Source organism: Natronomonas pharaonis DSM 2160 (assembly GCF_000026045.1).
Classification (GTDB): Archaea; Halobacteriota; Halobacteria; order Halobacteriales; family Haloarculaceae; genus Natronomonas; species Natronomonas pharaonis.
This window is the reverse complement of the sequence record NC_007427.1, coordinates 1-56636: the sequence shown is the minus strand read 5'-3', so window position 1 is coordinate 56636 and position 56636 is coordinate 1. Positions and strand designations below refer to the sequence as shown.

Here is a 56636-nt window from a genome sequence, read left to right as displayed (position 1 = left end):
CTCGTGGATAGCGTCGACGGCCTGCTCGGCTTTCTGCTCCGTTTCATTCATGCCGGCTATTGCGTCGGTTGCGGCCTCTTGACCGTGGCTTCCGGCCGCTGCGGTCTTGGCTGCAACGTCGGCGACCTCGTCGGTGGTGGCGGCGACTTCTTCGATTGTCGCCGAGAGGTCGCTCATCTCGTCGTTAACGACTTGGAGCGATTCGTTTTGGTCGGCCGCCCCGTCAGATATCTGATCGATAGAGCTGGCGACGGACTCGCTCGTTGCTCTGACCTCGTCTGTGGAGGTGGTGACTTCCCGGGATGCGCTGGCTACGTCATCCGCGAACTCACCTATGTCGGCGAGTGTTCGCTCCATCTCGGCGATCATCTCGTTGAATTCCTCGGCGATTACGGCCAGCGCCTCGTTGTTGGCGCCCGTCGACATGCGGGTCGTGAGGTCGCCCTCTGCGGCCGCCCGCATCGCGTCGCTGTACGCTTGTGTGCGTGCTTCGAGTTGCTCACGCAATTTCTCTGATTCATGCGCATCTTGTACCCGATCTTCCAGCGCATCGTGCATACTGTCGAATGTCCCCTGCTGATGGAACAGTGCCGGTCTGTACTGCGTTGTCTCGGCGACTTCGCGGAGGTCACATCCGACCGTCTGCGAGAGAAATGTCTCATCTATCCGCTGCTCGTTGAAGAATTCGATATTGTGGTCTTCGTCAGCCCTCGCGATTCGCATGGTGTGGTTGATGTGGTGTGTTGCTCCGTCGATGGCCACTCTCCCTTCCGGGGCATCGAACGACAGTCCGCTTTCCAGCTGTTCTATCACGGCATCTTGGTCGGTTGTCCCTGCGGCCTCGACGGCTTTCGCGTAGAGATGTATCGAGACGTAGTTGTTCTGTGCTTCTTGGTTGATGTAGTCCGCGTCCGGGAACATCTCGTAAAACCGCTCGACGAAGGTCGTGTTCTCCTGCGTGGAGAGCTCTTCCATGTAGTTGACGCCAGCGTACACGTCGGCGAAGGCTGGCGGTTCGTATCGCTTGTGTTCGAACGCCTGCGCCATCGCAGTTGACGTTCCGATAGGCATCGAGAGGTCACGGGTGGCCTTTTCTCGGAAGAACTCCGCGTGGTTGTCCCCGACGAGCATCGACATGACGAAGTCGGGGTCGGCGGCCTCGATTCTGTCTACCAGCCACTCGAAAGACGTCTCCGACAACGGCACAAACTCCGTGCCGATTACCTCGGCGTCGTTCTCGGCTGCTAGAATCTCCACCCAGTCAGAGGACAGATGGCCGAAGTTGTAGTCCGCCGCAATGGTGAAAATTTTCGGTCCGTATTCTGATACGAGGTACGGGAGCACAGCTCCAAGCTGCTGGCGGGCAGTCGCTCCGACAGGGAACGTATATCGGTCACAAACCCCTCCTTCGTACTGGTTCGTGTAGAAGTAAAGCTGTCTGTGAGCATTCGTTATCGGACGAACGACTTCCCGCTCGGAAGAGGCATAGCCGGCCCAGATCGCGTCTACGTCGCGCTCCTCAAGAATTTCGGTGGTCAGTTGCCGGTACCGCTTTACATCGGACGCCGGGTCCGGGTCGATCAACTCAATTTTACGGCCGAGTGCGCCTCCACTTTCGTTTAGCTCTTCGACTGCGAGGCGACTAGCTTGCCACTTTGAGGTCCCGAGCTCCGCAAATTTTCCTGACCGGTTCTCAAGAACAGCCAGAGTAATTGGGTCATCTCGGCTGCCGGACACAGTAGACTTGCCTATCAGACCACCTACTCCGCCAACACTGCCGGTCGAAACGAGGGTGCTTCGACCCAACTTTTCCAGTATCGTACCTCGTGGTCCCATGCTTTTGGGTTGGAACGTCAGGGCATATTTGTTTGGATTACCTCAACCTATTTGCGTATAAGTTGGATGCACGATTAACAATATAATGGACGACTAATCATTTGATACTGCTGAGGGTGAGTGGGAAATCGAGTGGTTCGAAATGCAGAACCGCTCGGCCCCCCGTGTACCGTCGAACATATTAACCCATTTAACTCGTGGGTGGTACGAACGGGTAATGGACGACCAGTGTACTCGGACGCGACGTGAAATGCTAGCTGTGGGTGGCGCCGCTGGTATTGGCGCACTTGCAGGTTGCCTTGGTGGCGAAAACGAGGAGGTTGATGTCAACTACGATGAGTTTCCCGACTTCGACCCGCTTGATCCGGAATATCCACAACCGGCGGGGCGGCTCATTGAGGAAGGATTCGCTCGCGCTTCGATCGAAGAACTCGAGGAGAACTTCGAGCCCCGTGACGAGCCGAGATACGGGCGAGCGCCGCGTGACCCGGAAACAGCCGACGAGATAATCGACCCTGACCCGCTCGTGTTCGCGTGGACGCCGGGCGAGGAACAGCAGGTGTATCAGGAGGGACTGGACCCGCTCATTGAAAATATCAGCGCTGAAACCGGCCGCGATGTTGAGGTGCAAGTCATTGATTCATACGCGGCGATGACCGAAGCCTTCCGTTCGGAGCGGCTGCATATCGCCCGGGTTGCGGCCGGCAATGTTCCGTTCGCAGTCAATATGACCGGCGCGGTCCCGTTCTCGATGCCGTACGGTGACGGTACCTTTGGCAATCGGTTGTGGATAATCACGCGGATCGACAACGACGACATCAATACTGTCGATGACCTCGTCGGCCGCGATGTCGTGCATACCGAGCAAACGTCCGGTTCAGGACATCTCGAGCCCTCCCTGTTCCTCGAAGAACAGGAGGGAATCGTCCCCGGCGACGATTACGACATCAGCTTCTCCGGTGGTCATTTCCGAAGCGTGCGCGGTATCTACCTCGGCGACTACGAAGTCGGCCCGGTAGCTGGCCCGATTCCCGAGGTCATGGATAACGACGACGAAATCAACGCCGAGGAACTCAAAGTGGTCTGGGCCGGTCCGTTCGCCCGTCCCCTTGGGCCAATGTGCTATCAGTATAATCTCCCCGAAGAGGTCCGCGAGGGAATCAAGCGGGCTCACTTTGATTACGACTACGGTGGGACGGATCTCTACGAGATCGTCAACCGATTCGATACGTTTGCCCCCATCGACTACGCTACTCACTACGACCCGGTGCTACAGGTGCATGAAGAACAGGGAATCGAGTACATCGAAGACAACCTCGACTAACTCCCTGGCTGTCCAACGAGCATATGCTACGCGTTGAGTCCCTTCGGAAGGTCTACGACTCCGGTGACGTCGCCCTCGACGATGTCTCCCTTACCGTTTCAGGTAGCGAGACGGTCGCCATTATCGGCCCCAGCGGCGCTGGCAAAAGCACCCTCGTCCGGTGCATCAATCGGCTCGTCGAGCCAACTAGCGGCACGGTGTGGCTTGATGAGCGTGAGGTGACCGGCCTTCCGGAAAAACAGTTGCCAGCGGTCCGACGCGACATGGGGATGATATTTCAGGAGTACAATCTCATCGAACGACTGACTGTGATGGAAAACGTCCTGTCCGGACGACTCGGGTACGTCAGTTCGTGGAAAGGGTTTCGACGGAAGTTTCCTCAGGAAGACGTTGACCGCGCTTTTGAAATCCTCGATCGCGTCGGCCTAAGCGGCCTTGAGAACAACCGTGCGGACGAGCTGTCCGGCGGCCAACGGCAACGGGTTGGGATTGCACGAGCGGTGATCCAACAGCCCAAGATCATGCTCGTCGACGAGCCAACCTCTAGCCTCGATCCCGATACCTCTCGTGACGTGATGGACCTGCTCACCGAAATCGCCAGTGACGAAGGCGTGCCAGTCCTGCTCAATATTCACGAGGTTGACCTTGCCGTGGAGTACGCTGACCGTATCGTTGGGCTTGCTGACGGTCGAATCGTTTACGATGGTTCGACCGATGGGCTCGATGAGGGGATTGAAAATAAAATCTACCGAAACGGCCGTGAGTCAGCCCGTAGCTCACCATCCAGTGAGCCGGCCCTGTCCGACGATACGGAGCTCCATCGGTAATGACCGCTGACACTGGGCATGACGACCCCGACGGTCGTACTTGGCAGCGACCGACGGTCTTCGGCAGCCAACTGATTAAATACGCTGTTTACCTGCTCGTCGTGGTCTTTTTTGCCTGGAACGTATTTCAACTCCGCATCTCCCTCGACCGGCTGCTGTTGGGGTTTTCTGAAGGGCAGACGCTGCTCACCCGCATGCTCACGCTTGAGGGGGTTGGACGGCATGAAATTTCGGTGATCATCTCTGGGACTATTGAGACGCTTGCTATGTCGGTCGTTGCGACAATTATCGGCGTCGCTATCTCGATACCGATCGGGTTTCTGGCTGCTCGGAACGTCTCACCGCTGCTGAGCTATCTTCTCGGCCGTGGGATGATCACGTTTTCGCGGGCCTTCCACGGACTCGTATTTGCGATTATCGCTGTCAAGGCATTCGGGTTCGGTCCGTTTGCGGGCGTTGTCACCCTCGTTTTCACAACCGTCGGATTTTATTCGAAACTGCTGGCAGACGAGCTTGAGGATATCGACCAAGGACAGATCGATGCGATCCGCGCGACCGGCGGCAGCCGGATGGACGTTATACTGTATGGGTTTCTGCCGCAGGTACTGCCACGGATGGTCGGGCTCGCGATTTACCGGTGGGACATCAATATCCGGTCGGCCAGCATCATCGGCATTGTCGGCGCAGGCGGTCTCGGTCAAGTGCTTTTGACCTCTTTCGAACGGTTTGATTACGGCTTCTCGATGGCCATCATCATCAGCATCATCGCCATCGTGATGGCCGGCGAGATCATCAGCTCAACGGTCCGGAGGCGGATACAATAATGAGCGAGCCGCCGCACTGGGAATACCGTACGCGCCGACAGCGACTCGCTCGGTTTGTCGGGCTATTACTCACGCTGGTCGTCTTCGCGTGGGCATGGCAGACGCTTGAGGTACGGTATGATTTCGTTCGGTCAGCCCCGGCTGAGGTGGAAGACCTCCTCGTCCGGATGTATCCGCCTGATGCGGCATACAGCTACGAGATCGTCGGCCCGATGATTGAAACGGTCAACATCGCAGTCCTTGGAACCGGTCTGTCAGTTGTGCTGTCGGTTCCAATCGCCTATCTCGCAGCCGAGAACACCTCACCGAACCGGCTGACGTATCTGCTCGGCAAGTTCGTGGTAACGGCAACGCGTTCGGTCAGCGTGATTATCTGGGCGCTACTTTTCGTCGTGATTTTCGGCCCCGGCCCACTGGCGGGGGTGGTCGCCATCGCCGTACGCTCTATTGGGTTTATCGGCAAGTTGCTCGCGGAAGCGATCGAGGAAATCCAACCTCGACAGCCGGAGGCAATTCGAGCAACCGGCGGTAACGCTGTCGACGTTATGGTGTACGGAATTGTGCCGCAAATCACCCCCGCCGTCGTCGGCATCACGACCCACCGATGGGATATCAACGTTCGCTCATCAACGGTTCTCGGCTTTGTTGGCGCAGGGGGCATCGGTACGGAGCTGTTTGCGGTACTGGATTTCTTCCGGTGGGACGCTGCGCTCACGATTCTCATTGCGATTCTCGTTGTTGTGCTGGTGAGCGAAGGCATCTCGGCAGTCATTCGCGGGAAGATACGGTGATGACTCCCCGCTGATGAGGTGGCGACCAAAGGCCCTGCCGAAAAACTCAGTATGGATACGACGAACAGTGTTTGGCACGTCCCGCAAATGATTGATGAGAATCCGATTGAATCGGCTGCAGCCGACGTCGATGGGGCGTCTCCACCACCAGCTCCGGAGGAGTACAGCGAGCCCTACCGGTTTGAGTACCGTATGTACGTGTTCGAACCAAAGTGAACTTCTGAGCTAACTACCTATTTATCGTGTACAGATGCGGGAGCGCCCACCAGAGCCATCCAACGGTCGGGAGCGACTACAACACCGCCCGGTTCGCGGGGTTTCGACCGACGAGGGCTGCTCACACCCGTTCGATGTCGTACGCTTCCCAGTAGTGTTCGGAAATAAACACGCGTCCGTCCAGAGCCGCGACCCGGTTCTCCGAGTCCTCGACCGTTCGTTGATACAGTACGCCCCCAGCGTCGGTGTGTGAACTACCCCTGCCTACTCGCCTGCTTCGCAGGCTCCTTGAGGCAGGGGCTTCCTGATTCAACGACGCGACTTGCAGACACGGAAACCGAGTCCACAGCGGTCGCAGTCTCCGCAGGCGTTGTCGCTTCGGAGTGACCCACTCCTAGCTTGGCGAGACCGCGAGAAAGAACGTTTAGCGACGCGTTGAAATCCCGGCCCAACTCAAAGCCACACGCGGGACACGAGTGTTCGCGAACCCACAATGGCTTCGCCGTCTCCACCCCACACGAGGCACACTCTTTCGTCGTCCCCGCTGGTTCGACTTCGACCACATGACAGCCGTGTTTCCGCCCGTGATGCTTGAGAATACGGATGAAGTCGCGCCAGCCCACCTCGGCTTTGTTTCGGGCATTCCCATCATCTTCCAGCATCGGCTTCACGTCCAAGTCCTCGACGAACACGGCGTCGTACTCGGTCGTGTACGCGTGGGCGAGTTTGTGCTTGTAATCGCGTTTCTTGTTCCGCATATCCATGTGGACCTCTGCGACGCGCTGGCGCTGCTTTTCCCAGTTGTTCGACTCGTATTCCTTGCGGGAGAGCGACCGGTGCTCGCGTTCGAGGCGTTCGCGGTCGTCAGACAGGCCGAGACGGTTGATTGACCGCCCGTCCGAATCGTGGATGAAGTTGAGGACGCCGAGGTCAAGGCCCACTGTATCTTCGGGATCGATGTCTTCGGGGTCTGGTTTCTCTGGTTCGTCTCGGTCTATGCTGAACGACGTATACCACGCACCCGTCGCCTCTTGCTTGACGGTGACGTGTTTGATGTCGTCCGGGTCGATGTCGCGGTGAATTCGGATGGGGATTTCGAGCGTCTTACCACGCACTTTCTTGAGTGTTAAAAGTCCACGACCCTCGGGGCCACTCTTGTTGTCGAGTTCGAAGCCCCGCTGGCGATACGTGAAACTCTGGAATTCTCGCGGCTTCTTCCAGTTCAAGTCCCCGATTTTGTGCCCGTTATCGCGTTGCTGGGCGAGTCCAGTGATGCTGTGGTAGATACGCTCCACAGCGGCTTGGAGGACGGTGGAGTAGACGCTACTCCACTCCTCCCACTTGGTTTTCCAGTCGGGGAGTTCGTCACGAACGCTCCAGACGCGTTGGCGGACGGTTTGGTCGGCGCGTTCGGGGAGTTGGTCGAGCCGGTACAATGCGTGGTTGTAGACTTGGCGCACGGTGTCACGCTGCCAGCCCAGTAGCTCTCGCTGTCTACTTGTTGGCAAGAGTCTGAAACGCGGGCTGTAGTCCATGCGCGTGTACTTGTGTTTTCGCTTTATAGTTTATTAAACATGTTGGTTGTGCGTGGTTGATAGTCGTGCGGGCGCTGTATCCCCGCCCTACTCGCTCCCGTTGGTCGCTCCTTGAGGACGGGGGCTTAGCGCCCTCTCTTCAGCTAACGCGCCATCGGTGGGATTGGTTTCGTCTTCTGAGTTTTCCGCACCACCTTGGAATCGCAGGCAGCCGGCAAGAGCTGTGACGGCAGCTATGGAGACGCACCGTCGTCTTGACACGTGCTTCACGGCTCTAATATTCGCGACGTACGGACAGTGTATAGTAAATATTTCGCTGACTATCGACTGCCGTTAACCAAAGACAGGCCTGCTCTCATCCGTCACTTTCGGTGGGGGGTTCCGCTCGCCGGATATCAAGCAGAGAGTGGTTCCGAGCGGGCGGTTGCCCGCTGTATCACCCGTCGGTTCGATAGAGGTTGAGCTGCTGCAAAATCGCGCCGAGCAGCACCGCGACCGGGATGATTTCCAGCCGCCCGATCCACATATTGAAGATGAGCATCACCTTCGCTGCATCGGGCATGTCGGGGCCAGTGATGCCGGCATCAAGCCCGACGTTGCTTTGTGCGCTCATCACGTCGAAGATGACGTACTCCGCCGGATGGTCCGGTGAGAGCGTCCACAGTAGCACCGCGACGCCGACGATGAGACAGAGCACCCAGAGCACGAACACGACGGCTGCCTCGGTGTACTCCGCCTGAACCTGCTCTTCGCTGAGCGTCCGCTTGCCCATCTGCAGTTGTCGGACCGCGTGGTCGGGCGCGAAGATGTCGCGGACCTGCCAGATGGTCCCTTTGATGAGCGTTAGCACGCGGATGAGCTTTAGCCCACCAACGGTCGACCCGGCTGCTGCGCCGGTAAGCATCCCCAGACACAACAGGAACGTTGCGCCCGCCGACATGGCTCGCTCCGTCCCGCCGCCAATAGCGGCCGTGCCGAATCCGGTGTTCGACGCTGCCGAGACGAACTGGAAGAACGCGGCACGGAACGTCTCCTCAAACGTGTCGAATTGGCCGCTGGCGTCGCCGCCGAGCAGGAGCACGGTGGTCAGCAGCACCGACCCGATGGCAAACCAGCCGAAAACCCATCGTGTCTGTAGGTCCGCATAGAAGTTCTTTATTTCTCCTTTCAGGATAAGATAGTGGACCGGGAAGGCGATACTGCCCGCGACCATAATGGGGATGACCGCATACTGAATAATGGGGCCGTACTCGCCTATCGAGGCGGCGTGTACCGAGAACCCGCCGGTCGCGATGCCGGTCATTCCGTGGTTGATAGCTGGCCACAGCGGCATCCCGACTGCTGGGTCGCCATTGCCCAGTACCGCAAGCAGTTCCTCAACGAACGACGCCTGTCCGGTGGCCGCCGCCCAGACCGGCCCGGCAAAGAGCAACAGGAGAATCGACGCGACCGTCAGCCCGAGATAGATCTTCCAGATCTCCTTTACCGTCGAGACCACACTCGGGAGTACCTTACTCTTCTTTTTTCGGGCCTCGGACTCGAACAGCGTCAGCGAACCGCTGCCGGGGCGGGCGAGAATCGCGACCGTGAGGACGATGACACCGACACCACCGATCCACTCGGTAAAGGAGCGCCACCAGTGCAGCGACCGTGGCAGGTCGTCTTCGACAACTGCCATCGTCAGCCCGGTACTGGTGAAGCCGCTGATGGACTCGAAGAACCCGTTTAGCGGATGCCGGAACACGTCCGTCGTGTCACTGATCATCTCCGGCGTATTCGCCCACGCCGGCAGCGGGTCGAGATAGATGGTCCATGCGATAAAAATAAACGGTAGTCCACCAAGAATCGTCAGCACACCCCAAGCACTGGCGGCGGTGACCATCGCTTCAAGCTTTCCTGACGAGGGGGCATCGGCGTACCGCTGAGCCAGACCTGTCCCGATGGCCGCCATGATACCGGCCGAAACCAGAAACGCCGGCACGGCAAAGAACTCGCTGGTGACAACCGCGACAACGGCTGAAACAACGAGCATCAACGAGACGACCTGCAGGATACGCCCGACATCGCGGGCGACAGTCGAAAACGTCCCCATGCTTACCTCCCGTTGCTGTCGTGGCCGAACGCAGAGAGGACGGCCTCGACAGCGGTATCATTCACCAGAACGGTGACGAGGTCACCCACTGCAACAGTGGTTTCGCCTCGCGGTGTCAGGACGTCGTCGCCTCGCTTGATTGCCGCGACAAGCGCATCGTCCGGAAGGATGCCGCGATCGTGTACCTCCGAGAGCGGGTGTTCCGTGACCGGCGCGCCAGCCTTCGGTTCGATCTCGATGAACTCCGAGTTTTCCCCAAGCGACATGAAGTCCTGCACGCCGGGATACCGAACAGAGTGATAGAGATGGTCGGCAATGAGATTCTGTGGGTTCTCAACGATGTTGACGCCGATTTGCTCGAAAATCGGGATGTGTGCCGGGTCGTGGACCACGCTCACGAGCGATGGGACATCGTGTTCGCGGGCCAGCAACATTACCATCGTATTGACGGCATCGAGATTGGTCGTGCTGATGACCGCCTCGGCGCGGTCGATGCCTGCCTCTTCGAGGATATCGCTTTCCGTTGCGTCGGCACACAGTACGAGACAGTCGTAGGTGGCTGATATCCGGTCGGCGACCGCTTCATCTTCTTCGATGACTACGACGTCGTTACCGTCGCCGGTCGCCATCTCGATGAGGTTCGACCCGATTTTCCCCGCGCCGACGATAATCAGGTACATCAGGCGGACACCTCCGACACCCCGCCATCGTCACTGAGTGTGACGACCGGACATGGAGCATTGCGAAGCAGCCGGCGCTCGGCGTCTCCGGATAGAAGGTCGGTAAGCCTGCGCTCAGAGCACGGCCGGAACACAATTGCATCAACATCCAATTCCACCGCGGCCTCGGCGATTTCCTCGACTACGTCCGTCCCGAATCGAAGCTCTGTCCGGACGGGTAACGATTCGTCGAGCTGCTTACCGCAGAGGGCGAACAGTTCGTTTGCCCGCTCGCGGAGAGCTTCCGGAGAAGCGTGGTCCATGTACCCCTCCGTCTGCTCGGCGACGTGCAGTATGGCGACCAGCTTGGTGTCTCCGTCGAGGTAATCAGCAAGTGCTGTACAGGTCGCGATAGCGTCATCGCTGTTCTTAACGGGGACAAGCGTCCGTTGCAGGAGGTCTGTCATAGATACCTTCGTCACCTCTGAGCGATTGTGTAATAATAAAGCTGTCGCATATAGATTCGGCATCGAAAATATACTCTCTCTATATTTTTGAATCAGTAACAATGGTTGGGCCGGGGGCGCTCTCCACGAGAGATAGTTACCGCAACAGTAAACCACCTACCGGCCCGAGATACCGATATGTCGGACACGGGTAGCGAGCATCGGCTCGACCAGATAGACCGGCGGATCATCTACGCCCTGATGGGGGATGCACGGAATACGTCAGCGCCGGATATCGCCGAACACCTGAGCGTCTCAGGGGCCACTGTTCGGAACCGGATTGCGCGGTTAGAAGAACGCGGCATAATCAAGGACTATCAAGCAACCATCGATTTTGAGCAGGCCGACGGTTCGTTGATGAATCTCTATCTTTGTCATGCACCGTTCGGCGAGGTTGAGGCCGTTTCGCGAAAATTAGGAACAGTCCCCGGCGTCATCAACGTTCGCGAACTGATGGGTGGCCGCCGCAACCTTCACGTCCTCGCAGTTGGTCGGGACACCGACGACCTACGGCGTATCGGCCGCGAGATTGAGGAGTTGGACATCGAAATCGAAGACGAGTTTCTGCTTCAGCAGGAGCTGCACTTCCCGTACCTTCCCTACGGTCCCGAAGAGAGCCGGCCAGGGAAACCGCTGGCCGATTACATGAGCCTCGCCGGTGGCGCTGAAGTCGTCGAACTGACCGTTGAGGAATCGGCTCCAATCGTTGGTTGTACGCTGGAAGAAGCGACCCAAAAAAACATTATCGAAGAACAGACGCTCGTTATTGCAATCGAGCGCGACGACACCGTCATCACGCCCAAGGGCGATACCGAAATCCAGCCGCAGGATGTTGTGACCGTTTTTTCGCCCGGCGGTGCCGGCGAACTCGTCGCTGAGGGGTTCCGGTCGCCGCCGGACCACGAGGCTTAGGACAAGCAACATCGCATATTGACATCCCCCTCCGCGTGGGCGCAGAAGCGAATATTTGAGAAGAATTGAATGCTCTCGGAACATCGTGAAAAATATCAATCAATCCTGAAAACCCCGAAATCAGACTTCTCGCACGCCGGACATGCATCAGTACTGGCACCGATTGTTTCACCGCAGCTCCGACACTCGACGAGCAGCACAGCACCGCAGGAAGAACACTCCGAATCGCTAACGTCAACACTCGCCGCGCAGGTAGGGCATTCAACGGTTGCGTCTGTCCCGGAAAGAGCTGCCAGAACTCCCCGGAGCGATGGTATCGGAGTCATAGTCGTACCGGACTTTTTGTGCTACTGCTTGCGTGCCACCGTGTTTATCGACGCAGCATATAAATGAAACGAAACCTCGCTTTTATAGGTAGCGTTTGGACTGAAGATGTAAGCGAGCATATCTTCGATATCGTTTGGAACAGTACGAATCGGGGGAGAGACATGGCCGCACTAGGGTAGCTCCGTGCGTATGTACAGGCGGTCGAGGCGACTGTCCCGGGGCTTGACCCGGGGGGAGTTCACTCCGACGAGTGTCGCCGTATATGATTAATAGAACTCCACACTGCTCTTCGAATGGATGTATATAGATGTATATAGTCTCCTGTACCGCTACCTCTTGGAATAGATAGGTATACGACCGTCTAGACCCCTCATAGCGACGGTTTTATACATCTCTTCGGAAGCCACAGGTGATGGCACACACCCCATCAGACCGAGTATCTCGTCGTAGCGTGCTCGCAACCACCGGCGCTGCAGCGGCTTTTGGGCTGGCTGGCTGTCTCGGTGGCGGGGGCGGCGACGGCCTCTCGGGTACCATCGACGCCTCCGGGTCCAACACCGTCGCTCCCATCACCTCGTGGGCGGGCGAGAACTTCTCCAACGAGTTTCCGGACGTCCTCGTAGATGTCGACCCGCAGGGAACCGGCGCTGGCTTCCAGGAGTTCTGTCGACAGAACTCCGACGTCCAGTCTGCGAGTCGCCTCATCACCGACGAGGAGGTCGACCTCTGTAACGAAAACGACGTCAACTACGACCACCTTGAGGTCGGCCTCGACGGGCTCGCAGTCGTGAAAAACTCCGAGAACGACTGGGTGGACAACATCACCTTGGACGAACTCCAGCAGGTCTGGGAGTTCCAGTCCGATGTCGAAACCTGGAGCGACATCCGGTCGGAGTGGCCCGACCGAGAGATCGCGCTGCACGCGCGGGACTCCGCCTCGGGGACCTTCGACTACTTCACCCGGGCGATTAACGGCGAGATCGGGAACATCCGCGACGATTACTCGGCGACAAGCCAGACGAACGAAATCATGGGTGCGGTCGCTGACAACATCGACGGTTTCGGCTGGGGTGGCGTCGGCTACCTGCGTGCCATTGAGGACGACCAGCCCATCGAGGCCGTCCCCGTCGAGAGCGACTCGGTGGATGGCTTCTTCCTGCCGCAGCGGGAGAACGTCGAATCGGGGGACTACTCGCCGCTGGCCCGACCGCTGTTTGCGTATTTCAACCTGGCGAGTCTCGAAGAGAGAACCGACCTCATCGGGTCGTTCGCCCGTTTCTATACGAACGATGCACAAGACTACGCCCGCGACGAGGGCTTCTTCGCCGCGCCGCCGGAGGTCACCGACGAGAACCACGACAAGATCGACAGCTGGCTCGACCAGGTTGGAGCGAGCCCGGACGACCTCACGGTCCAGCGGGAGTAGGATTCCAGGATGGCAACCGAATCGCAACCCGATCCGGGGATAACGAAGGGCAGCGGCACGCAGGCCGACCAGATACAGAACCGCCGTGCCCGGCGGGTGCTGTTCGGCTGTGCCACCATCACAGTCCTCACAACTCTGGCTATCTTCTTTGTGCTCCTGGATAACGCGACCAGTTACTTCTGGAGTTCGCGGCTCTCCCATGCGCTGTTGTTCGGCGAGCCGTTCCAGCAGGAAATCACCTTCACCGAGTTCTTCGCGGGCACGCGGTGGGCACCTGAGCACGCGACACCCGCCCATGGTATCCTCCCGGTGGTCTTCGGGACGCTATCTATTACGGTTGGAGCAGCGTTCGTCTCCATCCCTATCGGGACGGCGACAGCGCTGTACGTCTCCGAGTATGCCGCGCCGGGGGTCCGGTCGAAGCTCAAACCGACGCTTGAGGTGCTCGCAGGCATCCCGACGATCGTTTACGGATACTTCGCCATCGCGTTCATCAACCCCGTTGTCCTCGGCCCCATCGCCGACGCGCTGTTCGGCATCAACATCGGCCGCTACAGCATGCTCTCCGGCATGCTGGTTGTCGGCATCATGACGATCCCGATGGTCTCCTCGATCAGCGAGGACGCCATGCAGGCCGTTCCGGACGACCTGCGGAACGGCGCCTACGCGCTCGGCGCAACAAAGTACGATGTGTCAGTCAACGTCGTCGTTCCCGCCGCGATTTCGGGCATCTTCGCCTCCTACATCCTCGCCGTGTCGCGGGCCGTCGGTGAGACGATGGCCGTAACGCTGGCGGCGGGCTTCAACGCCAACATCACCGCCAACCCCTTCGACGAAATCATGACCATGACGGCGTACATGGTCTCGATGGCCCGCGGAACCTCCGCGGTCGGCACCATCGAATATCAGTCGCTGTTCGCCGTCGGGTTGTTGCTGTTCGTGATGACGCTGTCGATGAACCTGCTGAACGACTATATGAAGCGCCGCTTCCAGGAGGAATACCGATGAGCACGCCGGCCGACACCCCGACCGGAGAGGGTCTCTTCGACGACGTCGACCTTGGCTGGGAGCACCTGAAGAATCGGCTGTTCAAGTACCTCCTCTTCGGGGCGGCGATGTTCGGCGTCGTCGCGCTCGGGGTACTCATCTTCGACGTTATCACCGACTTCTACGTCGGTCTGACCGAGTTCAACATCAGTTTGGTCGATTTCGTCACCCGTGATGGGTCCCGGCGTCCCGAGCTGTCCGGCTTTCGGGGTGCAATCGTCGCCTCGGTGATGCTGATGGCGCTTACGGCGTTCCTGTCGTTCTTCATCGGCGTTGGCTCGGCAATCTATCTCGAGGAGTACGCCCCCGACAACCGCATCACGCGGCTCATTGAGGCGAACCTCGCGAACCTCGCCGGCGTCCCCTCCATCGTTTACGGACTGTTGGCGCTGGCGGCACTTCGGAACGGTATCGGCCTCGGGCCTATCGTCTTAGTCGGTGGGGTCGCGCTGGCGCTACTCGTGATGCCGATTATTATCGTCTCCAGTCAGGAGGCGCTGCGGGCGGTCCCCGACAGCGTCCGTCGTGGGTCCTACGCAACTGGCGCGACCCAGTGGCAAACCATCCGCAAGGTCGTCCTCCCCGCGGCACTCCCCGGCATCTTTACCGGGACAATTCTCGCGCTTGCGCGTGCTATCGGGGAGACCGCACCGCTTCTGATGGTGGGTGCGCTGTTTGTCAACCGAATGCCAAGAGGCCTGATGGACCGCTTCAGCGGTATGCCGACCCAGATTTACTCGTGGGCCGCCGAACCGAGCCAGCACTTCATCCATCTTGCGGCGGTGGGTATCGTCGTGCTGTTGACGTTCATGCTGGTGATGAACGGCATTGCAGTCTATCTGCGGAACAAGTACGAAACGGAGATATAAGGATGGCAACACAGGAAACAGACGACTCACTCATTTCGACCGACGTACAGACAGACGCGACCGAACGGGGCGACCAGCCCGACGAAACCGTTGTCGAAACGAAACACCTCGACGTCCACTACGGCGACGAGCAGGCGCTCGACGACGTCAGCATCGACATCCCCGAGAACAAGGTGACCGCACTCATCGGTCCCTCGGGATGTGGAAAGTCGACGTTCCTGCGGTGTATCAACCGGATGAACGACCAGATTGACGCGTGCCGGGTCGATGGCAAGGTCGTATTCAAGGGCAAGAACGTCTACGACGATGACGTCGACCCCGTGGCCTTGCGCCGGAAAATCGGACAGGTGTTCCAGACACCCAACCCGTTCCCCAAAAGCATCCGTGAGAATGTTGTCTACGGACTCGAGGTACAGGGCGAACCCGCAAGTGACGAGGACGTCGAACGCGCCCTCCGTGGTGCGGCACTGTGGGACGAGGTCAACAACCAACTCGATTCATCGGGCCTCGATCTGTCGGGTGGCCAACAACAGCGGCTCTGCATCGCCCGTGCCATCGCGCCCGACCCGGAGGTCATCCTCATGGACGAACCGACATCGGCGCTGGACCCCGTCGCCGCCTCGAAAATTGAAGACCTCATCGACGAACTCGTCGAGGACTACACCGTCATTATCGTCACCCACAACATGCAGCAAGCCGCCCGCATCTCGGATAAAACGGCGGTCTTTCTCACCGGTGGCAACCTCGTTGAGTTCGATGATACGACGAACATCTTCGAGAATCCGGAAGACGACCGTGTTGAAGACTACATCACCGGGAAGTTCGGCTAACGATGGCACGAAAGGACTACCAGCGAAAGCTCGACGAGCTCCGGTCGGATGTCGTTTCGATGAGCGACCTTGTCTTGGACCGGTACAACCGGGCACTGACGACGATGGAAACAAAAGACGAACCAATGGCTCAGTCGGTTATCGAGGGTGACGAGGACGTAAACCAGCTGTATCTCGATCTCGAAAGCGACTGCATTGAGCTGTTTGCCCTCCAGCAGCCCGTTGCTGGCGACCTCAGGTTCATCGCCTCGACGTTCAAGATCATCACCGACCTCGAACGAATCGGGGATTTCGCAACGAACCTTGCGGGCTATGCCATCGAAGCCGAGCAGAACCGATATTCCGAGATCGATATATCGTATATCGGTACCGAAGCCGGAGCCATGGTTGGCGATGCGATGGCTGCCTATGCCGATGCCGACGCCGACCGGGCACGCGAAATCGCCGCCCGTGATGACCGAATCGACCGGCTCTGTGAGGAGGCTGGCGAAGCCGTTATGCAGGACCTCATCGAAACCCAATACAACGATAATATAGAGGCCGTCGTTGAGGACGCCTCCCGGCTGCTGTTGACAGTCCGTGACCTTGAACGAGTGAGCGACCACGCTGTGAACATCTGTGCTCGAACCGTCTACATGGCCGAACACGACGACGAACTGATTTACTGATGACCGACCGAACGCTCCCGGACGGCGGCCCGATAGAACGGAAGGTGCAGGTAACGGGTGGATCGACATACACGGTTTCAATCCCGAAGTTCTGGGCCAATGACCGCGACATCGGCTCCGGATCGCCCGTGTATCTTTATCCGTTCGATGACCGGCTGGTTGTCGCCCGTCCTGATGCGGACGGCCAAGCCCAACGGACCCACATCGATGTCGATACGGTTGGCGACGACGCTATCAAAAAGCAGGTTGAGGCAGCCTACGCCGCCGGCGTAGACGAGATAGCCGTGACCTCTGATACTGGCTTTTCTGCGGTACAGCGTCGAACGGCCACCCGGGCGATAACGAACCTCGTCGGGATGGAAATCGCCAGCGAGACTGAACGGGAGCTGCTGGCAAAAAGCCTGCTTGACCCAGCCGAGATCTCGTTGGATGACACCGTCGACCAGATACGACAGATTGCGCTGTCGATGCACGAAAACGCTGTTTCCAGCGTGCTCTCCAGCGAAACCGACGAGGAAATGACCGCCCATATCATTTCACGGGATGATGACGTCGACCGGCTGTTCGCGTTGGTGAGCCGCCAGTTCTGCCGCATCCTTACCGACATTCGGGAAGTCGAGACGCTCCGGGCGGGGCGTCGAACTGTTTTCACACAGTTTCGTGTCGCCCGGCAACTTGAGCGCATCGCTGACCACGCCGAACGCATCGCCGATGTCGGGTCCCGGCTTGAAGCGCCACCGAGCAATGAACTCGCCAGTGCGTTCGAAGCCGTTGCCGCCGACGCCCGTCGGGTTGTCAGGACGGCACTCGACGGCAATACCGGTGAAGCGCTGCTGCGCCGCGACAGCGTCGATGAGCGAATCGACGAACTAGACCGTCGGCTCTATGAAGACCCACCGCCGGAGGTCTACCTCTACGGGCGGCTGCTGGAGAGCATCCGCCGGACCGCCGGATACGGCGGCAACATCGCCGAAATCATCACGCTCGATAGGATTATGGGGGACGTATGACAGAGACAACACGCATCGGCTTCGTCTGCGTCCAGAGCGCGGGCCGAAGCCAGATGGCCACGGCGTTTGCTGAACAGGAACGAAACAAACGCGGTCTCGAAGCAGAAGTCGACATCGTCACTGGCGGCACTGCCCCGGCTGAATCCGTCCATAACATCGTCATCCGCGTTATGGAGGAGGTTGACATCGACATCGCTGAGAGGTCACCACAAAAAATCACGCCCGCAGAGCTTGAGCAATGTGACGTTGTCGCGACGATGGGCTGTTCGACTCTTGAGTTGGAGACAACCGTTGACGTTCGCGACTGGGCGCTTGCCGACCCTGATGACGCGACTGTCGAGGAAGCACGGGCAATACGCGATGCTGTTAGGTCGAACGTTCAAGCGCTATTCGACGAATTACAGCGGTAGCAAGGCCGACGTTGAACTCCCACGTATCTCTGTCACTGCTCTTCGGTGCGAGCGAATACGGTGTCACCGGCGACTTCCGAGCGCTGCCTTTCAGTTCAACGCGTTTCCGGACACCAACACCGCCATCGTGGACGGCCTCGACGGGAGCTTCAACCCCACGAGGGTTCGTCTGAAACCCGATCCTCCGTTTCCTCGGGTTGGTCTTCGATCATGCTTCAACCCCACAAGGGTTCGTCTGAAACACGCTCTGCCAGCTCGTCGTAGAGCTCCTGATCGGCGCTTCAACCCCACAAGGGTTCGTCTGGAACCATGCCGGAAAGCGGCACGTAAGCGGTTGTACACCGTGCTTGAACTTGGTTGTTTCCGTCAACCGGCAATACCAGCCACACCCCCGGAGGGTCGACGGAAGGGTTCTCGAAACCCCCTGTCTCAGAATAACTCGCTGACAAGAACGTCTCCCGGAATTTCCACCCACACTTATGTACCGGCAGTAGCACGCCGCTATCAGTACGCGCGAATCCTTGAATAGTTGCACATGCAACCGTCCCGAATATTGGTTATCCAGTCTGAAGATATGTGTCCAATTCTTGTCGCACCTCATCGACGGTCGCGTCACTCGCTTCTGCGGGTTGTTTCGTGATCATCCAGTCCTTGAGCGTGAGAACTGACCACGGAGACACGTAGGACGTCCGGGGGAGTTGTCCCCGTTCGAGCCTGTTGGCAGTGAGTTCAACGGCCTCAGTTCGAGCCGTCGTCGTGATCACTGCCGCAACGTACTCTTGGCCGTGGAAGGGGACGTGATCGTTCGAGAGGATTAGGTACGGGCGTTTCGGGTTGTTGCCGAACGGGTCGTCCGCGATGACGATAGCGCCTTGCGAATACGCCATTCGCTACGTCTCCTCGTCGCTCAGGTCGGGCAATTCTTCATCCCACCCGTCGTTCTGAGCGTACCAGTCATCGCTGTACGTGGAAGCTACCGTCTCGACCCCAATGAAGGCAGCCGTTGCTGCTGCGATCCGGTCGTCTTCCGCGGCTGCCCAATACGGTTCCTTGTGACGAACGAGCCCCGCAGCTTCGAGCCGGTTCAATGTCGGTCCAACACTCCCACGCGGGACCCCTGTTTCTTCTGCCAATTCCGCTGGCGTGTATCCGACGGACGGTGTCTTCAACAGGAACTCCAGCAATCGCCTCGCGTTGGTCCCTTCTGACAGGTCCACGCGGGGGTTTCCAGGTTCGTGTGTTTCGAAATCGACGGGCATATACGAGAATTGTATCTGTACTGTATTAGGTGTTGGGGAGAGATTTTGTCATGCTGTGTGTGGTTTATCCCCTGGAGATTGCGTGTGCAGTTAAATTAGCACAGCCCGACACGGAGATGTGCGTCAGTCGGCGACGACCGTGGTGGTCGCCGTGACAACCTCCTCGCCGGAATCGAGTTCGTACGTCACCGACGCACGTGGCTCATCAGAGCCGCCTTCGAACGGGGATGGATACTCTAGTTGGGTCGTCCAGGTCTCCGTCTCGCCGGCGGGCACTGTCGTGGTAATTCTGTTGGGGTGCATCGCGGATTCGACGCCCAGAACGGCGACGAAGACGCCTGCTCGCCCGCCGTCGTTCGTCACGCTGAGTTCCGCCTCGAAGGTACTCTCCCAGACAATCTCCTCTGGCAGCGACAGTGACGCCTCGAATTCGGGAGGGGTATGCAGTTGCGCCACCGTCTCGGCGGGAGCCGACCACTCACCGCGTTTCTCTTTTGTCTCGGCGACGAGCGTGGCGGATTCGACCGGAGCGATATCGCGCGGAACGGAGAACCCGACCAACCCGTCGCCGCCCTCATACGGGCGGGCCGGCAACGCCGAGTCGGCCATCCAGCCGTGATGAAAGACGGAATCCATCGTCTCACGTCCCACTCGCTCAACTGGTGTCTCGGCTTCCCCCTCGAGCTGCAATGAGATGTCTTGATACGACACCGTCGACTCGGTCGCGACATCGAGGAAAATAAACTGGTCGCTCCCGCCGGCACGGACCGCCGCCGCATCAGGATGTGTGGGATACAGATACGACGTCCGCAACTGGATTTCAGGCACAGCTAGGTCAAGCGACTCGCGGGCATCGGCAGGGGAACCGCTGAAGCGTGAGTCGATGTCGAGACAGCCAGCGAGGACACCACAGGCTGTTCCAGTGGCGGCGAGGAGGGCGCGTCGTCGCATACTGCACGCTCACGACCCCGCTGACAAATCTCTTGTGCCCGCCTCCAGAATGGCGGTTCCGGAAGGAGACAGATGTATTAGCACTCGTCGAACACAGCGTGCGTGCTCACGCCGTGACAGCTCACGACTTGACTCGTCGAAACACGTCATGCCATCTCTCTGGTAGTGTTCAGATACGCTGATTCCATGTGAAGGCGAAGGATCGAAGCCACTTGCCGGCGATGTCCGTTTCGGCGTGGGTGAAACAGTTTGAGAAATGGTAGCTCGACGTGTTATTTCTCGAAAGACACGTTTGGCGCTGTTCCGATTTCCGTGGCGTTCATATCTGAAATTGAGGTTATGACAGCACTGTCTTTCAGTGAAGACGGGAATACCGTCCGTCCAAACACGCGGCTTCGACTGATCACTCCTCAAATCCTGGACCGACAGTGAACGAATCCGGTGTGCAGGCCAGTTGGTTGTGTTGACACCACTGACAGTGCTCACCAGCAGTGTACTGCTCGAATGAGAACTCGGCGATGCGGGTCATCGACGCCGTCACGTCGTCTCTGACCGCCGCTAGGTCACCGTCGCAGAACATTCGGGATTCGATCTTCGGCCCGATCTCAACGACATAGGCATATCCTGCACGTGTAGCAGGCTCATCGTACAGATCACGACACGGTGAACTACCCCTGCCTACTCGCCTGCTTCGCAGGCTCCTTGAGGACGGGACTTAGCCTGCAAAAGTTAATATCCGGGCCGCCCTGTCCTGAGGTGATGGGGACGGAATATGGAGACATCGACGGGCACGCCGTCCTCGATAGTCTCTCGGATGCGCTCTTTACCGTCGACAAGCAGGGAAGGCTCTCGTATGCGAACCAACGACTGCTTGACGTCCTGGATACCTCGGACGACGCTTTGCTTGGGGAGCCACTCGCCGCTCTCGAACCGTTCATCGACCGTGGGTTCGATGACCTCGCGGCGGCGATTGAGGATGTCCGCTCGGGAACCCATAGCGACCGCCGGGTCGAGGTCGAGGCGGGGCTGCCCGAGGCCACGTCCGTACCCGTTGACGCTCGTGTCACCCTCTTCGATGAGAGCGGCGTCTCGGGTGCGCTCGTGGTGCTGCGGCAGCTCCGTCATGAGGCGCAGCGTTTCCGGGCGATGTTCGAACGACACAGCGCGCCGATGTTGCTCATCGATCCCGACTCAGGGCGGATCGAGAAGGCGAACCGGTCGGCGGTCGAGTTCTATGGCTACGACGCCGACCAGCTCCACGAGATGTCGATCCAAGAGATCAACTGTCTTTCTCCCGAACAGATCGCCCGCGAGCGCGAGCGGGCCAAACGCGAAGACCGGAATCACTTCCTGTTCGAACACCGTCTCGAATCCGGTGATGTCCGTGACGTGGAAGTCCACTCCTCACCGGTCACAATCGAGGGGCAGACGCTGTTGTTCTCGATTATCCACGATGTGACCCAGCGCGAGGAGTCCAGACGCGAACTGCAGGTGTTTCGCGAGGCTGTCGAACAGGCCGGTCACTCGGTCATCATCACCGACGCTGCGGGCGTCATCGAATACGTCAACTCCGCCTTTGAATCTGTCACGGGGTACGAGAGCGAGGAAGTTGTCGGTCGGACGCCCCGTGTACTCAAATCCGGCAAGCAGGACGACCGCTTCTACGACCGGTTGTGGGGGACGGTCCTCTCCGGAAAGGTCTGGGAAGCCGAACTAGTCAACCAGCGCAAGTCCGGCGAACTGTACTACGTGGAACACACGATTGCCCCTATCGTCGAGGACGATGAAATCACGAACTTCGTCGCCGTTCAGAAAGACATCACCGAGCGAAAGCTGAAGGAAAAGCGGCTCTCGGAACTCCACCGGGTCCTGCGACACAACGTGCGTAACGAACTGGCGGCGATCAGGGGGAACGCGGAACTCCTCGCCAATGAGTTAGACGGCGAGGCACACGAGCAACTGGAGTGGATACTCGAGCGTGCGGACGCCCTCACCGAGACGAGCGAGAAGATCACCCGGCTCCAGCAGCGGATCGACCACGACTACGACGGCGGGGCAGTCTGTCGCCCAAAGACAGTGATACCGGAGCTCGTGGCCGACGCGCGGGAGCTGTATCCGGACGCGGAGATTCACACCGACGTCGAGCCGGTCGTGGTTCGTATGGGTGCAGCGACCTGCCGGCGGCTCCTGTTCGAGCTGCTCGAGAACGCCATTGTCCACAACGATCGCGAGGTTCTGAAGGTCGGAATCACAGTCGAGACGCCGGGGGGCGACGCAAAGCGGGTTCGGCTCGAAGTGTCGGATAACGGCCCCGGTATTCCGCCGCAGGAACGGACTGCGGTTGAGCTTGATGCCGAAGACCCGCTGAAACACGGTAGCGGTATCGGACTATCGCACATTCACTGGCTCGTCACCGACCACGGAGGGGAAGTCGAGATTTCGGACAACGACCCCCGCGGAAGCACCGTCACGCTGTGGCTTCCTCGCGCCGAGAGTCACACGGAGTGATTCGACCCGGTGGGACGACATTGACCTCGTTCGCTTTGACCGACAACACCAGTGTCGTCGGTCTAGATCTTAACACAGCGAGAGCATCCCGCGCCTTGGCGAGAATGAATGGCGAGTCTTGTGCCTCGAATCTTTCGTAGCTCAATGTCGATGGACTTGTGGGCCTGTATCGGCTCGCGGCCGTGGCTGGTGAATCCACACGGCGGCAGCCGCATCCACGGCGTCGTGCAAGTCGTTGAGTGCGTCCGGCAGTCATGTTGGAGCCGTGGGGGACACCCCTCTATCGATGTGTTCGAGCAGGGGGCGTTCTCGACCGGCACCGGTCTCGAACACCCGATTGAAGCGGTTCACAGAGCGATTCTATGTACCTCACCAACGACCGTGCCCCTCACGCTGTCGGGCTTGCTCGCTCCCGTTCACCGTCGCCGCCGGGCGCTGCGGCAAGCTTGTATAGCCCGTAGAACAGCCACACAACCAAGCCGAACCCAACGACGTAGGCCCGGAGTTCTGGCGCGACGACGGGGGTCGCTACAATAACCCCTTCCTCCTCGACAGGGATGTGTGGCGCTCCAGCGAGTTCGTTGACTAGCCCCATGACGGCGATCCCACAGAGGATTAGGCTGCCGCCGCCAAGCATGGCGATTCGATCTGCGGTCGTGAGTGTGTTGTTCGTCATTGCAGTCACCTTAGCCCAAGATGTACCGAAGTTTCGGCCGGTTTTTGACGTAGTTGGTTCCCTCTAGGTAGGCGTCGATTCCCCAAACGCGGCCAGCGGCGAATACGATAATGGTTAGGAATAGCAACAGCCCGAACAGGTCTCCGTTGACGAATCCATTCCCCCATTCGGCGTTCCCGAAATAAAAGAAAAACATCAGGACAGCTCCGTTGGCTGCAGCAAGTCTGGTTAGACAGCCGACTATCAGTCCCAGTCCGATCAGGAGCTGTCCCCACGGGATGAGCAGGTTCGGCAACCAGACTGCGTTAGCGGCGAACCATGCTGTAATTGGGTAGACAATGGTTCCCTCAGTGCCGAACATCATCCAGCCGTGGGCGTCGTACAGCACGCCGTATTCGACGATCTTTGACAGTCCACTGCTGAAAAACCACCAACCCATGACAAGTCGGAGGAATAGCAACCAGTAACTGTTCCACTGGCCGCTCGTCCCGTATGAGACTCCTCGGCCGAACAATTTCGTGGTAGTTCGTTTATTTTGAGTAGCCATTTGGCACTCTCGATTGAAGCATCGGTTGGAAACAGTGATAATATACTGGCAAATCCCAAGGTTTTAGACTCAATTTGAAAATACAGCTTTTGAAACGTGAACTATTTTGCACTCCCGCCTTCAGAGTGGGTCGGTTGTTGGACGACCTCGTCGACACCAACCCCGGACGACTGTCAATCGTCAATCGGTGGCGGAGGTGTTCTCGACCGGCACACACGGCACTGGTTTGCAGTTCGAGTGCTGGCGGGCCAACGCTTTTGCGCCACCGCTACTACAGAATAACACATGGCTTTTTCATTTGATACGAGCTACAAAGACTTGGACTCCAAGCTCTATTCGGGAGCGACGCCAAAGAACATCGATGACCCGGAGGTTCTAGTTCTTAATGCGGATCTATGTGATGCCCTCGGCCTAAACAAAGAGGACTTAGACAGCCAGCTCCTTTCAGGGCAGGATACGCTGGAAGCGCCGATCGCCCAAGCATATGCAGGACATCAATTTGGGAATTTCACTGTCCTTGGCGACGGAAGGGCGATGGTGTTGGGCGAGCACGTACACGATGGCAGTAGATACGATATTCAATTGAAAGGCTCTGGCAGAACTCCTTACTCGGGAAGAGGGGACGGAAACGCGACCGTTAGCTCCATGCTCAGAGAGTATATTTACTCGTATTCGATGCAGAACCTTGGTATAAAAACGTCTAGGAGCTTGTCGGTCGTAGAAACCGAAGAATCAGTACAGAGGCGGAGAACGGAACCCGGAGCCGTCCTCGTGAGGGTGATGAACAGCCACATTAGATACGGGACGTTCCAATATGTTGCACACCGAGCCCCCGAAGAACTCGCGAGCTTCACCGATTACGTAATCGACAGACACTACCCCCACCTGGATGGTGCTGATAAAAAATACGTGAAATTCTTTGATGAGGTTATGCGGTCTTCTATAGACATGGTTGTTGACTGGATGCGGGTCGGATTCATACACGGCGTCATGAATACAGACAACATGAGTATAGACGGAGAAACATTTGATTACGGCCCATGTGCCTTCATGAACTATTATGACGAGGACACCGTCTTCAGCTCAGTCGATAAAAGGGGTAGATATTCCTTCGGGAGCCAACGAGATATCCTGAAGTGGAATCTCGAACGCTTTGCGGAATCCCTCAAGCCGCTCTTCGACGAATCAGCTCACGGCTTTGATGAGCTAGAAGCCACGCTGGGCAATTTTGACGAAACATTCGATGCGAAGTACTACAGCATGATGAGAAAGAAGCTGGGAATCAAATCAGATGGAGAGAAACCACTAATAGATAGGTTCGTAGACTGGCTTCGCGAGTCAGGCGCAGACTATACGAATACGTTCCTCGAATTGGAAAATCCCGGCACCTTTGCGGCCCCAGTCTATTCATCTACGGAGTTCAACCACCTCCAGAGTGAGTTAGCTGCTGTTGGCTTGGACAAGCAACTGATGGCGGAAGCCAATCCTCGCTACATCCCCCGCAACTACTTGGTAGAAGAGGCGCTGAATGAGTATCTGGAAAAGAAGGACCTATCCAAATTCCGTCGTCTACTGGATGTTCTGGAGAACCCGTATGAATCGAAGGATGTGGATTCGCAATTCCAACAGCCGCCGCCGGAGGAATTTGATTCAAAATATACGACGTACTGTAATACGTGAATCAACGGCTTTTCAGTATATTATATTTGGAATATGGTGTCTGGGGAGTCTCAAAGCAAAATCCAGAACTGAATGGCGCGGGGATTGTAGGTGGGACTGGCATGGGCATCGGGCTTGGGCTTTTGTTCGAGAGCTTAGCGCTGGGGGTCGCTTTTGCGATGGGGCTTGGCGTTGCCCTTGATGCATACCGGAGCCAAGCGGGACCAACGTGATCCACGCAGTGAAAATATATCGGTTCTAGACAACCAGCGTGGCCACGTACTAGAGCTATTATCAGCGAGGTAGCATGCCCAGCAGCTTTCACTGGTCGATCTCCTCAAGTCGGCAAAGATATATTCGAGACTCCGGTTCGATATCGACGACGAAGATATCACCGTCAAGATTGACATAATCGCCGTCGCTCCATCCAGTTTTGAGAGACGGAGACGGTGGCGCTGGGCTGGCCAACTCAAGCACGACTGTGTCGGCAGTGATCTCCTTGACTTCCCAGACTTCGTGTCTGAAGCCGAATTGTTCACCGGTGCTGTACGATTATCGCTGCCCACCGTTGGTTGGTTCCATAACTAGGGCCCCATCCGCGACCTGAATTTCATAGACGCTATTGTCTCGGGCGATCTTATCGCCAACGTTCCACTCAATATCGCTGACGTTGCCGCGTTCCCGGTTCATGCTTGATGAGGTTGTGTTGATATCACCCCATATCATCCACATCGCAAAGTCGAAGGATATTCTCTGGTTGTCCTGATCAAAGATGTATGCAGGAGAGTCACACGGCGGGTCGTGTGTCGGGGCATCGCTTTCTTGAGACGCACCATTATTATTTGCGTCAGTCTCCTTGTGGTCATCCTCTTCATCACCAGCCCCGCTGGTGCCGATATCCACGCCACCACAGCCAGCGAGGGCCGAAGCAGTTGCGGTTGTGACGACGGTCAGGGCAGCCCTCCGATTCATACGTCAATGCGTTCGGAAGTAAATAAGTATTTTCTGGCAGCTCAGCTCAGATATCAATGCAGCACTTGACAACGGTCTATTTCAATTTCCTTACGGAAACAGCTGTTCAATAGAGCGGGTGTATGGACCGGGACAGACAGCAGCGGCTCACCCGGTAATCTCGCCGTATACGAGCTCAAGTGACATTTCTCGTTGATCCGAACCGCCGAAGAATCCAGCCTCGTCAATATGAAGCGTCGGCCTACACTCGACGAGGAGATCACCGGACTCGGGAGCGATTTGATCGCTAATGTCGGTGAAAAACTGGTGAGTTATACTCGACGCTCTTGTGAAGTACATTGTTGGTGAGTCAGAGAACTTCTCGAATAATCTGTTTCAGTGCTTCTCGTCCCGGTTTGCGGAGGATTCGTCGCCGAAGTTGGAACGGTCTAAGATACGCTGTCAGTTTGTCCTTTGAGACGCCTCGATGTGGCGAGAGCCACCGTCGCGCCAGCGACGCGTGGCTCTCGCACGTGTTCACGTGTGCGTCTCCATCAACGTACTCGCCGTCACCGTGAATTACTGATTCTCGGTGGAAGTCCTCATCATCGTCAAGTGGATCGTATGCCCGAAATCCGTCGGTATAGACGGTTAGCGACTCCTTCTCGTGGTTTTCGAGAAGGAGTCGCACCGTCGCTTCGTCGGCGGATTTCGCCGGGACGACGTATCGCTGACCGGTGCCGCGATCAACGAGCGTGAACACTGGTGGTTTGTCCTCCTCATACGTTCCTCGTCCGCGTTTCGAGAGAGCACGCGAGCGCGACTCTCGGTCGCGCTTGCGGCCCTTCTTCCCGGCAGAGACGTAGAACTCGTCGATCTCGACCGGGCCAACGAGGTTGATGGCTGGCGCGTCGAGCGTTCTGGCGAACTGCTCGACGCGCCGGCGAAGTGAGCGATACGACACGTCAATTTCAGCGTCTAACTGGCGGATACTCGTGTTGAACCGGAGCAACGAGTAGAACGCGAACAACAGCTTGTCGAGGCCGATCTTCGCGTGCGCGAAGATCGTGCCGGTCTTGTCGTTGAACGTGCGGTCGCAATCCTTACAGAGATACCGCTGGTACTCTCGATAGCTGCCGTGTTTGATCACCGACTCAGACCGGCAGCGCGGGCAACAGAGGCCCTCGCGCCAGCGAACCTGCTCCAGCAGGTTCGCGGCGCTCGCCTCTGAGCTCAGCAATTCAAATGGGAACATTGCGTTCGGGTGACGCGTTCGCGTCACCCTTGCCCGCTACGCTTTCACAGCGACAGCTCTACCCGACCAACAATCTGCTTCCGAAGAGCGTATACTCGATGTCGATGGCGAGGTGAGCCGAATCAGCCACCGCCCGACATCACTCGCCGAGCGATTCTTATATCTTCCCTGTGCCATGTCATTGTCGACCGGTTCGGCGTTCGAACCCATGTTGTGAAGAGTCGGGGACGCTGAACCAACCGTCCAATCATGGACTTCGTCCATCCCAGTATACTCCCAGTCGTTCGACCCGATTTCGCTCAGCACACGATACACCGTTAACAATGCGAGCCGTCCGCCTGCTCGCTCGTGGACGAGTGCATCCGCTTGAACAGTCCACCCGTCGCCGAGGGTATCTTCTCTTACTGTTCGTGCGACGATTTCCCCGTCTGGATAGTCGAGCGTACCGAACCGGACCGGTCTGCCGTTGGAATCCGAAAGATCCGTACAACCAGCGCCGGCAATCGAAGCAGCTCCAACACACGCGAGAATATAACGTCTGGAGGGCATTTGCACCAAGTGTTATTGAGTGACCTAATACAAGTCCCGGTTCGTGTGTCCGAGCTGCTACTGCACGAGGGCCGTGTAAAATATGGCACCGGGCTTGCGCGATCCACGCCCGTCCCCAGAACGCGAAGCGTTCTGGTGTGCGAACGAGAGCTTCGCTCTCGTCAACGCCGTGAACGGCGGGATTCTCTCGCTGAATCAAGATAACTGTAAAGCAATATCAATCCACAGATGCGGTAGTAGTCTCCAGCGGTATCTCCATTTCGACGACCGCACCGCGTGGGTCGTTGTCGGTCATCGTCACGTTGCCGCCGACTGCCGCTATCGTCCAGTAGACGATCCACAGTCCAATGCCGGTGGTGTGTGACAGCTGTGTTTCTACCCCCGACTGGACGATATCCCACGCTTCTGTCGGGGCACCTGGTCCGTCATCTGCGATGCTGAGGTACAGCCGTGGCGGGTTTTTATCACTGCGGAGCGTTATCTCGACTGTTGGGCTCGCTTGATCGCTATGCTTGACGGCGTTTTCGATCGCTTCCATCAGCGCAATCGATACCGCCTCGCCATTCGCGATGAGTTCATCTGCTGACATCCGATTGTCAACAACGATATCGGCATCCGGGTAGGCCTCTTGTGCAGCTCCAATCGCCATGGCGAGTCGATCTTTTGTCCATGGGGTGTCCTCGTAAGCGCCATGAAACAGTTCAACGACCGGACGGATGCGTTCGCTAATCGACTCTAGGTCTGTCGCCGCGGATTGAATCTGCTCGACCGCCTCACGGCCCTCTTGTGCATCCAAATCCGCTTCCAACTCGCTTGCGAACCCGGAGATCTTCATCACCGTGTGGCTGATGTTATGTCTGAGGACTCGGTCAAGCACTTGGAGGACCTGCTCGCGGATTTCATCGCGTGTGATCTCGGTTTGGATGGCGACGAAGTTGCGAATCTCGCCTTGGTCGTTCGTTACCGGGACGATGGTCTGGTCGGCTTGGTAGTATTCTCCGGTCTTTGTTTGGTTCCAAAGCGTCTCTTGCCAGACATCGCCAGCCGTAATTGTTTCCCACAGTTTCTCATAGAACGTCTCGTCTTGTCTGCCGGCATTAAGCAGACTCGGGTCTCGGCCGACCGCTTCCTCGGCAGTGTAGCCGGTGAGTTCCTCGAAGGCCTGATTCACATATTGGATGGTACCATCGGAGTCGGTGATAAACGTCGCCTCGTTGGTCGCTGCAACCTGCGACTCGAGCAGTGTTGATTCGCGCTCGAAGCTCTTGGCTTCAGAAATGTCCTCTTGAAAGCCGATATAATGTGTCACCTCGCCGTTGTGATTTTTGAGCGGCGATACCGTCACCCGGTTCCAAAACATCGTCCCGTCCTTGCGGTAGTTGCGAAGTTCGACGGTCGCGGTCTCTCCCCGTTCGATCGCCGCTCGTAGTTGGGCGATGGGCTCGTCTCTGGTCGCTTCACCTTGGAGGAAGCGGCAGTTCCGGCCGAGGACCTCAGCACGAGCATAGCCGGTTATCTCGACGAAGCGATTGTTGACATAGGTAATCGGGAGATCATCCTTGCGCGCGTCGGCGATGCTGATCCCGACAGGTGCCTCATGCATTGCTTCCTCCCAAAACGTGGTCAGCGCGCCGCCCCCATCAGCGGTCACGTCCAGCAGCATGGTCTGGACAGCCTGTGTGCCGTCCCAGTCGATGGCGGAGTTGAGTGCAATTGCGTCTCGGATGTCGCCGTCAAGCGATTCGATCGATACGGCGAGCCCGAATACCTGTGTGTCGTCGGCTAAGAGTTGGTCGAATGTTCGTCCAACCGCCCCGCTGTTGTCGGACACGACGAACGCCTGCAGGCTTCGTCCGAGGATATCGTCTTCGCTATCTGCACCGAATAGCACGAGCGCCGCATCGTTGACCGAGACAATTTGATTGTCGCTGTGGATGACAAGCGGTTCCGGCCGGTTATCGGGGGGCCGTCTCCCGCCGTCGCAACGCACCGACCGCACAGGATCCATCGTGGGTGGTATTACTGTCTGTCACTATTTCACTCTGCTCTTTGCACGCACCGTCTGATAATTCCCATCGGGTTTTATCAATTCTCGGAGGAGGCACTCACTAGTTTTCGGCTGCTCGTCGTAGCACCATCGGCGTGAGCACGAGACTGGCTGCAGCCAACCCATACAGCCCCAGCCGGACGGTTGCATCCTCAACGAAGAACAGTCCTATCGCCGCAAGCAAAGCGGCATCAAAAGCGCCCATCCCCACCGAAAGACCGGATTCTCAAATAGCGTCGCTGCGTCAGACATGCCTGTCGTTGCTGTTTCCGTTCACGAATGGATTTCGAAATCGGTGCGATGGGTTCAGCTACGTCTCATCAACGTCTTCTAGAGCGACACTGTCCGGTCGAACGGAAAATACGGGAACTGATGACTCCCGAATCACTGCGTCGGTCACGCTTCCAACCACAGCCCGCTCGAAGCCCCCGCGGCCGTGAGTGCCCATCGCGATCATGTCGACGTCGTTCTCATCAGCGTACGCTATAATCTCTCGGGCGGGTGAGCCGTCTGTGATTGCCGTGGTGGTCGCAAGATTGTTCGCTTCCGCATCGGCCGCGAGCGTCTGCAGGTGCTCCACGATGTGCTCGCGGGGCTGTGGGTGAGAGGCAGCGTCGTCTGCTGTGGCGGCCGACAACGACGCTTCGAGCCCAGCGTTGCGAACCGAGAGCAGGTGGACCGTGGCTTCGAGCTGTGCTGCGACCAGTAGGGCGTGCTCGATAGCCACCGTGGCCGGGTCGCTTCCATCCGTGGGGACGAGCATCGAGTCGACCCCAGACACCCCCGTCTCCGCCCGAGCCGCCGCCGGGGTGACCGTCACAACAGGCACGGGCGATGTTCGAACGACTTTGTCGGCGACACTGCCGATGATTGCGCGGGTGACGCCGCCCCGTCCGGACGTTCCGATAGTGATCGCATCGACCGCGTGGTCGTCAGCATACGCCACGATTTCCTGCGCAGGGATGCCTTCTCGAACGACAGCGGTCGCATCCAGCCCGTACTCGGAAGCCGTATCACGGAGCGAAGTGGCTCTGTCCGTAGCCGTCTGTCGCAGTTGCTCGCGAATCGATGTGGAGTCGCCCGAATAGCCGGCCCCGGTTGCTATCGAACTGTCTGCGACCGAAAGGATATGTACCGTTGCATCAAGCTCCACAGCAAGCTCGAAGGCCCGCTGTGCAGCAGCCACAGCCGGTTCGCTGCCGTCGGTCGGAACCAGTAGTGTATCAAGTATCATTGTTCGTCGAGTGGTTAATCGTCGTTTGTGCTGGGTGGAGACTGTTCTTCAGCCGCTGAAGCGGGACGTTCTATCTGGCCGGTTTCGTAGCCAGCCCAATCGAATCGCTGCTGGAAGTAGATCGCGACGTTCACCAGCGCAAGCAATACGGGAACCTCGATGAGGGGGCCGATGACGGTCGCGAACGCGACGCCGGAGCCGACGCCGAAGACGGCAACGGAGACGGCTATTGCGAGTTCGAAATTGTTCGACGCGGCGGTGAACCCGATGGCGGTCGTCGTCGAGTAGTCTGCGCCGATGCCGCGTCCCATCGCGAAGCTCACCAAGAACATGATAATAAAGTAGATCGTCAGGGGGACAGCGATCCACAATACGTCGGTTGGCTGGGCAAGAATATTATCGCCCTGAGTGGCGAACATCACGATGACAGTAAAGAGCAGCGCAAGCAGCGTCACCGGGCTGATTTTCGGGACGAACTCCTCTTCATACCATGTTTCGCCTTTCGTTCGAACACCGCCGAGTCGGGTCAGGATACCGCCAGCGAAGGGAATGCCGAGGAATATCGCGATCGCCCAAAACACCTGTGTGACGGTAATATCGAAGGTCCCGATGCCAGCGGCCAGTGCATCCATACCCAACAACGGCGGCAGGAACAGCGCGAAAAACCAGATGTACACACCGTAGGTGATTATCTGGAAGACGCTGTTGAACGCGACCAGTCCGGCAGCATACTCCGAGGAGCCGTCCGCAAGGTCGTTCCAGACGAGCACCATTGCGATACAGCGGGCCATGCCGATGAAAATCAGCCCGAGGAAGTATTCGGGATGGGCCGGGAACGGCGGGACGAGGCCGCTAAAGAAGACCACGGCGAGCAGGAACATCAGCGTCGGCCCGATGAGCCAGTTTTGGATGAGGCTCAAGCTGAGAACGCGCCACGCGCTGAACACTCGCGGGAGCTGACGGTAGTTGACCTTCGCCAACGGCGGATACATCATCGCAATGAGGCCGATCTCGACCAAGTAATACTCCTGAATCGGGGCAACGATGCTGGGCGCGACATAGCCCAGCCCGACGCCAACACCCATCGCTAAGAATATCCAGACGGTCAGATACTTATCAAGGAAATCCATCGACCGTGGGTCACCGCAGCTTTCGCAACCACAGTCAGGGCCGTGCTCGTGGCCGGCGTCACGCATCCGTGCTCACACTGCCTTCAAGCAGGGTAACAAGCGCTACTGCACGGTTGGTCGCTCGGTACTTCTTCCAGCGGCCGTCCTTACGGCCGTCGACGAGGTCCGCATCCACGAGCTGTGAAAGCGCATGACTGAGTCCGCTCTCGGTGACGTCGACGACGGCATTCAGTTCACAGACACAGAGTTCCTCCTCAGCGGCGACGAGCACACGGATGATCGTATACCGGGTCTCGTTGGCGAGCGCCGAAAGCACATCCAGCTCGCTTGCTATCTGTTCGGTCGCAAGCGCGTCGCCAAGCGTTTCCAGTTCGTTGAGCCGCTGTTCGACATCCTCGCTGCAACACTCTCCGAGTTCGTCGCTGAGATAGCGTTGAAGTCGCTCTGTTGTCTGTGCCATTGGCGTCTAGTTGAAGACTTTCTCAATTAATAGTTTCGATGGGATGGGAGATTTTGCGGCAGAATACGCCACTTCGTATCACTTGCTGGTGGATACTGGTCGATAGACGGTGGGCATTGATTGAGTAATGTTTCATCTTTCTTCAGAGTATGCAGCAACAAGCAACTGGGGACACACCCAACCAAATGCAGCGAGGAGCGGACTTCGAAAACGAATTGTTGTTGCTGGGCTCGCCAGCGCCTACTTTTCCGAGATGTCGAGGCCGCCCGAGAGCCCGTCCGTGCCAGCGTCATCCTCAGGTGAGCTATCGGAGTCGGACCGGCTGCTTTTGGATGCTACGTCGGCCTCCTGTGACTCGGTCGTCGCGGCTTCGAGATACGATTCCGTCCCAGTTGGCTCGCCAGGGGCATCTTCGGGGTCAATGTCGGCGACTTCGGCGCGGTTTCTGACCCCGACGCGGTCGGCGACGGCCTCGGCCAACTGCTCGAAGGGAGCTGCGGCAGGGCTGTCTTCGAGCACGGCGAGCGGTCCGTCGGCGACATTGAAGCGTATCACGCCGAACAGGTTCGGAGTGCTGTCTCGACAATCGTAGGCGCAGTACTGGCCGACCGTGATCTTGATGGAGACGCAGAGGAAGCTCCCGATCCTATCTCCGTCGCCCTCGACGAGGTTGCGAGAGGCTGCCCCGTGCCGAAAGCAAAGTGTCGGGCGCTGCTGGACCAATCCGCCGACGAACCGGGCACCGGTATCGAACGAGTCGACCCCGGAGAGTACGAGGTCGACCCCCAGCAGTCGGCCTAACTGCTGGGCTCCAAATCATCCAAGCTCGTCAGCTGCCAACGGCCGAGACCGTTGGCAGCTGACCGTGCCTGAGCGAGACAGCAGGTACCAACCTGCTCTGCGAATGCTCCGCTCTCCCAACAGCCGTGTGAGAGTCAAGCAAAGGTACTACTTAGAACTCAAATACCTCGCGATAAACCGTAATCACCTCTCGCGTCGGTTAACCAGACTCACCTACTGTCGTCTTCTGGTGGACACGAATTCGCTACGTTGTCTCTCCGCAGAGGCACTCGTGACCCTGTCGAGATCGGCCAGTTACGTATGCGTGGAGTTCAGTAGCGAGTTCGTACATCGCGTCGGCACGCGCTGCGGAGGCAAGTCCATCCTGATAATACGTCTTTGCTCGGTGGTCACGCCAGAGATCCGCGAGGTCCGCGGCCACTGACTCCCCGAAGACACCGGCCGCTGCAGCCTCCCGATAGACACCAGGATGGGTACCGGGGAGATCATCCGGCTGCATCGTGCCGCGCTCGAGGAGCCGAAATTCGACGGTGCGTTCAATGGCGACAAACGACGCTTCGATGACGAGCGTGTAGTAGCTGGCATCCCGGAGAGACTCGGCGCCGGCGAGCAACCGACAGGCCTTCCGTAGCTGGAGCAGGGCGGCGTCCTCAACATCGAGACCGGCCTCAATGTCCGTTGGCCGGCGGTCAAATGCGGCTTGCACCTCGTCGATGAGATGCTCGATGCGCGTACTACTCATCGGCGACGACCTCCTTGCGGAGCGCGTCGAGGCGGTCGCTCCTGTATACTGTAATCCCCTCGGTAAAGATCTCGTGGAGTTTCGATCCGGCCCTCCCAGCGCTCTCTACAGATTCGACATACGGCTCAAACACGAATCTGTCACCGTCGAACCGTTCGGACTGGAGATCGGCGACGACGTCGGTAATCTGCCGGCGGGCTGTTGTCCGGTCGCCATCGACGACCACGAAGCAATCGATATCGCTCTGGCGGTCTGCCTCCCCACGGGCGACGCTTCCAAAGACGACGATCCCGAGGAGATCGTTAATGTCGTCGGCGTCGGCGGTCGTGGCTTGGACGCGGTCGACGAATGCTCGGATCGGCGCGTGGAATTCTGATTGAGGAATCCCGAGGATCGGGTCGTCTTTCTGGAGACGGTCTGGGTTGATCGAGATGTAGTTTCGCTGGGGCGTCTCTCGAATCTGGATGGCGCCGATACTGTTGAGGAGGTCGACGGCCCGCCAGACCGTTGAGCGAGTAACACCGGTGGCGTCGACGAGTTCGGGAATGGTAAACTCCGTCTCGTGGGCGTCGGCAAGCAGCCGAAGAATATTGTCCGCAGCACTGATCCGAAAGACATCGGTGTCCGGGCCGGGATACGCATCGATACAGATCCTTATATCCTGTTTCGCCATTTCAGACACTATCTGATTTTGTGCAACTACATATAAATAAATGGCGGCGAGACGCGGTAGGCTGCTTTGCTCTGCGAGTTAGCGGGTTCAGTTAGGACTCTATCGGCGCAAGCGTGTCCGGCTCGACGTTGATTCGGAGGTGATACGTGCTGTCGGTTGCCCCGGTGTCGAGTCGTCTTCGCTCTTATGTAGAAACACGGAGGGGGTCGTTTACTCGTACCCAGCAGCGAATTGAGTACGCCAACTGAAACACAGCTACAATCAGGATATCTCTGTCACCTATCCGTAAGCCGTCCGAGCAGCACCTCTGAGGCGACCTCACGACATTTGAATGCAGAAGGTAGCGATATATCCGTCATATCGCTGTCTACACCCTTGTCCGGATGCTTGATTCGATCTACTGCGCTCTTCCACTTGTCTGCGTCTTCAGTGGATAAGAGGTCTTGTTGGACGAGATGGTTCTTTGTGTCACGGCCGGAACCTCTCCCTTCTCCCAGAAGGTTCTCGATACAGAACCAGAAGTACGACCATTGGATGCTCGCATCAAATGAGTAGAGTCCATCAGCGTACAGCTCAATTGCGTTAATTACGTCCCGTTCGTGATCATTGAGATTGGTGGCGAAGACAGAGTGAGTCTCCAGTGCGTCGACAATGTTTGAGACAGTGTCAGCATCGATTTCAGCGCAGTCTGGTTCGGTCTCCACAGCTCTAAGAGTCGATACAAAGTCCCCATCTCTCGTAATCGCTTGCCAGTCTTCATTGAACATCACTGCATGATGAGTGTGCCTTGCCGTGGTTGTCAGAATAACACCAGGGTCAAGCTGGATATTCATAGCCAGGAGTAGCTTGTCTACTTGCCTTCCAGGCGACCTGTGATTGAGGTTCCACCGCTCAGCCCAGTCGTCAGAGAATTCGATAAACCAGTAGTTCTGTTCGTGGACGAACACCTGTGGGTGTCGGCGATCATCGTATTGTCCCGTACACGTTTCGTCGCCATTTGCTTGGACGAACCGGACGCCATCGGCACCACACGTAATTGTCTCCACACCTCCCGGGACCACAGTATCATCAGGCGACTGTGCGAGCGGATATTGAATACACTTGATGCGCCTCACCGTGTTTATTCACCGACTCCGCCTCTACATAAGCATAGCTCCGGTCCTCAATGCCGGTTGTCAAGTGAGGCGCAACGAGTCAGAACAAGCCCAACAAAAACTGGAGCCACGAGATTGAGAGAGATTGAATACAATTTTGTCGGCGAGATAACATTCCCCCTACGCTCTTGTGTAGCACATTGTTGATGGAGCGCCCTCTTGTGATTGTGCACTGATTATGATGAACTGAGTCATCAATCAGGAACCGCTCTACACGCAGATCTCGGTCAAACAGATGAGCAACACAACTGAATCAACAATCTCCTACGGAAGAGCGTTACGTGAAAATTTCTGACGAGCTCTGACTAGCGGGGGGATGCTGTCACTGCGGCGGAACGACCGAGCACGGCAAACTTCTCTTTGCCGTATGCTGATATTAAACACGGGGATTTTAGAGCTGTCTCCCAGACAGTACATGCAAGCTCTCCGACCAATGCCAATATTAGATGAAGTCGACGGATTCGAGTTTGAAGAGGTGATGTGTAGCGTCTTCCGGAACCTGGGCTATGAGGACGTCGAGAAATCCCGCAAGACGGCCGATAAAGGTCGAGATATCACGATGATCGACTCCGCATCCAGAGGGAAAGATGAAGCCGTCGTTGTCGAGTGTAAGCACACGGATACTGTTGGGCGGCCTGTCGTCCAGAAGCTTGACTCGGCGGTCAGTACCTACAGCCACGACGGGCCAAAACGCGGGATGATCGCTACAACCGGTCGCCTGACCAACCCAGCAATCGAGTATGCCGAGCAGGTCGGCATCGAGATTTTCGATGGGCAGCGGATCCGCGAGGTTGCTGACGAGGTTGGTATGGACCTGTACAATGGTCGCGTTGAGATTATCACGGATAGCGTTCTCCACCCACCACGCCCACAGCACGTTCTGGATGAGTTCTACGCGGTCATTGACCGCATTAAGTACCTCTCCCGGGATGAGGTTCCCGATCCGTTGACAACCATCTCGTTACATCCGGTGATTGCGGCCGACACAAAGACCAATCGAGTGTTCGAGACCGGCGCTGGCGTCATCCACACCATCGACGAGACGGACAATATCGTCGTTGATGGAATGAGTTCGGAACTGGATGGACTCACTGATGATCTTGATACGATTGTGTCAGCATACGATTTGGATACCGACGTCAAGGTCATTGACGAAGCCGAATACACGCAGGTTGCAGACAGGATCGACCGACGTCGATTTGGGGGGACCGACCAGGAATTCCGACGATGGATCAAACAACAGGAGCGCGACCGGCTGACTGAGACCGTCTCCTACACCGGCGATAACAACCAGACTTACAGCAAAGAGTGCGCCCCCTCACTGGACGATGTCACGATTCGACTGCTGCGGCCATTCTACGTCTGCCGGATTGACGCCAGCATGAAGCTGAACAAGCGGACCTACGCACTTGATTGGTTTGCGACGGCCGATGATAGCTGGGTCGTCGATAACACCATTGAAACGTGCCGATTTGCTGAAGAAGGACGTGGGTCAATCGATTCCGTTCCTGCAGCCGCAACGGCGCTCAAAGAGGCGATCGGTGACCCAACCTATGCGTTTTGCCCGCTTTGTGAGACGATAGTCGCCGAGCGGTACATGCGTCATGACGGGGTGACCGGCGAACCGGTCTGTGTCGAGTGTGCTGTCACCGACCGCTTCGTTGGGGCAAAAAAGCACTTCCGGTCGGACGACACCCGACAGCAATATGAAGACGAGGTGGCAGCCAAAGGCACTGTTGAGAAGCTCAGCGTGAATAAGACAGGAGTCATTACGGTGCTGGCGGTGCTCCTCGTTTTCGCATTGCTGTTCCTCTGATTGGCGGGAGCTGGCAATACAGACTCGATCAGTATTGCTGTTACAGTTCTAGAGCTCCTTAGCAGCGAGTGAACTCCCCCACCCTACCGCTATTCGCCTTCTTCTCGTGGGTCGTATAGGAGGCGATACAGCGCCGTCGGCTGGTGGCGTAGCTCGGCGCATCCGTCACTCGATCTCCGTGGCCCCATCGAAACTGACGAGCTCTACGTCTCTGCCGGCTTGAAAGACCGCGAGCGCGACCGCTGGTCGCGCTCTCGCGGCCTCTCTCAACGCGGGCGCGGAACGTATGAACAGGACAAGCCGCCCGTTTTCGTCCTCGTAGATCGCGGCACCGAGCAGCGATACATCGTGCCAGCGAAATCCGCTGATGAATCGACGATTCGGCTCCTGCTGGCTGACCGCCAGCAGGAGCACCTCACCGTCTATACCGACGGATTTCGTGCGTACGACCCGCTTGCAGAAGACGACCAATTCGACCGCGAATACGTCGTTCACGGAGCCGGCGAGTACGCTGACGACAAGATCCACGTGAACACTTGCGAGAGCCACGCGTCGCTGGCGCGACGGTGGCTCTCGCCGCATCGAGGCATCTCAAAAGACTGCCTCACACAGTATCTCCGAGCGTTCCAACTCAGTACGAGAACTCTACCGCACCCCCGGACGAGAAGCGCTCAAACATGCCGTCAAAGCGACTCTCTGAAATCAACAATGTGCTACGCTAGAGCGTTGTTCGATAAAGATTCACTAGAAATGATGAATGAATAAATAAATCGTATTTTCAACAACTGATAGGTGTGTCGCAAAGGCGTGGCGGTTACATGTCAACCTCCCGTTTGACCGCGGTACAGTCCTTTATTCTACCCACATGAGCAGTCCCGAAGCTGAAGACAGTATCGAACCCCCGGAAATCACCACCGAGGTGATCCACCGGATCGATGATCCACACTTCACCTCGAACAACGTGGCACTTGTGACCGGTGCGGCATCAGGTATCGGCCGCGCGACGGCACTCGTTTTGGCTGCCAACGGCCTGACGACAGTCGCCACCGATGTTGATGAAGACGGATTGTACAACACCGCCCAAAAAGGCGAGGAACTCAATGTTGACGGCGAAATCAAGCCTATCGTCTGTGACCTGACTGACGATGCCGAAATTGAAGCCTTAGCTGAAACGGCGGCCAATGCTGGACAGCTGCGATACGTCGTGAACGTTGCTGGTATGCAGCACGTCGCACCGATTGAGTCGTTCCCGATGGAGATGTTTGACCGACTCTATCAGGTGATGCTTCGCGCGCCGATGTACATCACGCAGCTGGCGCTGCCACATATTCGGGAGGCTGATGACGGTGTTGGCGCGGTCGCGAACATGGCCTCAGTTCACGGCCATTACGTGACCCGCGACAAGGTCGCCTACAATACTATGAAGTTCGGTCTCCGCGGGCTCACGAAATCGATTGCTGCGGAAGGTGAAAGCGACATTCGCGCGTTTACCGCTAGCACTGGTTACGTCAAAACGCCACTAGTGCTGGACCAGATTGCAGCCACAGCCCACGAACGTGACATCACTGAACGAGAAGTTGTTGAGGATGTGATGCTTGGACAGGCGCGAGGCGGAGAGATGATGGAGCCGATTGAGGTCGGTAACCTCTTCGCGTTCGGTCTCTCTCGCCATGGTAAACACCTGAACGGCGATGACCTGCTGTGGGACGATGGGTTCACAAATACATATGAGTGATACAGATATGATATACAGAGCTACCCTGCAGCGACAGCGCGACCGCCGAGCAGCAGTCTCCCGAGAGGTTGGACCATGCTAGACGGCTACGTGGATATCGAAAGCCGAACGTCGGAATTAATGCTTGCCAGCGGCGTTCTGTGGGCAGCTGTTCTCGCCCTCGGACTGGCAGGCCGGTGGTTTGTCGCGTTGCTTCTGTCGGTGTTTCTCTTCCACCCGTGGTTCGTTATCGGCGCAAGTTCTGGCGGGAAGATATCGACGAAGCTTCTCGTATACCCGCTTGGGGTCTGGACGGGACTACAGTTGTCGGCGTTCATTTTGGTTGAGTACTACGCAAATGCGTTCAGCGGCGCTCCAGACTTCTTGATCACCGGTATGCACCCCTCTTTCGCTGCTGCGTACTGGCTGTACTGGGTTGGTGGATTCATGACAGTCACGTTAGCGTATGGCCTCTATTTCAGGACATACTTCCTTCCGGAAGGCGAGTGGGATCGCTTCCTCGAAGAAGTCGAGCAGGTCAAAGCAGAGACCAACACGACGGGACAGTCCGAATCAGCTGAGGTGGATGACTGATGATGGACCTGGTCGTTCCGGGCTTTGTCGCTCTATTTATCCTCTCAGTCTTCGGTGTCGGGCTGTATAGCAAGCGGTTGATTGACTCCTCTGACGAGTTCTATGGTGCGACCAAGATGTTCGGTGCAGCGGTGATTACCCTTGCGAGCATGTCCGGCATCATGAGCGCGTTCGGGTTCATCGGCGGGCCGGGGCTTGTCTACGAGATGGGCACCTCCTCGCTGTGGATGACTTTCGCCAGTGGGCTTGGCTTTGCAATGGCCTATTGGATTATCGGCAAGCGCGTGCGTGGGATGGCAGATGTCGCTGACATCGGCACGCTCGGCGACATCGCCGATGAGCGATTCAACAGCGGTGCAATCCGTGCGATGCTCGCGTTGATTCTCTTCATCGCCTGCTGGGCGTACCTCGCCTCGCAGGTCGCCGGCGGTGGATACGTGCTGTCGGTCATTTTGGGTATCTCAATAGAAGCTGCCGTCTGGCTTGTCTTCGGCCTGATAATCCTCTATGTCGCCGTCGGTGGAATGGCATCGGCTCAGCTTGCAGGAGCGTACACTGGTGCCGTAATGCTCATCGGCGTTGTCGGCGTTGTTGTCGGCTTCTTCCAAATCGCCGGTGGGATGGGAAGTACGACGGTAACAGTCGTTGAGGCTGGCGAGCTCACCGGCGAAGACGTGACGAAAGCCTTCACGCCACAGCTGCTTGATGGTTGGGGACTCGCCGAGGGTGCCGCTCCCGGTCTGCTTCTGATATGGCCCATCGTCTTCAGCATCGGCGTTATGGGGCAGCCACAGGTTCTCCAGCGCATGTTCTCGATTGACGACCCGAAAGGACTGCGTACGGTCGGCCTCGTCAGCGGTGTTACCTACGCCGTCGGAAGCCTTCTCTGGATGCTTATCGGCTTCGTCGCGCTCTATATGGTCGCTACGGGAACCATCGAACCGCTCGTTGATCCCGACATGGCCGCCTTTGAGTTCGTTGAGCGGCTCCATATTGTCCTGCAAATGATCATTTACGCGGGCTTAGTGGCCGCAATTATGTCAACCGCTGCGTTCTTCCTGTCGGTAGCCTCCGGCGCAATCGCCCGGGATTTCGTGCGGGCGATGGGCTGGAAGGTTTCCGAGCGACGCGAGACGTGGCTTGGACGTGCTGCAGTGCTCGGTGTCGGCGTTGGGTCGGTGCTTTTCGGCCTCTATGGTGGCCACCTCGTCGCGATTCTCGGCACCTTCGGCTGGGGGACATTCGTCAGCGGAACCGTCCCTGCGGTCGTTGTTGGCCTGCTTTGGAAGGGTGCAAGCCGTGAGGGAGTCACCGCTGGACTCGCCTCCGCGTTGATACTCAACATCACGTTGCTGGCAGCGACGCAGCTCGGATTCACATTCCCCATCGGGATGGACTTCTATTTCATCGCAATAGCCGTCTCAATATCGGTGACCATTTTCGTCTCGTTCCTGACGGACGGCGCCAGTGGCGAGAACGTTCCTGAACATGTCAAGCCGATCTTCAAACTCTAAGGAGGTGATTGATATGGAACTCTGGCTCATCGGGTTCATCGCGATGCTAATCATCAACCTGATTGTGCTCTTTTTGAAGGTGTAGGCGGCTGGCCCCCAGCCGCCGTTTGCAGACCGCCAGGCCTAATTTTGCGAGAAACAGGGCCATCAAGCAGCGCTGTTGTGCGACACCCGCCCGCCATCCCGCAAAACTGGGTATACATATCAACCCGCCGGTTTTCGCTCATGTGGCCCGTATTTTCTATCAATGGTAGCCACACTGACGACAGACAGAAGCACGACTGCCCCCGACGACTGTGTTGGGCGGACCTCTCTCGATATCGAACCGACCGTTTTCAGATATCAATTGAGCGTTACATATTCTAGTAGCAGTTCCGCTTCCGAGGTTGAGGTGAATGCAGAATGAACGTTATCGACGAGGGCGAAGGTGAACTCGTCGGCTGGGAACATCCCGACGAGATGCGAGCTTGGAATCAAGAACACCGTTCACGGGCGTTCGAAGACAAGCGAACGACCGCGGCGGAAGCCGTTGATCAGTTCGTCGACGACGGTGACCTGCTCGCCAGCGGGGGCTTCGGCCACGTTCGGATAGCAACGCCAATTCTCCATGAGATAATCCGGCAGGAGGTGACAGACCTGACGCTTTCAGGAAAGACCACCGTGTTCGACGCTGATTTGCTGATTGCGGCAGGAGCCGTATCGAAGGTTGAGACCGCATACTGCTTTGCCCACGAGACTCGCGGTCTGGCCCCCGCAGGCCGCCGCCGGGTTGAGGAGGGCGATGTCGAGGTCGTTGCCGAGGCGAGCAACGCAACCCTGCAGTGGCGCTTTCTCGCCGCAAAGATGGGCGTCCCATTCATTCCCACCAGGGTCCTTGCAGGGACGGACACGTTCGAAAAGAGCTCAGCGAAAATCGTCGAAGATCCATGGACTGGTGAGCCAATCACTCTCGTTCCCGCCTGCTATCCTGACGTCGTCTGCATCCATGTCACAAAGGCCGATAAATACGGGAACGCTGTTATCGACGGCATCAGCGTCGAAGACCCGGAACTCGCGGGGGCTGCCAAGCGACTGATACTCACTGCCGAAGAGATTGTCGACAGCGACGAGCTACGGAGCCGGTCCGAAGACGTTGAGATCCCGTATTTCCTCGTCGATGCTGTCGTTGAGGCGCCGTATGGAAGCCACCCAGGGGAGATGCCCTATCAGTACTACTTCGATGAGGACCATCTCGAAGAGTGGATGGAGCTTACGGAAACCGAGTCAGGGATCGATGAATATCTTGACCGCTATGTTACCGGCACTGATGATTTCGAAGAGTACCTCGAAGCCATCGGCGGCGAAACGCGGTTGGCTGAGCTCGAAGCGATTGAAAAATATGAATCCGAGGAGGCTAGCAGCCACGATGGAGGTGACCGCGCATGAGCGAGTCGTATTCCCCAACGGAGCTCCTGACGACCGTCGCGTCAACGCTCATCGAAGATGAGAGTACAATTATTGTCGGCACAGGTATGCCGATGCTTGCAGCGATGCTAGCACAGAAAACCCACGCACCTGACGCGACGATGATCTATGAAGCCGGGGGGATCGGCCCAGATGCGCCGGAGTTGCCGGTCTCAGTCGGCGACGAACGGACGTTCCATCGTGGGGTGAAAGCCGCCGGTATGCACGAAGTGATGTCCTATATGAGCGCGGGATTTGTCGATTATGGATTCCTCGGTGCCGCGCAGATAGACCGCCACGGAAACCTGAATTCGACCGTTATCGGCGACTGGGAACACCCGACCGTCCGGTTTCCCGGTAGCGGTGGCGCAAACGACATCGGCTCGCTCGCGAACGAAACAATCGTCGCGATGCGCCAAGATGAAACCAGCTTCGTTGAGGAGCTCGATTTCCGCACTACGCCGGGCTATCTTGATGGTCCGGGTGCTCGTAAAGAAGCTGGCCTCCCGGCGGAGACAGGACCAAGCAACGTTATCACCCAGTATGGTGTCTACGGATTTGATGACAACCAAGAATTGACGCTTGAATACCTACACCCCGGCGTCGAAGAGGAGACAGTAATTGAAGAAAGCGGCTTCGAGATCCATATTGGCGACTACGAACGGAGCCCAGAACCGACTGACAAACAACTCCGGCTGCTCCGTGAGGAAATCGACCCGCAAGGAATCATCCGATGAACTACACCTGCCTACTTGCCGCCGTTGGCGACTGCTTGAAGAAGAAGAAGGCTTAGCGCCTGAAATCCATCAACCAATCAGATAATTTTTAGGATAGAACGGGCGGTTACTCGTCCAGCTCCTGGGTCTCTGGGCCTTCTTCTTGCAGTTCCATCTGTGCCTCAACATCGTTTAGTACGTGGATGACCTTCCGCAGGACCTTTCGTTGACTTCGTCGGAGGTTCTTTGAGGCACCCATTCTAGAGATATCGAATTCTTCTCCGATTCCGTCGAGTGTCGTTCCACGAGGTGTTGCGAAGTATCCGTCTTCGACTGCGGTTTCAAGCGTTTCCCGCTCTCTATCAGTGAGGCTTTGTAGGGTTCTCAGTAGTGAACCAAGTGATTCGACGTTCTGAAGGATATCAAAGAAATCATCGATATGGACCGAGTCGTCGCTTTTGATTGAGAACTCGTTTGACCGGTCCAGCTCCGAGAGAGCGTCGCCGGCTGCTTGGCCCCGGTCGAAGCCAACGTTCCAGATCTCGCTCCCGTTTCGAATTACGAATGGTCCGGTCACATAGCCGCCGTTTTTTCGGATTGTTCGCATGGCATCAGTTTCGTCGATTCGGGAGCGTAGAAGCGCCGTATTCCGCTTTCGCGAGAGTAAGTCGTAGTCTTGGAGCATCTCACAACTGTTTAGCGCCTCGAGTGCGCTGTGTAACTCCTCTGAGTCCTCACCGATGGTGAGTAATCGCGTCTCAAGCGTGCGGTTCGCCTGGTTGAACTCCCAGTGCTGCGTACGGAAAGCGACGTCGTGGCTCTTACTGGTCCGAATGTACGGACAGTCGTACTGGACCATATCGAGCTTCAACGACTTCATCTTACATACCGGTCGGTCTCGGAAGGGATACGACTTTCTAAATCGGATACAGAGACGCTTTACAGTCCGATATTCTTCGGATAAGCGTTATAAAAATTCTTGCTGAAGATAGTAGAGCAGCTTTGTCTGAAGGCCGTTAGGATGAGGAGTACAACGTAATCTCAAACCGAGCGCCACCATCCGTGCCATCCGTCACAGATATCTCCCAACCGTGGGCTTCAACAATCTGTCTGACGATTGTTAGTCCGAGTCCTGTCCCGCCGTTTGTCGAATGGCCAGACTCGAAGATATTTTCACGCTCAGCTACAGGAATTCCTGCCCCGTCATCCTCAATATAGAATCCGTCATCTAGTTCACCAGCCGTCACTTGCACGTCACTGCCGCCGTGCTCAACGGCGTTTCGGTAGAGATTTTCCAGCACCTGCGCGAGTCTGTTTCGGTCGGCGTGAACTGTCCGGTCAAGCTGCGTATGAAGGGTTGCACCGGCTGTTGAGACGCTTTGCCAGCACTGTTCGAAGAGCTCTGCGAGATCAACTGCACCCGTTTCTTGGACCCGGGTGCCTTCACGAGCAAGCGTTAAAAGGTCATCAATGAGGGTCTCCATCCGTGTGAGGGCGCGGTCGAGTGAAGCGATATGCTCGCTGTCGTACTCTGTGCGCATGAGCTCAAGACGGCCTTGCGCGACACTCAGTGGGTTCTGGAGGTCATGGGAGACGACGCTGGCGAACTCATCGAGCTGCTGTTTTTGTTGCTGTAGCTGCCGCTCTCGCTCTTTTTGATCGGTGATATCGGTGATGAATCCCTCGAGTTTCGGGTCTCCGCTAACCGGATCCTGAACACGTCGGCCGCGCTCCCAGACCCACCGTGTGTCACCGCTCTTTGTGAGTATCCGGTAGGTGTGTTCGTAGCTCTCGTTTTCATCCGACTCTGCCCTACTCTCAGACCGCACGTCTGCTCGGTCATCGGGGTGAATAATCTCTTCAGCCAGACCGACTTCTTGTGTGAGTTCCGCAGACGTATACCCGGTGACAGCCTCGACCGACCCTTTGACGAACTCAAGGGGATACTCCGACTTATCGCGGTGGCGGTAAACGTAACCAGGAAGGTTTTCAAGCATCGTCTCCAGTCGCTGGCGATATTCCTCACGAGCAGTGATATCGCGAGAGTTGAAGACGTATCCGTCAACCTCGGTGTCAGTCTGATTGCTTCCGATTGTTTCGACCCAGACCCACGTGCCGTCAGAATGTTGCAGTCGGAACGTGAGTCTTTTTGTGGCTGTTTCGGACTGTTCTATGAGCTCGGTGAACTGCTGGGTGACATGCTCGCGATCGTCGGGGTGGATATAATCAAACACGACGTCGCCAACCATCTCTTCTGGCTCGTATTTGAGGAGTCGCTCTACTGCCGGGCTTTGGTACGATATTCGACCGTCTCCGTCGAGAACCGTAGTCACGTCCATCGTGTTCTCAAGCAGCGCTTGGTACCGCTGTTTGACCCGCTCAAGCTCCCGCTGGCGCTCCACGCGCTCGGTAATATCCCGCCCGACGCCGACGATGCGGACAACGGTGCCGTCTTCGTCAGAGATCGGCTTGAGTTCTGACCGTATCCATCGGATTTCACCGTCGGGACGCTCAATGCGGAATTCGACCGCATCGGAGGTGCCAGCAGAAAGTCGCTCGACAGCCTGAGAAAACCGGTCACGGTCATCGGGGATAACGGATTTCAAGAGCTGGCCTGGGTCCTCTCGCAAGCTAGCGGTGTCCCGTCCCCAAATATCTTCGTAGGCCGAATTGATGAACCCAATCTCATTGTGACTGTTCGAGAATATGAAGAGGAGGTCGTCGGTCCGCTCTGCCAACTGCGTGAGCTTTCGTTCAGCATCTTGGGCTGCTTGTTGTGAGCGGTGCTGATTGACAACGTTTTTAATGCGGTTTGCGAGAACCGTATACTGACTTGTCCCAGCTCCCTTTTGTAGGTAGTCAGTGACACCTGCGGAGATGGCTTCGCTCGCGACTTCCTCGCTGCCTTTGGCAGTGAACAAAATGAACGGCAGCTCTGGATAGACATCTCGTACCCGCTTCAGGAGTTCGATGCCGTCCCGTTCTGGCATTTCGTAATCTGAGATGATACAGTCGAATTCGGTGCCGATAGGGCGGGCCAGAGCTTCATCCGAGTCAGTCACCGCCTCGACATCGAACTGGTCGTCTTGCTTTTCAAGAAGCTCGGCAGCAACCTCTGCAAAGTCCGGCTCGTCGTCGATGTGCAGAACGCGAATTGGCTCATCCGTTGTTTGCATTTTGGTCGCCCATCAGTGGACGTGTACTACGGCAAAGGTCAAATTCGGTTCGGCCCTGACAATCGACTCGGGATTTAGCTTAGTATTCGGTGCGGTCTGGGAAAGGCGGAGAAAACACCGTGGGCAGGCCTTGGGTTTCAGCGCGGGCTTTGTTCCGGTCGGAGTACCAAGGCCGCTGACCAGAACGTGCCGTGGTGGTGGAAGGAGAATCGACGCGATCTCCGTGAGCGAGCGGAGAAGATCCTCGAGCAACGGGAGGTCTACAGAGAAAGCAGGCAGAGTGCCTCGGGGCTTGACCCCGAGGTACTTCACAAGCGCCAGGCCGTCGACCACGTAGCGAGCGGAAGCCAACCTATTCAGGGATGGGTCCGAGCGACACACACCGCCGCAAACCACGCGCTACGACTTGTCTGGATGTTCCACCGCTACCCCACTGCATCGAACGACAGCGCCGAGACGAGTTGGACGGACCGCTGCAGATCGTCTTTGAGCCATGCGTGCCACCCGACATCGAGCACGTCGAAGGGCCCCCGGTGATCCCGAGGGCAGAGACACTCGAGTATATGCGCGAGAACTGCGCTCAGTTCCAGTCGGCGTTCACGATGCTTGACCGATGTACGAAGACCTTGATCGTGACGTTGCCTACCGTGAAACCGAGCGTACCTAGGCAGATACGCAAATCGTGCGAGACATTATACTTCGGCAGGGTCAAGATTTGTTTGACCGATGAGCCTGGACGACGCGGTTGAAGAGGCTCTCGCAACATACGGGATGTCGCGGAGCGAAGAAGCCGAAGAAACCGGCCGCACAGTCGCGACGCTCCAAGACTAGCGCACGCCGCTTACAGCGGTATCGAGGCGAAATCCAATCGGCTTTAGCCGTGGGAGGATGTCAGTCAATCGAGAGGCGCCAGGCTCCGTCGGCCTCGACGTCGAGCCAGCAGACGCCCGACTTGTCCGCACGCTCTTCGCCCTCATATTCGCCGATTTCGTTAAACACCAGCTCGCCGGCGAACGGATCGGAGTTGTCCTCGCTGTAGATGTGGACTTGGAAGTTCTCCTCACCCTCGTGTTGACCAGAGACCGTCATGCCACCGTCCAGTTCGACCGGACCAACGACATCAGGCCCTGCTCCTGAAGCGTTGACCGGCAGCGTCCGAATCTCTTCGCCTGGCGCGAGTGGTTGCCCGACCGTCAGCTCCCATCCACCGGGTGCAGTGACGTCAAACAGATAGTCACCGCTGGGTGTCGGAACCGCGCCGGCGAACGTTCCGGGCTCGAGTGCGTTAACGAGTAGTTCATCCGTCTCGCCCTCAAGTTGGAGCTGATAGTTCTCCGTCCCCTCGTCGTCGAATTCAGCAATGACGACCGAGAGCGCGCCGCCGAGTGAGATCTCGTCGGTGACGGAGTCGCCGTCGCCAGAGAGCGTCTCGGTGCCAGGGTCGAACAGCGGCTCGTCTCCATCGAGCGTCTCGATAATCGAGAGCAGCGCAGAATCGTCAGACCGCTCGGGTTCATCGTCGTCTTCGGAGTCATCTCCACCATCATCATCCGGCTCTGGTTCTGGCTCTGGTTCTGGCTCTGGTTCTGGCTCTGGTTCTGGTTCTGGCTCTGGTTCTTCAGGCTCAGTCTCCTCTGGGTCGTCATCATCAGATTCATCGGAGCAGCCGGCAAGCGAGAAGGTTGCGAGGGCGGTGCCAGCCGCAGCCAGCATGCGGCGCCGGCTGGCAGTGGGGGGCAGCGACATACGCGTCCACCTGCTCGGCGGCTGATAATAAAGCTCCGGACGCTTGGGCTGATTTTGTCCAGCTTATCACAATGCGTGACGCCCTCACCAGGATTGGTGATACCAGTCGTTGGTGATACGATTTCTTTATTCAGCCGCACCGCTGTATTCTTCTCGCCCGATTCATCCTGATTCTGGTGTTGCATTGGTGGCCTGTTAGTCGTTACTTCTCTGGTTCTTGATACTATTCGCCAAGGGGCTTCAGCCGCAGTTTTCCGAAGCCGTATCGGGAGTGAGACCCGACCCGCTGGAGGCCGCTCTTCGCGGTCTCCACCGGTCAGTCGCCGAGATACTTCACAATCTGCCCGTGGTCGACGGTCTGGAGCTTGTAGACCTCGCGTTGCTCCAGCACTTTCTCGTCGCGTTCACGGAGCTCACGGAAGAACGCAGGAACGGCGTCGTCAAGCCCGTTCATTCACGCAACCCGCAGGCGTATATCTGACCCCCGGTGTCGCTGCCATTCGTCCCATCGGCAGTTGCGACGGTGGGGGAGTTGGCTGTGGTCTTAACCAACAGACGCTACTGGCTGTTGGTTAAAGGTCATGGCGATGCCGCCATCTCGATGGCAGGCCAGTTGCACTCTGCAGACCAACACCAGTGGACGGCAATTAGGGGAAACGTAGCGTTCTGCAGGAGTGACCTATTCTCAGTCCTTCGGGGCCCGAAGCTATCTCCGCCACGTAACAAACAAGCCAAATATCTATGTCCCAACAGTCCCAACATTCGCCTATGTCGAGCGGGACCATCGACATCGACGAATTTGAAAACGCCGATGCCGACGACTTCGCGGAGCGGAACGACACCGAGCGGATCGTGCGGTTTCTGGATGCGCATGACGACCGGGCATGGAAGGCGGCGACGATCGCCGAGCGACTTGAGCTGGAGACGGACGCTGTCAGTGCGATTCTCTCACGCCTGAAGGACCGCGGCCTTGTCCGGCACAAGCGCCCGTACTGGGCGATCACGGACGACACGGAACGGCTCCAATCTGCCTACCGGCTCCACCGCCACCACGAGAGGGCGGATGACCAGTACGGTGAGGAGCGTCTCGAGAACCTCCAGACCGACGAGATGGATCGCGTACAGTGACGGCGTTCGAGGACCTGGAACGCGGCGACAACCGATACGGACGACGCCACGGAGTGACTCGTAATGCCGGATACAGAGCCTTCCTATGACGTTCGTGAGCAAACCGGAGATCCCGACCACGCATCGGTCGACGATGTGGTCGACCTCGTGATCCACCGGGCCCAAGCCCCACGAACCGATCACGAGGATGCGCATTTCGACAGGACGATGGCGACCGTTATTGATACCTACGGGACCGATCCCGTCCGCACAGTCATCCACCGTATCCTCGTCGACGACGAGCCGTTTCGGACCGCCACGAACGGCCTTGAGATGCGCAACGTCGATGGCGTTCGGATCGGGACGGCAGCCAGCTGGTTCCTCAAGGAGCTGAACGCACAGGACTCCGACTGAGACTGGCGGGACGGTTCCGTCAGAGGACCGATGTGCAAGCTCTGTGCATACGCCGAAACGGTTATCACTCTATGTGCAGAATATGCACATAGAATGAGCGCAAGCGACGATCCACGGCGGGTTCATTTCCAGTCGCCGGAGTATCTCGTCGACCGGCTGGATGCGATCGCGGAGCTCTTCGATAAGGATCGGACGGATCTGCTTGTCGAGGCGATTCGTGAGTACATCGAAAATACGGCCGACAGCGAGACATTTCAGGAGTTGGTCGCGACGAAGTACTACGACGACCAGCTTGCGTTCGAGACGGTCAAGCAGTTGGTCGGCGCCGAGACCGCCCAACGCCTCCGGCTTCTCAAAGCGGATCTCGAGGATGAACCACTCGATCTCGCTGCCCCCGACGACGTGGACGTCTACGATGGCGACGCGACGGCGGTCGAGACCACAGCCGACGACGAGCAATGAGCGGCCGGCGACTGCGAACGGTCGTCGCCGACACTAGTGCGCTCGTCAGTCTCGCCGTACCTCGTGCGGATGCAACTGTCGGTACCGATGCCCCCGACCCGTTTCAGTATCTGCTCACGTCGTGTGACGTGTTCGTGCCGTCGGAAGTCGTTTCAGAGCTCCGTGACATCACGCAGTATCAAGATATCCACGGGGCAGCCGCGAGTAACGTCCTCGCAGCCCGCAGCTACTACACGGTCACGGACCCGTACGAGCGCGAGGACACACCAGACTCGCGGCCGACGTTCGGGCTCGACGACGGTGAAACCGACGGCATCGTCCTCGCGAACGCGCTCGACGTCGATGGGTTTCTCACCGACGAGTTCGGTGGGACGAACTTCCCACTCATCCACGCCGTACTCCAGGGGCCACGGATCGTCCCGACGCCGCAGCTCATCGTCGACTACGCTCGGAACGGACATCTGAGCCCCGAAGCGGCGCGAACGCTGATCACGACGATCAGCCCGCATCGCAGTTGGGAAAACAGCCCATACGTCGCCCGGCTAGTGGCGCTTCTAGAGGAGTAGCTTCATTCGGACTCCAGGTCACGAGCGTCGAGTTTACCAGCAAGGTACTGCTCACCCTCTCGTGTGATGTCGTAGACGCCGTTGCCGAGGTGGACGAGGAGTCCGTATGCGACCAGCGCCTTGCAGCGGGCATTGATGTGTTGGCGAGAGAATCGGACCCGGTCGCTGTCCGCCATTTCCTTGGGGTATCGGGGCCGGCGTCAGCGAGATGCTCTAGAATGCGGTCATCGGCGTGAAGGTCGGCGTGGACGTACCACGTCGTCGTCTGCTGTTGCTTCCGTGCCCCCTCTGGCTTGCCCATGATCGTCTCGTGGGACAGCGCCGAGGGGCCCGCTCTGCGGGCGGATGTCGTGGGTATTTAACGCGTCTTGCGGACGGCTGTCGAGGAGACACGAGTGCGACCTGCAGGTCGGGCCCGAACACTCAAAAAAGATGGTCGTGGTGAATCGCCAGACGTAGCTTGATTTCACGGGGTCAGAGACTGTTTGATATTGTGAACAACACACATCAGGGCGCGTTCACGATATTCACCGTGATTCAAACTCGTTCGCATCGAGTTTTTCATAGAGATAGGCTTCGCCTTCGTCGGTGATTCCGTGCTACATAGCCTGGGTCCGTTAGTAAAAATCCGACAGGTCGGTTTGGTCGCGGCAGAACGGGGTGACACGCTCGAGAAGATTCTCCCAGTTGACATCCGGAGATGAATCACCAACTCGACGGAATTTCACTGAATACTCATTGGGGAGCCCCTCGAGTGTGACTCGAATTTTCAATACATCCACGTTCTTCGAGGCTGCGTCCATGGCCCCCTGCTGGTTGCGCTCGAACGATGCATCTCCCGATTTTATTTCGCAAAAGTACTGATGGACCTGTGCAGGGGGGTAGCCGATCAAAACTCGAATCTCACAATCCGGCGTCCAATTAATCCAGTCGTTCGCAACCGCCGAACGGAGCGTCTCCCAGTCGAACTCCTCTTTGTCGGTTTTGACCTCTGTACGGATTCGGCTTCCCACTTCGTCGGAGGGTAACGGTCCTAAATCCTGTTTGACGAAGTGTTTGACAGCCGGTGTTCCGGGTGCTGTGATGAGAGTCTCTCCGATAGCCCCATACTGGTTGGCAGTGGTGTCGAACGTCCAGCCCTTTTGCAGCGACCCATCAGGTGTCCGCTTCCGCTGTTTTGGAAAGTGGACGAGATAGGCGTCGACATCGGCCGGATCGTTGGGTGCTGCCTGCTGAATTTTGATCTCTCCTGTCGCGTCTCGAGTTAATTCTGCAGCCATTTCTTCAGCCTCTTTTTCGGAGTCAAATGCGACGCAATCGCCTTCTTTGTCACAAAGTCGCCGGGCCGCATCGTTCGCCTCAAGAGCGGATTTCTTGATGACGACCCGGAACGAATCCCCTGATTCCATGGGCATGACAACGGCACCGAGGATGATTTTAGTTGGTATCGCGATTCCATCGTTCGAGGACGTCACGACCACCGGCCGAAAACTTCGCAACGGTTGGATAGAAATCATGCGAGAGGGCAAACACCTCTAGGATATGAGGGCGCGCGGACGGCTGAGGCCGAGCCGAGTTTTCGGACGGAAGTTGTGGTGGCTGAGGCGTACGAGGGGGTTCCAGCCGTGGTGTTGGCGGTCGTTGCCGAGCACGGCTTTGGTCTTCGGGAGGTTGACCCGCAGGGCGGCTATCCCGTGGCTGTTGTTCGGTAGTGTCGCTGGTTGAAGAGGGTGGTCTTAGATTGCTGTGGCGAGGTTGCCTTCGTCGCTTTTGCCTACCAGCACGTCGCTCGTTGAGGCTCTTCGCAAGTGATACTGTATTTTGTTACGCAGAGTCGATTCAGACAAACAGTTTTAACCAACAGACGAGAACACCTGCCAGAAGTTGGTTAAGATACGCCGAGCCTGCTCAAGGCTGCTGATACCCGTGTGGGATAGACTTGGTAAACAACTCGCTGCAGACCGAAAGTTGACCAACAAAGGCTATTATGTTATAGAATTATTGTTTTCATAATATGTTAGCTGGGGGTACCTCTCGACGATGAGCGTTGAGCGCGTACGTGAGGAGTTGCTGGCCGGCGGGCTTCATAAAGAATCTCTTGAACGTTTGTTGGACCATTACGAGTCGATGAGCAACCGGTTTAGTGAAGGAGAGTTCGCCGAAGCAGGGACGCATATCGGGAATTTCTGTGAGAATATGGTCAACATACTACTTGACCAAATGGGCGAAGAGGTACAGAAGCGTCCCAATGTAGACTATTTCGTAAATAAGTGCTTGAGCAACGGTATTGGTAATGACGAGCCCGACAGTGTCCGCCTACAGATTCCAAGGGTAATCCGAGCTGCGTATGATATCCGGAACAACAGAGACTCTGTCCACGTTAATCTCAAAGTGCCTGTTAATCGGGCTGATACACAGGCTGGGATAGCGATGTGCTCATGGATGTTAGCCGAAATTTTGCGTGTTTACGGCAACGGTACTGATAACATGGGAGAAATAGCGGGCCTCATTGACGAGATATCAGAACCGGCCGATGATAAAAATCCACTTGAAGATCTAGCACAGTCTCCCGATGAGTTTGACCGACAGGCACTGGCTGATCAGCTCTCGGGCGTAGTACAGATTACAGAGGGAACGGTTCATCCGATTACTGGATCAGACTACGAAGAACTCTCCACTACCGGTCAAGTGATTGTACTTCTGCTTGGGCACCGTGCTGCTGTAGACATTAGCTACGTTGAGAATGCCGGGGCATCTGTGCCCGATTTAAGTGAAGAGACTGATGTCTCAGATGAGCGAGTGAGACAAATCATCCGTGATTTTGGATTCATTCAGGCCGGCAATGCCAGCGGTGAGTATATGATTCCAGGGCATCGGGTCGGTGAGGCGCTTAAACAACTCTCACTCGGCTGATTTGAACTCTGAGCGGCTTAATCACCGGCTCTGTTCTTCCGCTTCAAGAGTGATCAGCTGCTCCTTTACAAGATCATGGCATCGATGCGAGATTTCATGTGGGTTCGGCTAGCACGACGAGATATGGATATCCATATCTCGTTTCAAGATGGTCCGATTGACGTTGAAATTGAAGCTAGCGAAGATGAGGATTATCACTCCGTTCTAACTTCGCTACAGGAATTCGTCGAAGATTACGAGATGCAGTCGGCTGAAGATGACCCTGAAACGCCCGTGGGGGCCACCACAGAGCAAAAAAGTCGGTCGTGTCACAAAGCGGTCTAGAGTTTGCCTCTGGTGCTCTCAATTGAGAGGTCACAACTCATTGCTGTTTTGGTCGGTCGCTGGAGCAGTTCGTCGAGGAACCACTGGTAGTATGATGGATCAGCGTACTTCACCAGCCGAAGCTGGAGGATCGCCTCTAATCCTTCCTTTGTCCAGCGCATCCACTGGTTCTTGCACCGCTTGCTGACTTCGCCCATCAGTCGTTCGACGGGGTTCGAGGTCCATGGCACCTCGAACCCCTCGATGGCCTGCTTGGCAAATCTCACTATCGACGGCAGCCACCGCCGAAGATACCTCGCCGCCTTCTCCGACCCGTACTGATTCAGCTGCCACGCTGTCTTCTCGATACGCTCGGTCGTTCGCGTGATCCGCTCGCGGATCGCCGCGAACTCCTCTTCTGGCCGGTGCTTGATGACCGAGTTCTTCAGATGGAACACATCTTCGATTACTTCTGAAACGATCTGGTTACGCCGATCCAACGAAAAGACACCGTCGTCCCAGAGGTTGTAGTCAAGCGTTCGGCCAACGTGGACGAGATCGAGTTGGTGATCGCTGTGTTCGTCCGTAAAGGCTGTGACAATGCCGCTATCGCCGTCACTGACGACCGTCGCGTCGTCAGTGACTGCGCCGATGTCTTCGAGTTCGGCGGCTGTCTCGTCCCAGTCAGCGTTGACCGAGAGATCGAGCAGAGAGCGTGACTCCTCGGCGGTGTTTTCGCCAAGCGTGGCTTGGACAGAGTGGTACGAGCGGTCTTCGTCTTGGCTGTGACACTGTGTGCCGTCAGGAATAACGGCGTCAGCGTCGGTGTCAGCGACACAGTCGGGAAGAAACTGCTTGAGCTTGGTGCCGTATTCTTTGGTGCGACGGTTGATGGTGGTCGGCGACGGCATCCTCTCGAAGATGCCGTCGCCGTGATCTGCCGCATCACGATAACTGAGTGAGGTAGCGAGATCGACGCTTTTGGCGGCAATGTCCTGTTGATAGCGATTTTGGCCGTCGAAGCCGAGAACGTCTTCGACGGGCCGGAAGTAACTGGATTCGTCGTGATCAGCAGCTGTGTCTTTGACGTAATGAAGATCGAGCTCGTGTTCACCGGCGGTTGTGACGGCTGTGCGAGTATCAGTGCCGGCTCGTTGGAACCGGTTTTCGCCGTTGCCGTGGGTGTGTTTTTCGCCACAGAGCGCCTCGACGCGGGCCGCGTCGAGGCTTTCGACGAGTCCTTCGAGAAGGACCGATTCGATGTTTTGGTCGGTAATGGACTCGGCAAGCGTGGCCAGCGGTATCGTTTTGTGGTCGTCGATGCTAACGGTCAACCGCACGTCGATTGTGGCGTGCATGGGACACCTCTTGGGATGGACACCAGAGGCGTCCCGTTCCTCACGGGAGTCAGTTGCTACTGAACTCTAGACCGCTTTGCGACACGACC

At 57.3% G+C, this 56636-nt stretch carries 54 protein-coding genes and 5 pseudogenes (1 of these 59 running past the window's edge); 28 read left to right on the top strand and 31 right to left on the bottom strand.

What is annotated here, in order from left to right; genetic code table 11:
- Nucleotides 1–1836, bottom strand: the 5' portion of a protein-coding gene (locus NP_RS14050; protein WP_011324445.1) for an urea ABC transporter substrate-binding protein. It extends 654 nt beyond the left edge of the window; the window shows 1836 of its 2490 coding nt (coding positions 1–1836); the start codon lies at nt 1834–1836; the stop codon falls past the left edge of the window.
- 217 nt (nt 1837–2053) lie between these two features.
- Between NP_RS14050 and phnD the strand changes: the two genes are divergently transcribed.
- From phnD to phnE (NP_RS13495), 4 genes are read left to right on the top strand one after another with little or no spacing between them, the layout of a single operon-like run.
- The gene (gene phnD / locus NP_RS13510; protein WP_049939910.1) at nt 2054–3160 is read left to right on the top strand and encodes a phosphate/phosphite/phosphonate ABC transporter substrate-binding protein; all 1107 of its coding nucleotides are present in this window, start codon (nt 2054–2056) and stop codon (nt 3158–3160) included.
- A gap of 23 nt (nt 3161–3183) precedes the next feature.
- Nucleotides 3184–3987: a phosphonate ABC transporter ATP-binding protein gene (phnC, locus tag NP_RS13505; RefSeq protein WP_011324443.1), complete on the top strand. Its 804-nt coding sequence runs from the start codon at nt 3184–3186 to the stop codon at nt 3985–3987.
- A complete protein-coding gene (phnE, locus tag NP_RS13500) occupies nt 3987–4811 on the top strand; it encodes a phosphonate ABC transporter, permease protein PhnE (RefSeq protein WP_011324442.1) in 825 nt (274 codons plus the stop codon). The genes phnC and phnE (NP_RS13500) overlap by 1 nt, the downstream gene beginning before the upstream one ends.
- On the top strand, nt 4811–5602 hold the full coding sequence (gene phnE / locus NP_RS13495; RefSeq protein ID WP_011324441.1) for a phosphonate ABC transporter, permease protein PhnE: 792 nt from the start codon (nt 4811–4813) through the stop codon (nt 5600–5602). Before phnE (NP_RS13500) ends, phnE (NP_RS13495) begins: the two co-directional genes overlap by 1 nt.
- Nucleotides 5603–6072: 470 nt before the next feature.
- On the opposite strand, the gene NP_RS13485 is transcribed toward phnE (NP_RS13495), so the two are convergent.
- From NP_RS13485 to NP_RS13470, 4 genes are all read right to left on the bottom strand, one after another.
- Nucleotides 6073–7353, bottom strand: coding sequence for an RNA-guided endonuclease InsQ/TnpB family protein (locus NP_RS13485; RefSeq protein WP_011324439.1), 1281 nt, complete (start codon nt 7351–7353; stop codon nt 6073–6075).
- A 436-nt stretch (nt 7354–7789) separates the two neighbouring features.
- Nucleotides 7790–9445 carry a TrkH family potassium uptake protein gene (locus NP_RS13480; RefSeq protein WP_011324438.1) on the bottom strand — a complete coding sequence of 552 codons (1656 nt, stop codon included), beginning with the start codon at nt 9443–9445 and terminating at the stop codon, nt 7790–7792.
- Nucleotides 9446–9447: 2 nt separating this feature from the next.
- Nucleotides 9448–10125 carry a potassium channel family protein gene (locus NP_RS13475; protein ID WP_011324437.1) on the bottom strand — a complete coding sequence of 226 codons (678 nt, stop codon included), beginning with the start codon at nt 10123–10125 and terminating at the stop codon, nt 9448–9450.
- Nucleotides 10125–10571, bottom strand: coding sequence for a universal stress protein (locus NP_RS13470; RefSeq protein ID WP_011324436.1), 447 nt, complete (start codon nt 10569–10571; stop codon nt 10125–10127). The genes NP_RS13475 and NP_RS13470 overlap by 1 nt, the downstream gene beginning before the upstream one ends.
- Before the next feature lie 177 nt (nt 10572–10748).
- Between NP_RS13470 and NP_RS13465 the strand changes: the two genes are divergently transcribed.
- The 8 genes from NP_RS13465 to NP_RS13430 all read left to right on the top strand — a co-directional run bounded on the left by NP_RS13465 (nt 10749) and on the right by NP_RS13430 (nt 18109).
- Nucleotides 10749–11522, top strand: a complete 774-nt coding sequence (locus NP_RS13465; RefSeq protein WP_011324435.1) for an Lrp/AsnC family transcriptional regulator — start codon at nt 10749–10751, stop codon at nt 11520–11522.
- Nucleotides 11523–12261: 739 nt separating this feature from the next.
- Nucleotides 12262–13275 carry a PstS family phosphate ABC transporter substrate-binding protein gene (locus tag NP_RS13460; protein ID WP_011324434.1) on the top strand — a complete coding sequence of 338 codons (1014 nt, stop codon included), beginning with the start codon at nt 12262–12264 and terminating at the stop codon, nt 13273–13275.
- A gap of 9 nt (nt 13276–13284) precedes the next feature.
- Nucleotides 13285–14283, top strand: a complete 999-nt coding sequence (gene pstC, locus NP_RS13455; protein ID WP_011324433.1) for a phosphate ABC transporter permease subunit PstC — start codon at nt 13285–13287, stop codon at nt 14281–14283.
- The gene (gene pstA / locus NP_RS13450; RefSeq protein ID WP_011324432.1) at nt 14280–15191 is read left to right on the top strand and encodes a phosphate ABC transporter permease PstA; all 912 of its coding nucleotides are present in this window, start codon (nt 14280–14282) and stop codon (nt 15189–15191) included. The genes pstC and pstA overlap by 4 nt, the downstream gene beginning before the upstream one ends.
- A gap of 2 nt (nt 15192–15193) precedes the next feature.
- The gene (gene pstB / locus NP_RS13445) at nt 15194–16021 is read left to right on the top strand and encodes a phosphate ABC transporter ATP-binding protein PstB (protein ID WP_011324431.1); all 828 of its coding nucleotides are present in this window, start codon (nt 15194–15196) and stop codon (nt 16019–16021) included.
- A 2-nt stretch (nt 16022–16023) separates the two neighbouring features.
- Complete coding sequence (gene phoU / locus NP_RS13440) at nt 16024–16689, top strand: phosphate signaling complex protein PhoU (protein WP_011324430.1); 666 nt, start codon at nt 16024–16026, stop codon at nt 16687–16689.
- Nucleotides 16689–17699, top strand: a complete 1011-nt coding sequence (locus NP_RS13435) for a PhoU domain-containing protein (RefSeq protein WP_011324429.1) — start codon at nt 16689–16691, stop codon at nt 17697–17699. Before phoU ends, NP_RS13435 begins: the two co-directional genes overlap by 1 nt.
- On the top strand, nt 17696–18109 hold the full coding sequence (locus NP_RS13430; RefSeq protein ID WP_011324428.1) for an arsenate-mycothiol transferase ArsC: 414 nt from the start codon (nt 17696–17698) through the stop codon (nt 18107–18109). The genes NP_RS13435 and NP_RS13430 overlap by 4 nt, the downstream gene beginning before the upstream one ends.
- A 557-nt stretch (nt 18110–18666) precedes the next feature.
- Here NP_RS13430 and NP_RS13425 read toward each other — a convergent pair.
- The 5 genes and pseudogenes from NP_RS13425 to NP_RS14510 form a co-directional block, all read right to left on the bottom strand.
- Nucleotides 18667–18996, bottom strand: coding sequence for a type II toxin-antitoxin system PemK/MazF family toxin (locus tag NP_RS13425; protein WP_011324427.1), 330 nt, complete (start codon nt 18994–18996; stop codon nt 18667–18669).
- Between the two features lie 3 nt (nt 18997–18999).
- On the bottom strand, nt 19000–19368 hold the full coding sequence (locus NP_RS13420; protein ID WP_011324426.1) for a winged helix-turn-helix domain-containing protein: 369 nt from the start codon (nt 19366–19368) through the stop codon (nt 19000–19002).
- A gap of 123 nt (nt 19369–19491) precedes the next feature.
- Nucleotides 19492–20319 carry a hypothetical protein gene (locus NP_RS13415; protein WP_011324425.1) on the bottom strand — a complete coding sequence of 276 codons (828 nt, stop codon included), beginning with the start codon at nt 20317–20319 and terminating at the stop codon, nt 19492–19494.
- A 169-nt stretch (nt 20320–20488) separates the two neighbouring features.
- A pseudogene (locus NP_RS14260) lies at nt 20489–20661 on the bottom strand (IS6 family transposase); the annotation flags it as partial.
- Nucleotides 20662–20722: 61 nt separating this feature from the next.
- Nucleotides 20723–20899, bottom strand: a complete 177-nt coding sequence (locus tag NP_RS14510) for a hypothetical protein (RefSeq protein ID WP_394296342.1) — start codon at nt 20897–20899, stop codon at nt 20723–20725.
- 179 nt (nt 20900–21078) lie between these two features.
- Between NP_RS14510 and NP_RS13410 the strand changes: the two genes are divergently transcribed.
- The gene (locus tag NP_RS13410) at nt 21079–22827 is read left to right on the top strand and encodes a PAS domain-containing protein (protein WP_011324424.1); all 1749 of its coding nucleotides are present in this window, start codon (nt 21079–21081) and stop codon (nt 22825–22827) included.
- A 388-nt stretch (nt 22828–23215) separates the two neighbouring features.
- Here NP_RS13410 and NP_RS13405 read toward each other — a convergent pair whose 3' ends face one another.
- Together NP_RS13405 and NP_RS13400 are read right to left on the bottom strand one after the other, a co-directional pair.
- Nucleotides 23216–23503, bottom strand: coding sequence for a hypothetical protein (locus NP_RS13405; RefSeq protein ID WP_011324423.1), 288 nt, complete (start codon nt 23501–23503; stop codon nt 23216–23218).
- 10 nt (nt 23504–23513) lie between these two features.
- Nucleotides 23514–24050: a DoxX family protein gene (locus tag NP_RS13400; protein WP_011324422.1), complete on the bottom strand. Its 537-nt coding sequence runs from the start codon at nt 24048–24050 to the stop codon at nt 23514–23516.
- Between the two features lie 285 nt (nt 24051–24335).
- Between NP_RS13400 and NP_RS13395 the strand changes: the two genes are divergently transcribed.
- Nucleotides 24336–25730 carry a protein adenylyltransferase SelO gene (locus tag NP_RS13395; protein WP_011324421.1) on the top strand — a complete coding sequence of 465 codons (1395 nt, stop codon included), beginning with the start codon at nt 24336–24338 and terminating at the stop codon, nt 25728–25730.
- A gap of 531 nt (nt 25731–26261) precedes the next feature.
- Here the strand turns inward: NP_RS13395 and NP_RS13390 are convergent.
- The 12 genes from NP_RS13390 to NP_RS13340 form a co-directional block, all read right to left on the bottom strand.
- On the bottom strand, nt 26262–26681 hold the full coding sequence (locus NP_RS13390; RefSeq protein WP_011324420.1) for a hypothetical protein: 420 nt from the start codon (nt 26679–26681) through the stop codon (nt 26262–26264).
- 147 nt (nt 26682–26828) lie between these two features.
- Nucleotides 26829–27020: a hypothetical protein gene (locus NP_RS13385; protein WP_011324419.1), complete on the bottom strand. Its 192-nt coding sequence runs from the start codon at nt 27018–27020 to the stop codon at nt 26829–26831.
- Between the two features lie 10 nt (nt 27021–27030).
- A complete protein-coding gene (locus NP_RS13380) occupies nt 27031–27915 on the bottom strand; it encodes an IS1595-like element ISNph2 family transposase (RefSeq protein WP_011324418.1) in 885 nt (294 codons plus the stop codon).
- Between the two features lie 766 nt (nt 27916–28681).
- Complete coding sequence (locus NP_RS13375) at nt 28682–30472, bottom strand: PAS domain-containing protein (RefSeq protein ID WP_011324416.1); 1791 nt, start codon at nt 30470–30472, stop codon at nt 28682–28684.
- Between the two features lie 100 nt (nt 30473–30572).
- Complete coding sequence (locus NP_RS14655; protein WP_158303767.1) at nt 30573–30716, bottom strand: hypothetical protein; 144 nt, start codon at nt 30714–30716, stop codon at nt 30573–30575.
- 105 nt (nt 30717–30821) lie between these two features.
- Complete coding sequence (locus tag NP_RS13370; RefSeq protein WP_011324415.1) at nt 30822–31745, bottom strand: universal stress protein; 924 nt, start codon at nt 31743–31745, stop codon at nt 30822–30824.
- A 14-nt stretch (nt 31746–31759) separates the two neighbouring features.
- On the bottom strand, nt 31760–32941 hold the full coding sequence (gene arsB / locus NP_RS13365) for an ACR3 family arsenite efflux transporter (protein WP_049939907.1): 1182 nt from the start codon (nt 32939–32941) through the stop codon (nt 31760–31762).
- On the bottom strand, nt 32934–33335 hold the full coding sequence (locus NP_RS13360) for an ArsR/SmtB family transcription factor (protein WP_011324413.1): 402 nt from the start codon (nt 33333–33335) through the stop codon (nt 32934–32936). The genes arsB and NP_RS13360 overlap by 8 nt, the downstream gene beginning before the upstream one ends.
- Before the next feature lie 240 nt (nt 33336–33575).
- Nucleotides 33576–33890: a hypothetical protein gene (locus NP_RS13355; RefSeq protein WP_049939906.1), complete on the bottom strand. Its 315-nt coding sequence runs from the start codon at nt 33888–33890 to the stop codon at nt 33576–33578.
- 490 nt (nt 33891–34380) lie between these two features.
- The gene (locus tag NP_RS13350) at nt 34381–34878 is read right to left on the bottom strand and encodes a hypothetical protein (RefSeq protein ID WP_011324411.1); all 498 of its coding nucleotides are present in this window, start codon (nt 34876–34878) and stop codon (nt 34381–34383) included.
- On the bottom strand, nt 34871–35551 hold the full coding sequence (locus tag NP_RS13345; protein WP_049939904.1) for a nucleotidyltransferase domain-containing protein: 681 nt from the start codon (nt 35549–35551) through the stop codon (nt 34871–34873). The genes NP_RS13350 and NP_RS13345 overlap by 8 nt, the downstream gene beginning before the upstream one ends.
- 275 nt (nt 35552–35826) lie before the next feature.
- The gene (locus NP_RS13340; RefSeq protein ID WP_148215496.1) at nt 35827–36597 is read right to left on the bottom strand and encodes a hypothetical protein; all 771 of its coding nucleotides are present in this window, start codon (nt 36595–36597) and stop codon (nt 35827–35829) included.
- A gap of 541 nt (nt 36598–37138) precedes the next feature.
- Here NP_RS13340 and NP_RS13335 point away from each other — a divergent pair.
- From NP_RS13335 to NP_RS13305, 7 genes and pseudogenes are all read left to right on the top strand, one after another.
- The gene (locus NP_RS13335; RefSeq protein ID WP_011324408.1) at nt 37139–38521 is read left to right on the top strand and encodes a restriction endonuclease; all 1383 of its coding nucleotides are present in this window, start codon (nt 37139–37141) and stop codon (nt 38519–38521) included.
- Nucleotides 38522–38683: 162 nt separating this feature from the next.
- Nucleotides 38684–39221, top strand: a pseudogene (locus NP_RS14250) (IS1595 family transposase); the annotation flags it as partial.
- A gap of 165 nt (nt 39222–39386) precedes the next feature.
- Nucleotides 39387–40256 carry an SDR family NAD(P)-dependent oxidoreductase gene (locus NP_RS13325; protein WP_011324407.1) on the top strand — a complete coding sequence of 290 codons (870 nt, stop codon included), beginning with the start codon at nt 39387–39389 and terminating at the stop codon, nt 40254–40256.
- Between the two features lie 75 nt (nt 40257–40331).
- A complete protein-coding gene (locus tag NP_RS13320) occupies nt 40332–40829 on the top strand; it encodes a hypothetical protein (protein WP_011324406.1) in 498 nt (165 codons plus the stop codon).
- On the top strand, nt 40829–42343 hold the full coding sequence (locus tag NP_RS13315; RefSeq protein WP_011324405.1) for a sodium:solute symporter family transporter: 1515 nt from the start codon (nt 40829–40831) through the stop codon (nt 42341–42343). Before NP_RS13320 ends, NP_RS13315 begins: the two co-directional genes overlap by 1 nt.
- 402 nt (nt 42344–42745) lie before the next feature.
- Nucleotides 42746–43768 (top strand): CoA transferase subunit A, encoded by a 1023-nt coding sequence (locus tag NP_RS13310; RefSeq protein ID WP_011324404.1) that lies wholly within the window; start codon nt 42746–42748, stop codon nt 43766–43768.
- Nucleotides 43765–44523 carry a CoA-transferase subunit beta gene (locus NP_RS13305; protein ID WP_011324403.1) on the top strand — a complete coding sequence of 253 codons (759 nt, stop codon included), beginning with the start codon at nt 43765–43767 and terminating at the stop codon, nt 44521–44523. The genes NP_RS13310 and NP_RS13305 overlap by 4 nt, the downstream gene beginning before the upstream one ends.
- A gap of 106 nt (nt 44524–44629) precedes the next feature.
- Here the strand turns inward: NP_RS13305 and NP_RS13300 are convergent, their stop codons facing one another.
- Nucleotides 44630–45361, bottom strand: coding sequence for a helix-turn-helix domain-containing protein (locus tag NP_RS13300; RefSeq protein ID WP_083761701.1), 732 nt, complete (start codon nt 45359–45361; stop codon nt 44630–44632).
- 157 nt (nt 45362–45518) lie between these two features.
- Nucleotides 45519–47678, bottom strand: a complete 2160-nt coding sequence (locus NP_RS13295) for a hybrid sensor histidine kinase/response regulator (protein WP_011324401.1) — start codon at nt 47676–47678, stop codon at nt 45519–45521.
- A gap of 425 nt (nt 47679–48103) precedes the next feature.
- On the opposite strand from NP_RS13295, the pseudogene NP_RS15010 reads away from it, so the two are divergent.
- Nucleotides 48104–48345: pseudogene (locus NP_RS15010) on the top strand (RNA polymerase subunit sigma-70); the annotation flags it as partial.
- Between the two features lie 224 nt (nt 48346–48569).
- Here the strand turns inward: NP_RS15010 and NP_RS14690 are convergent.
- Together NP_RS14690 and NP_RS14235 are read right to left on the bottom strand one after the other, a co-directional pair.
- Nucleotides 48570–49424 (bottom strand): hypothetical protein, encoded by an 855-nt coding sequence (locus NP_RS14690; protein ID WP_011324399.1) that lies wholly within the window; start codon nt 49422–49424, stop codon nt 48570–48572.
- A gap of 223 nt (nt 49425–49647) precedes the next feature.
- A pseudogene (locus tag NP_RS14235) lies at nt 49648–49839 on the bottom strand (hypothetical protein); the annotation flags it as partial.
- Nucleotides 49840–50192: 353 nt separating this feature from the next.
- Here NP_RS14235 and NP_RS13285 point away from each other — a divergent pair.
- From NP_RS13285 to NP_RS13270, 4 genes are all read left to right on the top strand, one after another.
- Nucleotides 50193–50552 (top strand): MarR family transcriptional regulator, encoded by a 360-nt coding sequence (locus NP_RS13285; RefSeq protein ID WP_049939897.1) that lies wholly within the window; start codon nt 50193–50195, stop codon nt 50550–50552.
- A gap of 63 nt (nt 50553–50615) precedes the next feature.
- A complete protein-coding gene (locus tag NP_RS13280) occupies nt 50616–50945 on the top strand; it encodes a hypothetical protein (protein ID WP_011324396.1) in 330 nt (109 codons plus the stop codon).
- A 93-nt stretch (nt 50946–51038) separates the two neighbouring features.
- Nucleotides 51039–51407 carry a ribbon-helix-helix domain-containing protein gene (locus NP_RS13275; protein ID WP_049939896.1) on the top strand — a complete coding sequence of 123 codons (369 nt, stop codon included), beginning with the start codon at nt 51039–51041 and terminating at the stop codon, nt 51405–51407.
- Complete coding sequence (locus tag NP_RS13270) at nt 51404–51973, top strand: hypothetical protein (protein WP_011324394.1); 570 nt, start codon at nt 51404–51406, stop codon at nt 51971–51973. The genes NP_RS13275 and NP_RS13270 overlap by 4 nt, the downstream gene beginning before the upstream one ends.
- A 2-nt stretch (nt 51974–51975) precedes the next feature.
- Here NP_RS13270 and NP_RS13265 read toward each other — a convergent pair.
- Together NP_RS13265 and NP_RS13260 are read right to left on the bottom strand one after the other, a co-directional pair.
- A pseudogene (locus NP_RS13265) lies at nt 51976–52193 on the bottom strand (MarR family transcriptional regulator).
- A 397-nt stretch (nt 52194–52590) separates the two neighbouring features.
- The gene (locus tag NP_RS13260; RefSeq protein ID WP_011324392.1) at nt 52591–53490 is read right to left on the bottom strand and encodes a hypothetical protein; all 900 of its coding nucleotides are present in this window, start codon (nt 53488–53490) and stop codon (nt 52591–52593) included.
- Nucleotides 53491–54013: 523 nt separating this feature from the next.
- Here NP_RS13260 and NP_RS13255 point away from each other — a divergent pair.
- Complete coding sequence (locus tag NP_RS13255; RefSeq protein WP_011324391.1) at nt 54014–54886, top strand: hypothetical protein; 873 nt, start codon at nt 54014–54016, stop codon at nt 54884–54886.
- A gap of 123 nt (nt 54887–55009) precedes the next feature.
- Nucleotides 55010–55210, top strand: coding sequence for a hypothetical protein (locus NP_RS13250; protein ID WP_049939893.1), 201 nt, complete (start codon nt 55010–55012; stop codon nt 55208–55210).
- Here the strand turns inward: NP_RS13250 and NP_RS13245 are convergent.
- The gene (locus NP_RS13245) at nt 55207–56547 is read right to left on the bottom strand and encodes an ISH6-like element ISNph3 family transposase (protein WP_011324389.1); all 1341 of its coding nucleotides are present in this window, start codon (nt 56545–56547) and stop codon (nt 55207–55209) included. The two genes, NP_RS13250 and NP_RS13245, sit on opposite strands and share 4 nt — an antisense overlap.
- Nucleotides 56548–56636: the final 89 nt, after the last annotated feature.

Excerpts from the sequence above, each read along its gene's own strand:
- phnD (WP_049939910.1), top strand. The coding sequence starts at position 2,054 with ATGGACGACCAGTGTACTCGGACGCGACGTGAAATGCTAGCTGTGGGT.
- phnC (WP_011324443.1), top strand. The coding sequence starts at position 3,184 with ATGCTACGCGTTGAGTCCCTTCGGAAGGTCTACGACTCCGGTGACGTC.
- phnE (WP_011324442.1), top strand. The coding sequence starts at position 3,987 with ATGACCGCTGACACTGGGCATGACGACCCCGACGGTCGTACTTGGCAG.
- phnE (WP_011324441.1), top strand. The coding sequence starts at position 4,811 with ATGAGCGAGCCGCCGCACTGGGAATACCGTACGCGCCGACAGCGACTC.
- NP_RS13485 (WP_011324439.1), bottom strand. The coding sequence starts at position 7,353 with ATGGACTACAGCCCGCGTTTCAGACTCTTGCCAACAAGTAGACAGCGA.
- NP_RS13480 (WP_011324438.1), bottom strand. The coding sequence starts at position 9,445 with ATGGGGACGTTTTCGACTGTCGCCCGCGATGTCGGGCGTATCCTGCAG.
- NP_RS13475 (WP_011324437.1), bottom strand. The coding sequence starts at position 10,125 with ATGTACCTGATTATCGTCGGCGCGGGGAAAATCGGGTCGAACCTCATC.
- NP_RS13470 (WP_011324436.1), bottom strand. The coding sequence starts at position 10,571 with ATGACAGACCTCCTGCAACGGACGCTTGTCCCCGTTAAGAACAGCGAT.
- NP_RS13465 (WP_011324435.1), top strand. The coding sequence starts at position 10,749 with ATGTCGGACACGGGTAGCGAGCATCGGCTCGACCAGATAGACCGGCGG.
- NP_RS13460 (WP_011324434.1), top strand. The coding sequence starts at position 12,262 with ATGGCACACACCCCATCAGACCGAGTATCTCGTCGTAGCGTGCTCGCA.
- pstC (WP_011324433.1), top strand. The coding sequence starts at position 13,285 with ATGGCAACCGAATCGCAACCCGATCCGGGGATAACGAAGGGCAGCGGC.
- pstA (WP_011324432.1), top strand. The coding sequence starts at position 14,280 with ATGAGCACGCCGGCCGACACCCCGACCGGAGAGGGTCTCTTCGACGAC.
- pstB (WP_011324431.1), top strand. The coding sequence starts at position 15,194 with ATGGCAACACAGGAAACAGACGACTCACTCATTTCGACCGACGTACAG.
- phoU (WP_011324430.1), top strand. The coding sequence starts at position 16,024 with ATGGCACGAAAGGACTACCAGCGAAAGCTCGACGAGCTCCGGTCGGAT.
- NP_RS13435 (WP_011324429.1), top strand. The coding sequence starts at position 16,689 with ATGACCGACCGAACGCTCCCGGACGGCGGCCCGATAGAACGGAAGGTG.
- NP_RS13430 (WP_011324428.1), top strand. The coding sequence starts at position 17,696 with ATGACAGAGACAACACGCATCGGCTTCGTCTGCGTCCAGAGCGCGGGC.
- NP_RS13425 (WP_011324427.1), bottom strand. The coding sequence starts at position 18,996 with ATGGCGTATTCGCAAGGCGCTATCGTCATCGCGGACGACCCGTTCGGC.
- NP_RS13420 (WP_011324426.1), bottom strand. The coding sequence starts at position 19,368 with ATGCCCGTCGATTTCGAAACACACGAACCTGGAAACCCCCGCGTGGAC.
- NP_RS13415 (WP_011324425.1), bottom strand. The coding sequence starts at position 20,319 with ATGCGACGACGCGCCCTCCTCGCCGCCACTGGAACAGCCTGTGGTGTC.
- NP_RS14510 (WP_394296342.1), bottom strand. The coding sequence starts at position 20,899 with ATGTTCTGCGACGGTGACCTAGCGGCGGTCAGAGACGACGTGACGGCG.
- NP_RS13410 (WP_011324424.1), top strand. The coding sequence starts at position 21,079 with ATGGGGACGGAATATGGAGACATCGACGGGCACGCCGTCCTCGATAGT.
- NP_RS13405 (WP_011324423.1), bottom strand. The coding sequence starts at position 23,503 with ATGACGAACAACACACTCACGACCGCAGATCGAATCGCCATGCTTGGC.
- NP_RS13400 (WP_011324422.1), bottom strand. The coding sequence starts at position 24,050 with ATGGCTACTCAAAATAAACGAACTACCACGAAATTGTTCGGCCGAGGA.
- NP_RS13395 (WP_011324421.1), top strand. The coding sequence starts at position 24,336 with ATGGCTTTTTCATTTGATACGAGCTACAAAGACTTGGACTCCAAGCTC.
- NP_RS13390 (WP_011324420.1), bottom strand. The coding sequence starts at position 26,681 with ATGAATCGGAGGGCTGCCCTGACCGTCGTCACAACCGCAACTGCTTCG.
- NP_RS13385 (WP_011324419.1), bottom strand. The coding sequence starts at position 27,020 with ATGTACTTCACAAGAGCGTCGAGTATAACTCACCAGTTTTTCACCGAC.
- NP_RS13380 (WP_011324418.1), bottom strand. The coding sequence starts at position 27,915 with ATGTTCCCATTTGAATTGCTGAGCTCAGAGGCGAGCGCCGCGAACCTG.
- NP_RS13375 (WP_011324416.1), bottom strand. The coding sequence starts at position 30,472 with ATGGATCCTGTGCGGTCGGTGCGTTGCGACGGCGGGAGACGGCCCCCC.
- NP_RS14655 (WP_158303767.1), bottom strand. The coding sequence starts at position 30,716 with ATGGGCGCTTTTGATGCCGCTTTGCTTGCGGCGATAGGACTGTTCTTC.
- NP_RS13370 (WP_011324415.1), bottom strand. The coding sequence starts at position 31,745 with ATGATACTTGATACACTACTGGTTCCGACCGACGGCAGCGAACCGGCT.
- arsB (WP_049939907.1), bottom strand. The coding sequence starts at position 32,941 with ATGCGTGACGCCGGCCACGAGCACGGCCCTGACTGTGGTTGCGAAAGC.
- NP_RS13360 (WP_011324413.1), bottom strand. The coding sequence starts at position 33,335 with ATGGCACAGACAACAGAGCGACTTCAACGCTATCTCAGCGACGAACTC.
- NP_RS13350 (WP_011324411.1), bottom strand. The coding sequence starts at position 34,878 with ATGAGTAGTACGCGCATCGAGCATCTCATCGACGAGGTGCAAGCCGCA.
- NP_RS13345 (WP_049939904.1), bottom strand. The coding sequence starts at position 35,551 with ATGGCGAAACAGGATATAAGGATCTGTATCGATGCGTATCCCGGCCCG.
- NP_RS13335 (WP_011324408.1), top strand. The coding sequence starts at position 37,139 with ATGCCAATATTAGATGAAGTCGACGGATTCGAGTTTGAAGAGGTGATG.
- NP_RS13325 (WP_011324407.1), top strand. The coding sequence starts at position 39,387 with ATGAGCAGTCCCGAAGCTGAAGACAGTATCGAACCCCCGGAAATCACC.
- NP_RS13320 (WP_011324406.1), top strand. The coding sequence starts at position 40,332 with ATGCTAGACGGCTACGTGGATATCGAAAGCCGAACGTCGGAATTAATG.
- NP_RS13315 (WP_011324405.1), top strand. The coding sequence starts at position 40,829 with ATGATGGACCTGGTCGTTCCGGGCTTTGTCGCTCTATTTATCCTCTCA.
- NP_RS13310 (WP_011324404.1), top strand. The coding sequence starts at position 42,746 with ATGAACGTTATCGACGAGGGCGAAGGTGAACTCGTCGGCTGGGAACAT.
- NP_RS13305 (WP_011324403.1), top strand. The coding sequence starts at position 43,765 with ATGAGCGAGTCGTATTCCCCAACGGAGCTCCTGACGACCGTCGCGTCA.
- NP_RS13300 (WP_083761701.1), bottom strand. The coding sequence starts at position 45,361 with ATGGTCCAGTACGACTGTCCGTACATTCGGACCAGTAAGAGCCACGAC.
- NP_RS13295 (WP_011324401.1), bottom strand. The coding sequence starts at position 47,678 with ATGCAAACAACGGATGAGCCAATTCGCGTTCTGCACATCGACGACGAG.
- NP_RS14690 (WP_011324399.1), bottom strand. The coding sequence starts at position 49,424 with ATGTCGCTGCCCCCCACTGCCAGCCGGCGCCGCATGCTGGCTGCGGCT.
- NP_RS13285 (WP_049939897.1), top strand. The coding sequence starts at position 50,193 with ATGTCGAGCGGGACCATCGACATCGACGAATTTGAAAACGCCGATGCC.
- NP_RS13280 (WP_011324396.1), top strand. The coding sequence starts at position 50,616 with ATGCCGGATACAGAGCCTTCCTATGACGTTCGTGAGCAAACCGGAGAT.
- NP_RS13275 (WP_049939896.1), top strand. The coding sequence starts at position 51,039 with ATGAGCGCAAGCGACGATCCACGGCGGGTTCATTTCCAGTCGCCGGAG.
- NP_RS13270 (WP_011324394.1), top strand. The coding sequence starts at position 51,404 with ATGAGCGGCCGGCGACTGCGAACGGTCGTCGCCGACACTAGTGCGCTC.
- NP_RS13260 (WP_011324392.1), bottom strand. The coding sequence starts at position 53,490 with ATGATTTCTATCCAACCGTTGCGAAGTTTTCGGCCGGTGGTCGTGACG.
- NP_RS13255 (WP_011324391.1), top strand. The coding sequence starts at position 54,014 with ATGAGCGTTGAGCGCGTACGTGAGGAGTTGCTGGCCGGCGGGCTTCAT.
- NP_RS13250 (WP_049939893.1), top strand. The coding sequence starts at position 55,010 with ATGGATATCCATATCTCGTTTCAAGATGGTCCGATTGACGTTGAAATT.
- NP_RS13245 (WP_011324389.1), bottom strand. The coding sequence starts at position 56,547 with ATGCACGCCACAATCGACGTGCGGTTGACCGTTAGCATCGACGACCAC.